The sequence below is a fragment of the Mesorhizobium sp. genome (assembly GCF_004963255.1).
Lineage (GTDB): Bacteria > Pseudomonadota > Alphaproteobacteria > Rhizobiales > Rhizobiaceae > Mesorhizobium.
Genome location: NZ_SUGA01000035.1, coordinates 1 through 53546, shown reverse-complemented (window position 1 = coordinate 53546; position 53546 = coordinate 1). Strand labels below are relative to the sequence as shown.

Annotated in this window: 61 protein-coding genes (1 of these 61 running past the window's edge); 25 read left to right on the top strand and 36 right to left on the bottom strand. The window is 63.7% G+C overall.

Translation table 11 applies throughout. The features are described from left to right. Together E5X34_RS26600 and E5X34_RS26595 are read right to left on the bottom strand one after the other, a co-directional pair. Positions 1-522: the 5' portion of a DUF58 domain-containing protein gene (locus E5X34_RS26600; protein WP_127864491.1), read on the bottom strand. The gene continues 414 nt to the left of window position 1, outside the view; 522 of the gene's 936 nt are visible here — the first part of the coding sequence; the start codon lies at positions 520-522; its stop codon lies off the left edge, out of view. Then, complete coding sequence (locus E5X34_RS26595; RefSeq protein ID WP_292317906.1) at positions 522-1526, bottom strand: MoxR family ATPase; 1005 nt, start codon at positions 1524-1526, stop codon at positions 522-524. Before E5X34_RS26595 ends, E5X34_RS26600 begins: the two co-directional genes overlap by 1 nt. Before the next feature lie 154 nt (positions 1527-1680). Between E5X34_RS26595 and E5X34_RS26590 the strand changes: the two genes are divergently transcribed. From E5X34_RS26590 to E5X34_RS26580, 3 genes are read left to right on the top strand one after another with little or no spacing between them, the layout of a single operon-like run. Continuing rightward, positions 1681-2325: a DUF1285 domain-containing protein gene (locus E5X34_RS26590; protein WP_292571059.1), complete on the top strand. Its 645-nt coding sequence runs from the start codon at positions 1681-1683 to the stop codon at positions 2323-2325. Beyond that, positions 2325-2957 (top strand): CoA pyrophosphatase, encoded by a 633-nt coding sequence (locus E5X34_RS26585; protein WP_292571006.1) that lies wholly within the window; start codon positions 2325-2327, stop codon positions 2955-2957. Before E5X34_RS26590 ends, E5X34_RS26585 begins: the two co-directional genes overlap by 1 nt. Continuing rightward, the gene (locus tag E5X34_RS26580; RefSeq protein WP_292571003.1) at positions 2954-4222 is read left to right on the top strand and encodes a CCA tRNA nucleotidyltransferase; all 1269 of its coding nucleotides are present in this window, start codon (positions 2954-2956) and stop codon (positions 4220-4222) included. Before E5X34_RS26585 ends, E5X34_RS26580 begins: the two co-directional genes overlap by 4 nt. A 25-nt stretch (positions 4223-4247) precedes the next feature. Here the strand turns inward: E5X34_RS26580 and E5X34_RS26575 are convergent, their stop codons facing one another. From E5X34_RS26575 to hemF, 5 genes are all read right to left on the bottom strand, one after another. Then, positions 4248-5228: a S8 family serine peptidase gene (locus E5X34_RS26575; RefSeq protein ID WP_292571001.1), complete on the bottom strand. Its 981-nt coding sequence runs from the start codon at positions 5226-5228 to the stop codon at positions 4248-4250. 105 nt (positions 5229-5333) lie between these two features. Continuing rightward, on the bottom strand, positions 5334-5912 hold the full coding sequence (locus tag E5X34_RS26570; protein WP_126059740.1) for a hypothetical protein: 579 nt from the start codon (positions 5910-5912) through the stop codon (positions 5334-5336). Between the two features lie 274 nt (positions 5913-6186). Next, a complete protein-coding gene (locus E5X34_RS26565) occupies positions 6187-6372 on the bottom strand; it encodes a DUF1059 domain-containing protein (RefSeq protein ID WP_040989704.1) in 186 nt (61 codons plus the stop codon). A gap of 276 nt (positions 6373-6648) precedes the next feature. Then, entirely contained in the window at positions 6649-6909 is a 261-nt protein-coding gene (locus tag E5X34_RS26560) for a DUF1344 domain-containing protein (protein WP_292570997.1), read from the bottom strand. Positions 6910-7167: 258 nt separating this feature from the next. Then, on the bottom strand, positions 7168-8082 hold the full coding sequence (gene hemF, locus E5X34_RS26555) for an oxygen-dependent coproporphyrinogen oxidase (protein WP_292570996.1): 915 nt from the start codon (positions 8080-8082) through the stop codon (positions 7168-7170). A 120-nt stretch (positions 8083-8202) separates the two neighbouring features. Here hemF and E5X34_RS26550 point away from each other — a divergent pair, with 120 nt between their 5' ends. Further along, the gene (locus tag E5X34_RS26550) at positions 8203-8460 is read left to right on the top strand and encodes a hypothetical protein (protein ID WP_042639873.1); all 258 of its coding nucleotides are present in this window, start codon (positions 8203-8205) and stop codon (positions 8458-8460) included. A gap of 35 nt (positions 8461-8495) precedes the next feature. On the opposite strand, the gene E5X34_RS26545 is transcribed toward E5X34_RS26550, so the two are convergent. From E5X34_RS26545 to E5X34_RS26530, 4 genes are all read right to left on the bottom strand, one after another. Further along, the gene (locus E5X34_RS26545; RefSeq protein ID WP_292570994.1) at positions 8496-9608 is read right to left on the bottom strand and encodes a glycosyltransferase family 4 protein; all 1113 of its coding nucleotides are present in this window, start codon (positions 9606-9608) and stop codon (positions 8496-8498) included. A 179-nt stretch (positions 9609-9787) separates the two neighbouring features. Then, on the bottom strand, positions 9788-10684 hold the full coding sequence (locus E5X34_RS26540) for a PIG-L family deacetylase (protein WP_292570991.1): 897 nt from the start codon (positions 10682-10684) through the stop codon (positions 9788-9790). Between the two features lie 147 nt (positions 10685-10831). Beyond that, positions 10832-11278, bottom strand: a complete 447-nt coding sequence (gene soxR, locus E5X34_RS26535) for a redox-sensitive transcriptional activator SoxR (RefSeq protein WP_292570988.1) — start codon at positions 11276-11278, stop codon at positions 10832-10834. Between the two features lie 148 nt (positions 11279-11426). Continuing rightward, on the bottom strand, positions 11427-11885 hold the full coding sequence (locus E5X34_RS26530; protein ID WP_292570985.1) for a tRNA (cytidine(34)-2'-O)-methyltransferase: 459 nt from the start codon (positions 11883-11885) through the stop codon (positions 11427-11429). A gap of 446 nt (positions 11886-12331) precedes the next feature. Here E5X34_RS26530 and E5X34_RS26525 point away from each other — a divergent pair, with 446 nt between their 5' ends. From E5X34_RS26525 to E5X34_RS26505, 5 genes are all read left to right on the top strand, one after another. Then, positions 12332-12748: a hypothetical protein gene (locus E5X34_RS26525; RefSeq protein ID WP_292570983.1), complete on the top strand. Its 417-nt coding sequence runs from the start codon at positions 12332-12334 to the stop codon at positions 12746-12748. A 27-nt stretch (positions 12749-12775) separates the two neighbouring features. Beyond that, the gene (locus E5X34_RS26520) at positions 12776-14650 is read left to right on the top strand and encodes an ABC transporter ATP-binding protein (RefSeq protein ID WP_292570980.1); all 1875 of its coding nucleotides are present in this window, start codon (positions 12776-12778) and stop codon (positions 14648-14650) included. A gap of 131 nt (positions 14651-14781) precedes the next feature. Next, positions 14782-16674, top strand: a complete 1893-nt coding sequence (locus E5X34_RS26515) for an ABC transporter ATP-binding protein (RefSeq protein ID WP_292570977.1) — start codon at positions 14782-14784, stop codon at positions 16672-16674. Further along, positions 16671-18554 carry an ABC transporter ATP-binding protein gene (locus E5X34_RS26510; protein ID WP_292570974.1) on the top strand — a complete coding sequence of 628 codons (1884 nt, stop codon included), beginning with the start codon at positions 16671-16673 and terminating at the stop codon, positions 18552-18554. Before E5X34_RS26515 ends, E5X34_RS26510 begins: the two co-directional genes overlap by 4 nt. Before the next feature lie 10 nt (positions 18555-18564). Further along, positions 18565-18876 carry a DUF6665 family protein gene (locus E5X34_RS26505; RefSeq protein ID WP_292223990.1) on the top strand — a complete coding sequence of 104 codons (312 nt, stop codon included), beginning with the start codon at positions 18565-18567 and terminating at the stop codon, positions 18874-18876. Positions 18877-18882: 6 nt separating this feature from the next. On the opposite strand, the gene E5X34_RS26500 is transcribed toward E5X34_RS26505, so the two are convergent. After that, entirely contained in the window at positions 18883-19227 is a 345-nt protein-coding gene (locus E5X34_RS26500) for a cupin domain-containing protein (protein WP_292571057.1), read from the bottom strand. A gap of 311 nt (positions 19228-19538) precedes the next feature. On the opposite strand from E5X34_RS26500, the gene petA reads away from it, so the two are divergent. The 4 genes from petA to E5X34_RS26480 all read left to right on the top strand — a co-directional run bounded on the left by petA (position 19539) and on the right by E5X34_RS26480 (position 23047). Further along, a complete protein-coding gene (gene petA / locus E5X34_RS26495; protein ID WP_042647595.1) occupies positions 19539-20099 on the top strand; it encodes a ubiquinol-cytochrome c reductase iron-sulfur subunit in 561 nt (186 codons plus the stop codon). A gap of 16 nt (positions 20100-20115) precedes the next feature. Continuing rightward, positions 20116-21417: a cytochrome b N-terminal domain-containing protein gene (locus tag E5X34_RS26490; protein WP_292570971.1), complete on the top strand. Its 1302-nt coding sequence runs from the start codon at positions 20116-20118 to the stop codon at positions 21415-21417. A 21-nt stretch (positions 21418-21438) separates the two neighbouring features. After that, positions 21439-22311: a cytochrome c1 gene (locus tag E5X34_RS26485; RefSeq protein ID WP_042647593.1), complete on the top strand. Its 873-nt coding sequence runs from the start codon at positions 21439-21441 to the stop codon at positions 22309-22311. 190 nt (positions 22312-22501) lie between these two features. Next, a complete protein-coding gene (locus E5X34_RS26480; RefSeq protein WP_112127111.1) occupies positions 22502-23047 on the top strand; it encodes an adenine phosphoribosyltransferase in 546 nt (181 codons plus the stop codon). A gap of 160 nt (positions 23048-23207) precedes the next feature. On the opposite strand, the gene E5X34_RS26475 is transcribed toward E5X34_RS26480, so the two are convergent. From E5X34_RS26475 to E5X34_RS26445, 7 genes are all read right to left on the bottom strand, one after another. Next, on the bottom strand, positions 23208-23678 hold the full coding sequence (locus E5X34_RS26475; protein ID WP_126059757.1) for a MaoC family dehydratase: 471 nt from the start codon (positions 23676-23678) through the stop codon (positions 23208-23210). Next, positions 23675-24136: a MaoC family dehydratase gene (locus E5X34_RS26470; RefSeq protein WP_042647476.1), complete on the bottom strand. Its 462-nt coding sequence runs from the start codon at positions 24134-24136 to the stop codon at positions 23675-23677. Before E5X34_RS26470 ends, E5X34_RS26475 begins: the two co-directional genes overlap by 4 nt. 113 nt (positions 24137-24249) lie before the next feature. Next, positions 24250-25224, bottom strand: a complete 975-nt coding sequence (corA, locus tag E5X34_RS26465) for a magnesium/cobalt transporter CorA (protein WP_292570965.1) — start codon at positions 25222-25224, stop codon at positions 24250-24252. A 19-nt stretch (positions 25225-25243) separates the two neighbouring features. Then, entirely contained in the window at positions 25244-26347 is a 1104-nt protein-coding gene (gene ychF / locus E5X34_RS26460; protein ID WP_292570962.1) for a redox-regulated ATPase YchF, read from the bottom strand. A 92-nt stretch (positions 26348-26439) separates the two neighbouring features. Beyond that, positions 26440-27162: an aminoacyl-tRNA hydrolase gene (gene pth / locus E5X34_RS26455; protein WP_292571056.1), complete on the bottom strand. Its 723-nt coding sequence runs from the start codon at positions 27160-27162 to the stop codon at positions 26440-26442. Between the two features lie 41 nt (positions 27163-27203). Next, positions 27204-27848, bottom strand: a complete 645-nt coding sequence (locus E5X34_RS26450) for a 50S ribosomal protein L25/general stress protein Ctc (RefSeq protein WP_126059761.1) — start codon at positions 27846-27848, stop codon at positions 27204-27206. Between the two features lie 381 nt (positions 27849-28229). Next, the gene (locus E5X34_RS26445) at positions 28230-29144 is read right to left on the bottom strand and encodes an alpha/beta hydrolase (RefSeq protein ID WP_292570959.1); all 915 of its coding nucleotides are present in this window, start codon (positions 29142-29144) and stop codon (positions 28230-28232) included. A 205-nt stretch (positions 29145-29349) separates the two neighbouring features. On the opposite strand from E5X34_RS26445, the gene E5X34_RS26440 reads away from it, so the two are divergent. Continuing rightward, positions 29350-29994 (top strand): glutathione S-transferase family protein, encoded by a 645-nt coding sequence (locus E5X34_RS26440; protein ID WP_292570956.1) that lies wholly within the window; start codon positions 29350-29352, stop codon positions 29992-29994. Positions 29995-30027: 33 nt separating this feature from the next. On the opposite strand, the gene E5X34_RS26435 is transcribed toward E5X34_RS26440, so the two are convergent. Continuing rightward, positions 30028-30468, bottom strand: a complete 441-nt coding sequence (locus E5X34_RS26435) for a MarR family transcriptional regulator (protein WP_292570953.1) — start codon at positions 30466-30468, stop codon at positions 30028-30030. Positions 30469-30617: 149 nt separating this feature from the next. On the opposite strand from E5X34_RS26435, the gene E5X34_RS26430 reads away from it, so the two are divergent. Further along, on the top strand, positions 30618-31475 hold the full coding sequence (locus tag E5X34_RS26430) for an alpha/beta hydrolase (RefSeq protein WP_292570949.1): 858 nt from the start codon (positions 30618-30620) through the stop codon (positions 31473-31475). 78 nt (positions 31476-31553) lie between these two features. Here E5X34_RS26430 and E5X34_RS26425 read toward each other — a convergent pair whose 3' ends face one another. Next, a complete protein-coding gene (locus E5X34_RS26425; protein ID WP_292570946.1) occupies positions 31554-32783 on the bottom strand; it encodes an MFS transporter in 1230 nt (409 codons plus the stop codon). A 132-nt stretch (positions 32784-32915) separates the two neighbouring features. On the opposite strand from E5X34_RS26425, the gene E5X34_RS26420 reads away from it, so the two are divergent. Both E5X34_RS26420 and E5X34_RS26415 read left to right on the top strand, forming a co-directional pair. Beyond that, on the top strand, positions 32916-33785 hold the full coding sequence (locus E5X34_RS26420) for a helix-turn-helix transcriptional regulator (protein WP_292570943.1): 870 nt from the start codon (positions 32916-32918) through the stop codon (positions 33783-33785). A gap of 116 nt (positions 33786-33901) precedes the next feature. Next, entirely contained in the window at positions 33902-34315 is a 414-nt protein-coding gene (locus E5X34_RS26415; protein ID WP_292570940.1) for a dihydrofolate reductase family protein, read from the top strand. 97 nt (positions 34316-34412) lie between these two features. Here E5X34_RS26415 and E5X34_RS26410 read toward each other — a convergent pair whose 3' ends face one another. The 7 genes from E5X34_RS26410 to E5X34_RS26380 form a co-directional block, all read right to left on the bottom strand. After that, the gene (locus tag E5X34_RS26410) at positions 34413-35348 is read right to left on the bottom strand and encodes a ribose-phosphate pyrophosphokinase (protein WP_126059768.1); all 936 of its coding nucleotides are present in this window, start codon (positions 35346-35348) and stop codon (positions 34413-34415) included. Positions 35349-35523: 175 nt separating this feature from the next. Beyond that, on the bottom strand, positions 35524-36141 hold the full coding sequence (locus E5X34_RS26405) for a hypothetical protein (RefSeq protein ID WP_127303098.1): 618 nt from the start codon (positions 36139-36141) through the stop codon (positions 35524-35526). A 55-nt stretch (positions 36142-36196) separates the two neighbouring features. After that, positions 36197-37348, bottom strand: coding sequence for a Xaa-Pro peptidase family protein (locus E5X34_RS26400; protein ID WP_292570934.1), 1152 nt, complete (start codon positions 37346-37348; stop codon positions 36197-36199). Further along, complete coding sequence (gene pgeF, locus E5X34_RS26395; RefSeq protein ID WP_292570931.1) at positions 37348-38136, bottom strand: peptidoglycan editing factor PgeF; 789 nt, start codon at positions 38134-38136, stop codon at positions 37348-37350. Before pgeF ends, E5X34_RS26400 begins: the two co-directional genes overlap by 1 nt. After that, positions 38090-39292: a class I SAM-dependent methyltransferase gene (locus tag E5X34_RS26390; protein WP_292570928.1), complete on the bottom strand. Its 1203-nt coding sequence runs from the start codon at positions 39290-39292 to the stop codon at positions 38090-38092. The genes pgeF and E5X34_RS26390 overlap by 47 nt, the downstream gene beginning before the upstream one ends. Further along, positions 39289-40143, bottom strand: coding sequence for a prolipoprotein diacylglyceryl transferase (gene lgt / locus E5X34_RS26385; RefSeq protein ID WP_292570925.1), 855 nt, complete (start codon positions 40141-40143; stop codon positions 39289-39291). Before lgt ends, E5X34_RS26390 begins: the two co-directional genes overlap by 4 nt. Before the next feature lie 105 nt (positions 40144-40248). After that, on the bottom strand, positions 40249-40488 hold the full coding sequence (locus E5X34_RS26380; RefSeq protein ID WP_292570922.1) for a BrnA antitoxin family protein: 240 nt from the start codon (positions 40486-40488) through the stop codon (positions 40249-40251). 188 nt (positions 40489-40676) lie between these two features. On the opposite strand from E5X34_RS26380, the gene E5X34_RS26375 reads away from it, so the two are divergent. The 3 genes from E5X34_RS26375 (at position 40677) to E5X34_RS26365 (ending at position 42171) form a co-directional block, all read left to right on the top strand. Beyond that, positions 40677-40979 (top strand): accessory factor UbiK family protein, encoded by a 303-nt coding sequence (locus E5X34_RS26375; protein ID WP_292571054.1) that lies wholly within the window; start codon positions 40677-40679, stop codon positions 40977-40979. A 313-nt stretch (positions 40980-41292) separates the two neighbouring features. Beyond that, positions 41293-41793, top strand: coding sequence for a YbjN domain-containing protein (locus tag E5X34_RS26370; RefSeq protein WP_040989643.1), 501 nt, complete (start codon positions 41293-41295; stop codon positions 41791-41793). A gap of 18 nt (positions 41794-41811) precedes the next feature. After that, positions 41812-42171 carry a tRNA-binding protein gene (locus E5X34_RS26365; protein WP_126081670.1) on the top strand — a complete coding sequence of 120 codons (360 nt, stop codon included), beginning with the start codon at positions 41812-41814 and terminating at the stop codon, positions 42169-42171. Between the two features lie 157 nt (positions 42172-42328). On the opposite strand, the gene E5X34_RS26360 is transcribed toward E5X34_RS26365, so the two are convergent. The 4 genes from E5X34_RS26360 to E5X34_RS26345 all read right to left on the bottom strand — a co-directional run bounded on the left by E5X34_RS26360 (position 42329) and on the right by E5X34_RS26345 (position 46322). Then, on the bottom strand, positions 42329-43351 hold the full coding sequence (locus E5X34_RS26360) for a glycosyltransferase family 1 protein (protein ID WP_292570919.1): 1023 nt from the start codon (positions 43349-43351) through the stop codon (positions 42329-42331). A 270-nt stretch (positions 43352-43621) separates the two neighbouring features. After that, positions 43622-45037 (bottom strand): ATP-binding protein, encoded by a 1416-nt coding sequence (locus E5X34_RS26355; protein ID WP_292570916.1) that lies wholly within the window; start codon positions 45035-45037, stop codon positions 43622-43624. 51 nt (positions 45038-45088) lie between these two features. Beyond that, positions 45089-45808 carry a response regulator transcription factor gene (locus E5X34_RS26350; RefSeq protein WP_126081672.1) on the bottom strand — a complete coding sequence of 240 codons (720 nt, stop codon included), beginning with the start codon at positions 45806-45808 and terminating at the stop codon, positions 45089-45091. Next, positions 45795-46322: a MarR family transcriptional regulator gene (locus E5X34_RS26345; RefSeq protein ID WP_042647466.1), complete on the bottom strand. Its 528-nt coding sequence runs from the start codon at positions 46320-46322 to the stop codon at positions 45795-45797. The genes E5X34_RS26350 and E5X34_RS26345 overlap by 14 nt, the downstream gene beginning before the upstream one ends. 273 nt (positions 46323-46595) lie before the next feature. On the opposite strand from E5X34_RS26345, the gene E5X34_RS26340 reads away from it, so the two are divergent. From E5X34_RS26340 to E5X34_RS26330, 3 genes are all read left to right on the top strand, one after another. Further along, positions 46596-47489 carry a branched-chain amino acid aminotransferase gene (locus tag E5X34_RS26340; RefSeq protein ID WP_292570913.1) on the top strand — a complete coding sequence of 298 codons (894 nt, stop codon included), beginning with the start codon at positions 46596-46598 and terminating at the stop codon, positions 47487-47489. A gap of 146 nt (positions 47490-47635) precedes the next feature. Then, complete coding sequence (locus E5X34_RS26335; protein WP_292570910.1) at positions 47636-47953, top strand: hypothetical protein; 318 nt, start codon at positions 47636-47638, stop codon at positions 47951-47953. A gap of 163 nt (positions 47954-48116) precedes the next feature. Then, entirely contained in the window at positions 48117-48758 is a 642-nt protein-coding gene (locus E5X34_RS26330; RefSeq protein WP_292570907.1) for an MBL fold metallo-hydrolase, read from the top strand. A 77-nt stretch (positions 48759-48835) separates the two neighbouring features. Here E5X34_RS26330 and E5X34_RS26325 read toward each other — a convergent pair whose 3' ends face one another. The 3 genes from E5X34_RS26325 to E5X34_RS26315 form a co-directional block, all read right to left on the bottom strand. Next, on the bottom strand, positions 48836-49249 hold the full coding sequence (locus E5X34_RS26325) for a BA14K family protein (RefSeq protein WP_292570904.1): 414 nt from the start codon (positions 49247-49249) through the stop codon (positions 48836-48838). 232 nt (positions 49250-49481) lie between these two features. After that, positions 49482-49694: a cold-shock protein gene (locus E5X34_RS26320; RefSeq protein ID WP_006202521.1), complete on the bottom strand. Its 213-nt coding sequence runs from the start codon at positions 49692-49694 to the stop codon at positions 49482-49484. Positions 49695-49931: 237 nt separating this feature from the next. Then, positions 49932-50144, bottom strand: coding sequence for a cold-shock protein (locus E5X34_RS26315; protein ID WP_006202520.1), 213 nt, complete (start codon positions 50142-50144; stop codon positions 49932-49934). 449 nt (positions 50145-50593) lie between these two features. Between E5X34_RS26315 and E5X34_RS26310 the strand changes: the two genes are divergently transcribed. Beyond that, the gene (locus E5X34_RS26310) at positions 50594-50986 is read left to right on the top strand and encodes a Kazal-type serine protease inhibitor domain-containing protein (protein ID WP_292570901.1); all 393 of its coding nucleotides are present in this window, start codon (positions 50594-50596) and stop codon (positions 50984-50986) included. A 198-nt stretch (positions 50987-51184) separates the two neighbouring features. Next, positions 51185-52819 carry a tetratricopeptide repeat-containing sulfotransferase family protein gene (locus E5X34_RS26305; RefSeq protein WP_292570898.1) on the top strand — a complete coding sequence of 545 codons (1635 nt, stop codon included), beginning with the start codon at positions 51185-51187 and terminating at the stop codon, positions 52817-52819. 143 nt (positions 52820-52962) lie between these two features. On the opposite strand, the gene E5X34_RS26300 is transcribed toward E5X34_RS26305, so the two are convergent. After that, a complete protein-coding gene (locus E5X34_RS26300) occupies positions 52963-53316 on the bottom strand; it encodes a DUF1428 family protein (RefSeq protein WP_292570895.1) in 354 nt (117 codons plus the stop codon). Between the last annotated feature and the right edge of the window lie 230 nt (positions 53317-53546).

Below are 53546 nucleotides of genomic sequence, written 5' to 3'. Positions count from 1 at the left end.
GGCCGACAGGTCGGGTTTGGCCGGCAGCGCGGCGGCGTGGCTCAGCTGTGCGGCGATGCGCTCGGCGCCGTTGCGGGCGGTGAACGGGTCGGTCAGGCCCGGCCAGGCGATGCGCTCGCCACTGCGCGACAAAAGCTCGGCCAAGGCGAGCGCCAGCACCAGCGCGCGCGATTCCTTGGAAACGCCGGCGCCGGCCGATTTGTAGAGCATGGAAGGCGAGGGGTCGGCCCAGAGCCAGACGGTGTGCGCCGCTTCCCATTCGCGGTCGCGCACATAGGTATGGTCGTCTCTGGCCGAGCGGCGCCAGTCGATGCGCGAGGAATCGCCTTCGACATAGGGCCGGAATTGCCAGAAATTCTCGCCGATGCCGCGCTTGCGGCGGCCGTGCCAGCCGGCGATCACCGTGTTGACGATGCGTCGCGCCTCGACCAGCAGGTCCGGCACCAGTGAAGCCCGCAACCGGCCGCGAGCGAGCGCGTCGCGCGTCGCAACCGGTGCCTGGACCTCGCCTATTCGACCCATCAGATGCCTTTTGCCAGCTTCGCCACCACGTCGCGCACCGAAGTGCCTTCGGCGCGGGCGGCGAACGTCAGCGCCATGCGGTGCTGAAGCACCGGTTCGGCCAAGGCGCGGATGTCGTCCACCGACGGCGCCAATCTTCCATCATATAGGGCGCGGGCGCGGGCGCACAGGGTCAGCGCCTGGCTGGCGCGGGGGCCCGGTCCCCAGGCGACATGCTTGTCCGTCTCGGCATTGCCCTGGCCGGGCCGGGCCGAACGCACCAGCTTGAGGATCGCCTCGACGACGCTTTCCGGCACCGGCATGCGGCGGATCAGCGTCTGGATTTCCTTCAGTCTCGCCGGCTGCAGCACCTTGTCGGCCTTGGCTTCGTCGATACCGGTCGTTTCGAGCAGGATGCGGCGCTCCGCATCGATCTCCGGATAAAGGATGTCGACCTGCATCAGGAAGCGGTCGAGCTGGGCTTCGGGCAGAGGGTAGGTGCCTTCCTGTTCCAGCGGGTTCTGCGTCGCCAGCACGTGAAAGGGCGAGGGCAGGTCGTAACGGGCGCCGGCTATGGTGACGTGATATTCCTGCATTGCCTGCAGCAGCGCGGACTGCGTGCGCGGCGAGGCGCGGTTGATCTCGTCCGCCATCAGCAATTGCGTGAAGATCGGCCCGGAAATGAAGCGGAAGGAGCGCTTGCCGAACTCGTCCTGCTCCATCACCTCGGAGCCGAGGATGTCGGATGGCATCAGGTCGGGCGTGAACTGGACGCGGCGCGAATCGAGGCCGAGCACGATGCCTAGCGTTTCGACCAGCTTGGTCTTGGCGAGGCCCGGCACGCCGACCAGCAGCGCGTGGCCGCCCGCCAGCAGCGCCACCAGCGTGCGCTCGACGACCGCTTCCTGGCCGAAGATCACCCGGCCGACCGCATCGCGGACCCTGGAGATGTCGGCCAGCGCTTTTTCAGCTTCCTCGATCATCGCTTTTTCGCTGATCGGGCTTTCCTTGATCATCACGCTCATGCCGCTCGATCCTTGTGGTTGGAGATACCGGCCTGCATTCTCAATGCCGCAGAATGCCGCGATTCGGCCTCACCTGGCGCCTGCAATTGAACTTAAATCACAGACTTGGGCGGACAAGGCTGACAATCGGGACAACAGTGACTATTTCGTGACCATGGCCGAACGCAGCGAACATCGTGAACAAAGCCCGGGTGAGCAGAGCTTGACGAGCGCTACCGAGGCGCGCGGCCTTGAGGCGCTGATCTCGCGCGCGGCCCGGGCGGGCAAGGGGCCGGCGCCGGTCGAGCGCTGGAATCCGGATTTCTGCGGCGACCTCGACATGGAGATCAAGGCGGACGGCACCTGGTTCTATCTCGGCACGCCGATCGGCCGCATGCCGCTGGTGCAGCTCTTTTCCAGCGTGCTGCGCAAGGATGCCGACGGAAAGACCTATCTTGTGACCCCGGTCGAGCGGGTCGGAATACGAGTCGTCGACGCGCCTTTCATCGCCGTCGAAATGAATGCGTCCGGGAGCGGCGACGACCAAGTCATCACCTTCCGCACCAATGTCGGCGACGTTGTCGCCGCCGGGCCCGGCCATCCGCTGCGTTTCGTCGACGAGGACGAAACCGGTGGGCTGAAACCCTACGTGCTGGTGCGCGGACGGCTGGAGGCGCTGGTGGCGCGGGCTGTGATGTATGAGCTGGTCGCGCATGGCGAGGAGATCGACATCGACGGCAAGGCGATGTTCGCCGTCCGCTCTGGCGGCGAGGTCTATCCGATCATGCCTGCCGAAAAACTGAAACGGCTGAGCGCGTGATGGACCAGGTTACGCGGGCGCCGTTTTCGATCGCGGATTTCCGGGCGCGGGCCGCCGCGCAGGCCGCTATCACTCCTGGCGAGGATTTCGGCGATCATCGCTTCAATCCCGATCATCCCAGGCTCCAGCACGTCAAGCCGCTGCGGGACGCGGCCGTGCTCATCCCGGTCGTCGACCGCGCCGAGGGTGCCATGGTGCTGCTCACCAAGCGCGCCGAGAAGCTGCGCAGCCATTCCGGCCAGGTGGCCTTTCCAGGCGGCACGATCGATGCGACCGACCCCAGTCCGGAGGCGACCGCGCTGCGGGAGACCTTCGAGGAGATCGGCCTCGATCGCGACCATATCGAGATCATCGGCCGCATGCCGGATTATGTGTCGGGCAGCGGCTACCGCATCGTGCCGGTGCTGTCGGTGGTGCGGCCGGGCTTTTCGCTGACGCTCAATGCCGACGAAGTCGACGCGGCCTTCGAGGTCCCCTTGAGTTTCCTGATGGACCCGGCCAACCACACGCGCGACAGCCGCATGTGGAACGATCTCGAATGGTTCTTCTACGATATGCCCTATGGCGACCAGCGAATCTGGGGCGTCACCGCCGGCATCATCCGCACGCTGTATGAAAGGCTTTATGCGTGAGCGTCGAGCTGTCCCTCTCGAGCCAGGCCGGTTGGCTTGGCGACAAGGCCCTGCAGCAATTGCTGGCCGCGCTGAAGCGGGGCGGCGAGGAAGCGCGTGTCGCCGGCGGCGCGGTGCGCAATGCGCTGCTTGGCCAACCGGTGGCCGATATCGACATCGCCGCGACGACACTGCCCGAAGAGACCATCCGGCGCGCGGAGGCGGCCGGCTTCAAGACGGCGCCGACAGGGATCGAACACGGCACCATCACCGTGATTGCGGGCGGCAAGCCCTATGAAGTCACCACGCTGCGCGCTGATGTCGAGACCGACGGCCGCCGGGCGAAAGTGACTTTCGGGCGCGACTGGAAGCTTGACGCCGAGCGGCGCGACTTCACCATCAACGCGCTCTATGCCGAAGCCGACGGCACGGTCGTCGATCTCGTCGGCGGCATTGCCGATATCGAGGCGCGGCGGCTGCGTTTCATCGGCGACGCGGAGGCGCGCATCCGCGAGGATTATCTGCGCATCCTGCGCTTTTTCCGCTTCTTCGCCTGGTATGGCGACGGCCGGCCCGATGCCGAAGGCCTGAAGGCCTGCGCCAGGCTGAAGGAGGGGCTTGCCCAGCTTTCTGCCGAACGCGTCTGGTCCGAACTGAAGAAGCTGCTGTCGGCTCCGGACCCTTCGCGCGCCCTGCTCTGGATGCGCCAGGCCGGCGTGCTGACCGCCGTGCTCCCGGAAAGCGAGAAATGGGGCATTGATGCCATCCACGGCCTGGCCAGGACCGGAAAGGATCTCGGCTGGACCGCCGATCCGATGCTGCGGCTCGAGGCAATCGTCCCGCCCGATGCCGTGCGCATGAAGACGCTTGGCGAGCGGCTGCGGCTTTCGAATGACGAGGCCGCTCGCCTGCGGCACTGGGCGCTGACCATCGCCCCGGACGCGAAGATGACCGAGACCGAACTGGCCAAGAAACTCTATTACGGCGATCGCGACGGCTATCTCGACCGCATCCGGCTGGCGCTTGCCGCCGCGCGGACGCGTGCCGTGGAAGACAACCAGGCAATGATGGAGGCTGGCGGCCTTTCACGCCTGCTCAACTTCACGCTGAAATGGACAAAACCGGTGTTTCCGATCAAGGGCGTCGACCTGACCGAACTTGGGGCGTCGCCGGGGCCGAAGCTTGGCGCGACGCTGAAGAACCTCGAAAGGGAATGGGTCGCGTCGGGCTTCACCCTGGAACGCGGCGCGCTCATGGAACGCGCCGCGCAGGCCCTGGAGCCTTAGTTCCGCTAGGCGACCGGCGCGCCTGTCAGTGTATCGCCACGGGCGCCAGCGCCCGCGAAAGGCTTGCCTCGCCCTTGCCGTAGATGGACGGGTTATAGTTCACCAGCGTATCGGTGCGGGCCGTGTTGAGCAGGTCGTTGGTGATCTGAACCGGCGTCGCCTTGGTGAACTTGCTGCCGATGATCGCGGCGTAGCCCGAGATGATCGGCGCGGCGAACGACGTTCCGTAGAGACCGGTCTTGTCGCCTTCGACGCCGACCACGAGGAAGTGGCTCTGCACAGCGGGGTTCGAGCCGGCATAATCTGAATACCAGGCGAGCTGGGCCTTGTTGGCCGTGGTGCCGTTCGTCGACAGCGCGCCGACGAAGATCGCCGTTGGTTTGCCGATCAGGGCAAGGTCGAGATAGTCCTGCTGGCCACCGGTGATCCCGCCGACAGCCACCGCGTCGTTGCCGGCCGCCTTCGAGACGACGGCCGTTCCCCTGGTCGCATAGTTGATGATCGAGGCCTCTTCCGGGGCCCACCAGATCTGATTCACGCTGTAGCCCGCGGTTGTGTACATGCCGTAGCTGAGGTTCAGCACGTTGAGACCGCGTGCCAGCGAAACGGCGGTGCCCGTCGAGAAATCCTTGGAGCGGATGGTCGCGGCGGGAGCAATCATGCTTGCCTCCTCGCGCGTCCATTCGCCGTGCCGCTGCGTCTGCACGCCGATCCCGAAATTGCCGGAGAAGCGATCTGAACTGCTGAAGTCGTCGACCATGGTAATGGTGACGCCCTTGCCCTTGTAACCGGCGGCCCATGCGGCACCGACGTCGGGGCTCATCCAACTCTGCACGGCCTGCGTCGAGCGCACGACCGGGATCGTGGCGCTCACGCAGATGGACCCGCCGCCGTGGCAGAGCGCAGCCATTTCGTCCTGGCTGAGAGCTTCCTGCGCCGATGCCACCGGCGCTGAAAGAATGGCCAAGGCGGCGACGAGGCCGAACTTCAGGGACTTAACCGACATGTTTATTCTCCAGTCAGACAGAACCAGGTATTCTCCAGTCAGACAGAACCAGGACGGGCGATCGTGAGTTTCGGGACAAGATGATTTCATTTGCCTGCCCTCCGATCAGAAAGTGAGACGGTAGTTCAGCCAGAGATGCATGGTCTCCGGCCTGGCGCTGACCAGATACTTCAGCGTTTCCTCAGGCGCGGTCTCGCCCGCCGCCAGCCGGCAATTGACGCTGTAGGTTCCGAACTCGCCGTAGTCGGCCTCGCAGGGCTTTTCCGTCAGGTTGCCGCCGATTGTGGTGGTGACCGACAGGGACAGGGTGCTGTTGGGATTCGGATGGGTCTGGGTGAGAAATCCGAGCTTGAGGCTCGGCTCGATACGATATTTCTCGGCTTGCTCGCCGGTGCCGAACCCCCAGAGAAAGCCCGTATCGGGCGTGATCTGAGTGAGGAAGTCGACATGCATGTCGACCCAACTCGCGTGATACCAACGGCTGAAGGAGACCCAGCTTCCGCTCTGCAATTCATAGCCGCCAGTGCCGAGGCCCCTGGCCTTGTCGCTGAGCGGAGAGCCCTGATGGACATCGACGAGCGAGGTGGTCCATTCCTGCGCGGCCGCGGCAGGCGCAAAGAGGAACGCGCACGCCAAGAGCATCGCCGTGCAGAAACCGCCTCGGATGTTGGACCGCTCGCGCATACGCGAAGCACCTCGCCCCATTCCGGACAGCGCCTTGATGGCGAAGGCTCCTCGGGCAGCCCTCCGGCCGGATCATGGGTTGGACAGTCGCACGCGGAGCGTTACCGGGAAGTTATCCAAGCCGCTACGAATATAGGAATTTGCTTGAATTATGCGGAGGAATGCCTCTGCCGGCGATCCCAAAGACCGCCTGCAGAGAGAGCGCCGTTGGCCGGAAGCAACGTTCCGCTCTTGCCTGTCGGCTTGCGTGGCTCGAATTCCGGCATTTGACCGCTCAGGCGGCGTCGCGGACCTTCTGTATCCGTGAGCGGATCGCCTCGATCATCGTCTCGCGGATGATGGTCTCGCCATGCGTTTCACGCATATGCTCGACGGCACGGCGCATGACCTCCGCTTCTTCCTCGGCGCGCGTGTGCCAGTCACAGCCGGGAACCAGCGATCCGCATTGAAATTCCTTCATGGGGATTTTCCTTTCCTCGCGACGGGGCCGCTCGGCCAGAGCGCTCCAGCCATTTGTCTTATGCAATCCCGCCGAAGGCCGATGCGCGTTTCCGTAGGATTGCGCGGATGGATATCAATAACACATGCCGCCGCTTTCGGTTGCACGAAGAAGTGACCGAGAGCGGTCGGCGCGGCAAAAGCATGAACCGAAGGGCGGAGCACTGGTTCTCCGCCCTTCGCGCCGCCTGAGCCTGCTATGCCTCGCCGCGCAGCTTTCCTGGAATTGCTCCAGCCGTTACTTCATGATCTTGACGGCCTCGGCGATCTTCTTCTTGCCGCTCATGTCCCAGGACACGCGGACCTTCTCGCCGGTCTGAATGCCGGGATCCTTGAAGGCCTTGGACAAGGTGAAGGTCGATCCGTTGTCCAGAACCAGGCTCATGGCCGTTCCATCAAAGCTCTTCACGGTTCCCGTGGTGTGCTTGACCGCCGCGAACGCGGCGCCACCGGAGGCGAGGAAGGCGGCGGTAGCCGCCGTCACGATAAGCTTGCGCATGGCATGCTCTCCTGGAAATAAGGGCGCCCATTGGATCAGGCGCCCCTTCTTGATCAGGGCCGTCAAGTCGCGTCGAGTCACGGCCATGGGATGCGATGATCGCCACCTCTGCCGCCGGCGCTTCCCGACCCGACGACTTTAAATAGCTCAATTTTTTCAAATGGATATTAGACGAAAAAGATATCGTCCCTGCCACATTACCCGCCAAGATTCGGCGAATGGGACAGCAATGCGGCCATGGCCGCGCTCACCGGATCGTTACGGCCATTTTACCTCGGGCGGCAGGCTGGACAGGATCGAGGCGACATTGCCGCCGGTCTTCAGGCCGAAGATGGTGCCGCGATCGTGAAGCAAGTTGAATTCGACGTAGCGGCCGCGCCGGATCAGCTGTTCGTCGCGCTCGCCATCGGTCCAGTTCTGGTTGAAGTTGCCCCGCACCAGATGGGCATAGACGACCAGGAACGAGCGGCCGACGTCCTGGACGAAATTGAGATCGGCGTTCCAGCCGCCCTTGTCCTCGCCCGAATGCAGCCAGTCGAAGAAGATGCCGCCGATGCCGCGCGGCTCGTTGCGATGGGGCAGGAAGAAATACTCGTCGCACCAGGCCTTGAATTTGGGATAGTCGGCGACCGCGGCGTTCTTCTCGCAGGCGAACTGCATGGCGCGATGGAAGGCGACCGTGTCGGGGTCGTCCTGGGTGCGGCGGTGATCGAGCACCGGCGTCAGATCGGCGCCGCCGCCAAACCATTGGCGCGTGGTGACGACCATGCGCGTGTTCATGTGCACGGCAGGCACGTTGGGATTCCAGGGATGCGCGATCAGCGAGATGCCGCTTGCCCAGAAGCGCGGATCCTCCTCGGCGCCGGGTATCTGCTTCCTGAATTCCGGCGAGAATTCGCCATGGACGGTCGAAGTGTGCACGCCGACCTTCTCGAAGACCCGGCCGCGCATCATCGCCATGGTGCCGCCGCCACCGCGGCCTTCGTCGCGCTCCCACGGCGTCTTCTCGAAACGGCCGGGCGACCATGAGGACAGCGGTCCCTGAAGCTCCTGCTCGATCTGCTCGAAGGTGGCGCAGATGCGCTCGCGCAAGGCCTCGAACCAGAGGCGGGCCTTCATCTTCTTCTGCTCGATATCACCCGGCAGGCCAACCGGAAGGTCAGGTCTTTCCAATTCAGTCTCCAGTCACAGGCCGCTTGCCTGACAAATGACTCGTCTTTTATCGGCGCGATCCCTAATCTCTTAAGGACAAGGGTCAAGTCCTGTCTGACCAAGGTGCAAGGGAGTTCCTTCATGCGCACCCCGGCAAGACCGCCGCTGGATGGCTTGAAGAAGAGGCTGGAGCGCTCGCGGGCCGAACGCGCAAACCTGCCGCGCGACGGTTTCCTGCGCGAGACCTTCGTGCTGCCGAGGCCCGCCGCTCGCCTCAAGGCGAAGGAGTGGTTCGAGCGCTTTCCGAAGCAGGCCTACTGGACCGAGATCGAAAGCTGGTTCGAACGCCCGGGCGATGTGATCGAATTCACCATGCGGCGACTGCCGGCGGCCGACTGAAGCGCGGCCCATCTTCGCCGCCACGGCCTTCGGCGTTACGCGGGCATTTCCGGTCGCATCAATGCCCTGTAGGCGGCGAGCATCGCGTCTGCCGACCGTCCCGTGTCGATGATCGACTGCCGAGCGGCAGCGCTCATCCGCTGGAGGGCCGCCGCGTCGCCGACCAGCCTGGCAATGCGCGGCGTCAGCGCTTCCGGAACCGCGATCGGAACGATGAAGCCGTTGATGCCTTCGCGGATGACGAGCGCCGCATCGCCGACATCGGTGGTCGCCACCGGGCAGCCCATCGCCAATGCCTCAAGCATCGCCAACGGTGTGCCTTCGATGCGCGACGACATCACGAGGATGCTGCAGGCGGCGTAGAAGCGCGGCATCGCCTCCCGGTCTAGGCGGGGCAAATGATGCAGGCGGTCGGAGATGCCGGCGGCATCGGCCGCATCGCGAAACGCTTTGGTCATAGGGCCGTCCCCCAGCACGAGAAGGCGGACATGAGGATGGGCGGCGAGAATTGGCGCCGCCACCGCCAGGAAGGCGAGAGGGCGTTTTTCCTCGCTCATCCGCCCGACGAAGCCGATCACGAAGGTATCCTCCTCGACGCCGAAGCGCCTGCGGGCCGCGGCGCGGTCGACCCCTCGCGGATTGAAGACGCCTTCGTAGTCGACGCCGTTGGGGATGACAGCCACCGTCCCGGGGCGAGCGCCGCCACGGGCGAGCGAGCGTCCGATCCTTTCGTTCACCGCGATGAGGCGATCGATGTGAAGCCTGGCACGCAGCGCCGAGGCCAAATGCGCCTTTGGCGCGTCATTGTGCAGGATGTCGTAGCTCCGGATGGCCGGAAAGCGCGCCTTGATCCGCTTCAGGTTCTTGTAGAGGAAGCGAGATCCGCTTGACACGATCGCCTTGGAATCGCGCGAGGCCATGAGCGCGGCGACGAATTCGAACCAATATCGCCGGGCGAGCAGATCAGGCAGATGGTAGATTTCGGAAGTGATCGCCGCAAATGCTGGCGCCAGCGCCTGGTCGCCGGTCTGGGTGGTGACGATGCTGAGGCGCCATTCCGCTTTGAGGCTGTCGAGGATGTCAGCCAGCAGCACTTCGGCGCCGCCGATCGGCAGCCAGGGCACCAGGACGAGCAAATGCGGACGCAAGTCGGCAAGATTTCCCGATGAGCGCATCAGGGCGGAAAACGGCTCTTGATATGCGGCGAGAGGCATTCCCCGCCCAGGGCGGCCCGCCAGCCGGCGCAATTTGTCGATCTTGCTCGACCAGCTTTTGGCCAGCGCTGTCCACGCAAGGCGCAGCGGCGGCAAGGACTGGTTGGCACGCGTCATGCGGGCCCGGTGCTCCAGAGCGCCTCATGCGCCGGGGCCGGGATGCCCTGGGCCGGTGTGAATGGCTTTATCGACGCTGGCGGTTCCGCGAACTGGCTCGGATACAGCGCAACGAGCGCCAGCTTGTCGGCCGCCGCGCCAATGGGCCAAAGCGAGCGCCGGGGCTTCAATTGCGCGGCAAGGCCCTGGAACCTGGCAAGCCCCGCCGCCCGCGTCCGCCGGACGGAGGCATAGTGCAGATCTTCATAGAAGGCGATGCGCCAGCGCGCCCGCAGGGCGTTGTAGTGCCGTAACACGATCTTGAGGACTACCATGTGGTCGATATGCCCGCCGATGGCCATCGGGCAGAAGAGCCAGGGCCGCAGATCCTTGGGCTGCTCCGTTGCCGCGGCAAAGATCGCCGCGACGACCGCTTCGTCAAGCTGCCGCGCATCATCTTCCACCTTGGCGATGTCGAAGGGGGCGTGCCCGCGGAGCGGCGCCTCGTCGAGCCCGCCGAAGCAGAGGCGCAGGCCAACCTGTTCCGCAAAGGCGAGGTCTTCGCGCTGGCGCAGGCTGGAGATCGCGGCGATACGCTCGGCGTCATGCGCCGCGACCGCTCCCGGCTGGGCCACATAGCCGCACTGCGAGAACAAGGTGAGCAGAATGCCTTTCCGCCGTCGAAGCACGAAAGCTCCCAGCGAAAAACAGATGTCGTCGCAATGGGGCGCAAGATAGAGATCATGCGTCGAAGCCTCGCCGAGGCCGGCCGGAGCGGCGCGCCAGCGCGAGGCGAAATCCTGCGCGGTCAGGCTCAGGCCTTGCAGGGCCTTCGGGCCAAGGGAAGCGATGGCGTTACAATTCATGCCCGCGCGGTCCGCTCGGCCTTTATAGAAATCCAGGGTCGAAGGCATTCTCCTGCAGACCAAATCCTTGTCTTGCAAGGATTATCTTTGGCAAAACCGTCAAAAATGCGGACTGGCGCAGGCTCGCGGCAATGGCCTGTCTCCAGGCGAGTGGCGTCCATCCCGTCTGTCTTGAAAGGCGACTGCAATGGAGGGTCAGCGCGCAACCACCAGTCGCCTTGCTCCCGACCCTTGGGCGCTCAGCCGATCTTCCTTGTTCCTCAACGGGCACTTGTCGATCGACATGCAGCCGCAGCCGATGCAGTCGGTCAGGCCGTCGCGCAATTTCTTGAGCTGAGCGATCTTCTGATCGAGCTCGTCGCGCCAGGCTGTTGAAAGCAGGTTCCAGTCCTCGCGCGTCGGCGTGCGCTCTTCGGGCAGGGACTGGAACGCGCGGGCGATGTCGGCCAGCGAGATGCCGACCTCCTGGGCGACGCGGATGATCGCCACGCGGCGCAGCACGTCGCGGCCGTAGCGCCTTTGGTTGCCGGCCGTGCGGTGGCTGCGGATCAGCCCACGCGCCTCGTAGAAATGCAGCGCCGATACCGCGACGCCGCTGCGCATGGCGACCTGGCCGACCGTCAATTCCCTCACCGGAGCCATTTCCAAATTCCCGCTTGACCTCAAGTTAAGTTGAGCTTGTAGCGAAGGGAGGACCATATGGCAAACGCAGGAGAAGACGATGTGCGCCTGGGTGAAAATGACGGCGGAAGGGACAGCCGTTCGGGATAGCGAGGAAACGCGACGCGTCCTAGCCGAGCTGGCGGAGCGCTTCGCCCGCGACCATGGCGACCGACAGCGCGACATTGATGCTGCGCGCGCCCGCTCGCATCGGAATGGTCAGTCGCGCATCCGCCGCCTGGTGGACTTGTTCCGTGACGCCGGCGGATTCGCGGCCGAACAGGAGGATGTCGCCGGCGGCGAAAACGAAGTCGGTGTAGGTAGTCGCGGCCTTGGTGGTGAGCAGCACCAGGCGGCGCGCATGCGCGTTTCGCCATTCCTCGAAGGCGTGCCAGTCGGCGTGGCGGGTGAGCGTCGCCATTTCGAGGTAGTCCATGCCGGCCCGTTTCAGCGCCCGATCGGAGAGCGGGAATCCGGCAGGCTCGATGATATCGACGGCGATGTCGAGGCAGGCGGCGAAGCGCAGGATGGTCCCGGTGTTGCCGGCGATATCCGGCTGGTAGAGCGCGATGCGGAGACGATCGTTCATTTTCGCATCCTGCTAATAAGTGGCAGATCGGCCACAGGCATCTCCCGCTTTCGGCGATTTCTGGGCTGGCGGGTGGCCATCTTCTGCGAAGTCGAGTATAGGACCATCATCGTCAACCCAAACCGAATGGAGGGGAACACATGATGACCATGCACATCCAGCGCCTCTCCTGGGCTCTCCTATGCCCAATGGCGGTTTCGGTACGACGATTCTTCTGACACTTTAAGTCTTCATCGCACCGATTCCCGCCGAACCCAGTTTTCGGCCTTCGAAGGAATCTTGCGATGTTTTTCAAACTGCCAAAGGGGCGCCACGCCCCAACTGAACGTGTCGAGCCCGACGCTTGCCGCGCCGTTACGGCCGATTCGATCCGCGCCTTCGGTCGAATGCCGGGGATCGAGGCCGTATCACCCTTTTTAACGCATTTGCATATGGAGGACGGACCAATGTTCGATCCCTACAAGATACCGGGTTCAAGAAGCCTGCATGAGCGCAAGGCGGCGACCTGGGCGCTGCTGATCGGCGAGACCTATTCGTCGGCGGTGCATGCCGAGGAAAGGCGCCGGCCGCATCGCGGCATGCTGCCGGATGTCGATTTCTCGCGCGCGGTGCCCGACCACAGCCGGCCGACGCTGGTGCGCCGGATCGTCCGTCTGTTCCGGCCGGGCGACCGAAACCGGGCAGGCTCCGGCTTTTCGTCGGGAAGCTCGGCGCCGTCAGGATCGTCGAACGAGCCTGTCGGCGAAATGCCGGCGAAACCCTATATTGCGAGCAGCAAGGCCGGCGATGCGGATGATTCCGTATCGCCGGCCCGCAATGCCGCGCGGCCGCAAAGCCTAGCCCATCAATCCCGCGCTGCGTGAGCGCGCATAGCATCGTGAGTGCCTGGAATGTTCCGCTGGTTTGAACAGAGGCTCGATCCGTTTCCCGCCGCGGAGCCGGTCGAGCCGCCGAAGACGCTGGTCGCGTTTTGCGTGCATTATACGCGCGGCGCCTGGCCCTACATCCTCCTCGATGCGGTGCTGGTGACGGCGATCTCCATCGCCGAAGTGTGGATGTTCGGCTTCATGGGCCGCATCGTCGACTGGCTGTCGGGGCAGAACCGCGAAACCTTCCTGCAGACCGAGAGCTGGAAGCTCGCCGGCATGGCTTTCGTCGTGCTGTTCGCGCTGCCGGGCACGGTCTGGCTGCATTCGCTGCTCAACCAGCAGACGCTGATGGGCAATTATCCCATGCGCATCCGCTGGCAGGTGCATCGCTATCTGCTCAAGCAGTCGATGGCTTTCTACCAGGACGAATTCGCCGGCCGCATCGCCACCAAGCTGATGCAGACGGCGCTCGCCGTGCGCGAATGCGTGATCAAGCTGATCGACGTCTTGAACTACGTCATCGTCTATTTCCTCGGCATGCTGTTCATCGTCGGCTCGGCCGACTGGCGGCTGGCGGCACCGCTCGCCGTCTGGCTGGTCGGCTATGTCGGTCTCCTGCGCTTTTTCATCCCGCGGCTGGGCAAGGTTGGCGAGGAGCAGGCCAATGCGCGCTCGACCATGACGGGCCGCGTCGTCGACAGCTACACCAACATCCAGACGGTGAAGCTGTTCAGCCACGCGCGCCGCGAGGCGACCTTCGCCAGGGAAGGCATGGCGAGCTTCCTCGACACCGTCTACCGCTCGATGCGGCTGGTGACGGTACTCTACGGCCTGCTCTACGTCCTGAACTCGCTGCTTCTGTTTTCCGTGACGGCGATCTCGCTGTGGCTGTGGCTCGGCCAGGCGGTCACGATCGGCGCGGTCGCGGTGGTCATTGGCCTTGTGCTCAGAATGTGGGGCATGTCGCAATGGATTATGTGGGAGATGTCCGGGCTGTTCGAGAATATCGGCACGGTGCAGGACGGCATCCAGTCGATCTCGCTGCCGCGCCTGGTCGAAGACAGGCCGGGCGCGAAGGATATCGCCGTCAGCCAGGGCGAGATCCGCTTCGAGGACATCCGCTTCCATTACGGCAAGCAGAAGGGCGTCATCGAGAACCTGTCGCTCACCGTGAAACCCGGCGAGAAGGTCGGCATCGTCGGCCGTTCCGGCGCCGGCAAGTCGACGCTGGTCAATCTGCTGCTGCGTTTCTACGACCTGGAAAGCGGCAGGATCCTCGTCGACGGCCAGGAGATCGCGGCAGTGACGCAGGATTCGCTGCGCGCGCAGATCGGCATGGTGACGCAGGACACTTCGCTGCTGCATCGCTCGGTGAAGGAGAACATCCTCTATGGCCGGCCGGACGCGACCGACGAGATGCTCATCGAGGCGGCGCGGCGGGCGGAGGCGCTCGATTTCATCGGCGGGCTTTCGGACCATAACGGCCGCAAGGGCTTCGATGCCCATGTCGGCGACCGGGGCGTGAAACTCTCCGGCGGCCAGCGGCAGCGCATCGCGATCGCCCGCGTCATGCTGAAGGACGCGCCGATCCTGATCCTCGACGAGGCGACCTCGGCGCTCGATTCGGAGGCCGAGGCGGCGATCCAGGAGAACCTCTACAAGCTGATGCAGGGCAAGACCGTCATCGCCATCGCGCATCGGCTGTCGACCATCGCGGCAATGGACAGGCTCGTCGTCATGGACAAGGGCCGCATCATCGAGGAAGGCTCGCATGAGGAACTCGTCGCGAGGGGCGGGCTCTATGCCCAGCTCTGGCAGCGTCAGTCCGGCGGCTTCCTGCTCGATGATGGACCGGCCGAGACTGACGCCAAGGCGACCGAGATGGCGGCGGAGTAACGCGATCGCGATCAACACCAACAGGTTACGGCGATTGCGGGGAATCGATCCCGGGCGTAACCACCGCAGGGTCACAGGCCCGCCGGCGCCCAGATCGGGCGCCGGCGGGTTGTGGCCTCCACGAGAGAAAAATGTTCGACCGCATCTTCACCTGGTTCGAAAGCCGTTATTCGCCGGTGGCGCTGGCCGACGACAGGCAGCCGCCAATGGGGCTTTGGCGGTTCTACTGGTATTTCATAAGGCAATTTCGCGCCGCCTATCGGCTGCGCATGATCATCGTTGCCGTAGCGGCGATCGTCGACGCGATGCTGCCGATTTTCGTCGGCCTGATTGTCGGCCTGCTTGCCAGCACCAAGCCCGGCGATTTGTTCGCCGCGCATGGGCCGCTGCTCGTCCTGATGGCCTTCGTCGTGCTTTTGCGTCCGCTGTCGATGGTCGTCGATGCGCTGATCCGCAACCATGCCATCGCGCCGAACCTCATCGACCTCATCCGCTGGCAGAGCCACTGGCATGTCGTGCGCCAGGACTGGTCGTTCTTCCAGAACGACTTTGCCGGCCGCATCGGAACCAAGGTCATGCAGAGCGGCGATTCGGTGGAGATGAGCGTCAACCTCACCGTCGATGCCGTCTGGTACGCGCTGGTGTTCGTCGCGGTCGCCATCGTGGTGCTGGCGCGGCTCGACCCGCTTCTGCTGGCGGTCGTGGCGGTCTGGCTGGTGTTCTATTGCCTGATCTTCTGGTCCGCGATGCCCAGGATCACGCAACGCTCGTCCCAATTGTCGGAGCGGTGGTCGCAGGTGAGCGGCCGCATGGTCGACAGCTACACCAACATCCTGACGCTCAAGACATTCTCGACCGGCGAGCACGAAGACAAATATGTCTCGCAAGCGGTGGTCGAGCATGCCGACACATTCTACCAGCTGATGCGCGTTTTCACGCTGATGTGGTCGGCCTTGTTCGTCCTCAACGCGGCGCTGCTTATCGCCGTGAGTTGGCTGGCGCTCGCCGGCTGGAACGCCGGAACGATGACCACCGCCGCCGTGGCCACCGCGATACCGTTCGCGCTGCAGATCGCCAACATCTCCGGCAGGATCCTCGATGTCGGCGCCAATGTCTTCCGGCAGATCGGCGTCGCCAGCAACTCGATGACGACGATCGCGCGGCCGATCGTCATGCAGGACCAGCCGGACGCACCGGCCCTTGTCGTGACCGCCGGCGGCATCGAGTTCGACCGGGTGAACTTCAACTATTGGCGCAAGGACGGCAAAGGCGGCGTCATCGACAATCTGTCGCTGAAGATCGCGCCGGGCGAGCGGGTCGGCCTGATCGGCCGTTCCGGGGCCGGCAAATCGACGCTGGTCAATCTCGTGCTGCGGCTGTTCGACGTGCAGGACGGCAAGGTGCTGATCGATGGGCAGGACATCCGCAACGTCTCGCAGGAGAGCGTTCGCGCGGCGATCGGCTTCGTCAATCAGGACACCTCGCTCTTGCATCGATCTGTTCGCGAGAACCTCAAATATGGGCGCCAGTCAGCCAGCGACGAGGCGATGCTCAACGCCGCCAAAGCCGCCCAGATTGACGAGGTGATCGCGGGGCTGACGGATCCGCATGGGCAGAGCGGCTATGAGGCGCTTGTCGGCGAGCGCGGCGTGAAGCTCTCAGGCGGCCAGCGGCAACGCATCGCAATTGCCCGCGTTATGCTGAAGGACGCGCCGATCCTCATCCTCGACGAGGCGACATCCGCGCTCGATTCGGAGGTGGAGGCCGCCATCCAGGAGAACCTCTACAAGCTCATGCAGGGCAAGACCGTCATCGCCATCGCCCACCGGCTGTCGACCATCGCGGCGATGGACCGGCTCGTCGTCATGGACAAGGGCCGCATCGTCGAGGACGGCTCGCATGAGGCGCTGATCGCCAAGGGCGGGCTCTACGCACAGCTCTGGCGGCGCCAGTCGGGTGGGTTCCTGCTAGAGGAAAAGCCGCTCGCCGACGCTCCGCCGACGAAAGGTGAAGCCGCCGAATGATGCAGGCCATCTATCGCTGGTTCGAGCACTGGGTCTACCCGTTCCGCGAGCCCGCCAATCTGCGGCCGCCCGCCGGCGTCGGCGGCTTCCTCTGGCACTATGTCGGACAGGCGAAGCTTGCCTTCTTCGCCATGCTGATCATCGGCGGCATCGCGCCGCTGGTCGAGGCCGGCCTGTTCTATTTCGTCGGCAGGCTGGTCGACATCCTCGACCAGTTGCCAGGCGAACGCAGCTGGCACGCGCTGTGGGCCGCGGCCGGCCCCGAGCTGCTGTTCATGGGCGCGGTCGTGCTCGTCATCCGCACGGCCGTCGTCGGCCTCTCGGCGCTGGTCGACGAGCAGACGATCACGCCAGGCTTCTACAATCTGGTGCGCTGGCAGGCGCACCGGCATGTCTCGCGTCAGTCCTATGCCTTCTTCCAGAACGATTTCGCCGGCCGCATCGCGACAAAGGTCTGGCAGGCGGGGCAGGCGACGGGCGACCTGATGGAAAGTTTCATCGAGGTCATCTGGTTCATGATCATCTATACCGTGACGACGCTGGCGCTGGTCGCCGGCCTGGACCTCAGGCTGGCGGTTCTGGTGGTGGTCTGGATCGCCGTGTTCGGCTGGCTGGCCAAACTCTATCTGCCGCAGATTCGCAAGCATGCCGAGGCGACAGCCGAGGCCGGGTCGATGATCACCGGCCGCATCGTCGATTCCTACTCCAACGTGCAGACGCTGAAGCTGTTCTCGGCGGATGGCGACGACCGCTACATCAGGAACGGTTTCGACATCTATCTCGACGCGCTGCGGCCGTTCACGCGCCGTCTGACCGGCGTGCGCATGGCGCTGACGACGCTGTCGGGCGTCATGATCACCGCGATCGCCGGCTTCGCCATCTATCTGTGGGTCGAGGGTTCGATCACGGTCGGCGCTGTCGCCTTCACGCTTTCTCTCGTCCTCAGGCTCAACATGCTGCTTGGAAGAGTGATGATGCAGCTCAACGGCATTCTGCGAAATCTCGGTGTGCTGGAGAATTCCAAGGCGATGATCTCGCAGCCGCTCGGCCTGACCGACGCCCCGGACGCCAAGGAACTTGTCGTCACCGGGGGCGGCATCGAGGTCAGCAACGTCACCTTCCATTACGGCAAGGGGGCAGGAGTGCTCGACGGCATCGACCTTGTCGTTCATCCGGGCGAGAAGGTCGGCCTTGTCGGCCCCTCCGGTGCCGGCAAGACGACCTTGGTCAATCTGATCCTGCGCCTCTACGACCGCGAAGGCGGCCGGATCCTGATCGATGGGCAGGATATCGCGCATGTGACGCAGAACTCGCTGCGCGGCAATATCGGCGTCGTCAGCCAGGACACGGCGCTGTTCCACCGCTCGCTGCGCGACAACATCAAGCTCGGCATGCCGGATGCCACCGACGCGCAAGTGATCGCCGCGGCCCAAAAGGCCGAGGCGCATGACTTCATCCTGGGACTGCGCGACAACCGCGGTCGCGCCGGCTACGACGCCTATGTCGGCGAGCGCGGCGTGAAGCTCTCCGGCGGGCAGCGGCAGCGCGTCGCCATCGCGCGCGTCTTCCTCAAGGACGCGCCGATCCTGATTCTCGACGAGGCGACCTCGGCGCTCGATTCGGACATCGAGGCTGCGATCCAGGAGAATCTGACCCGGCTGATGGAAAACAAGACCGTGATCGCCATCGCGCACCGGCTCTCCACCATCGCGGCGCTCGACCGGCTGGTGGTGCTCGACGGCGGGCGCATCGTCGAACAGGGCACGCATGACGAGCTGGTGGCGCTCGACGGGCTCTATGCGCGGCTCTGGAAGCGGCAGTCCGGCGGCTTCCTGTTCAACGAGGAAAGCGCGCTGGAAGAGACGCGGCCGGCGGAGTAGAACGGGGGTCATGTCGGTACGTATGCCTACCAATTTCGGACGCTCAGGCGCGCAGGAAAGCGCGCTCGACCTGCTCGGCCACGAAATCCTCGCCGAGAAAGCCGCAGCGCTCGGCCGCGCCGGCCAACGCGTGGAGGAAACCCTTGCCAGATTGCGCCAGAGTGGGGAGGGCGAGCACCGCAACCGGCTGCTCAAGGAAGCCGCCGCGGCCGTCCATGCCTACTTCATCCAGCGCGAGCTCTGCGGCTTGCGCAAGCACGATGCGGTGATCCGCGAATACGACATCCCGAGGGCCGTGCTGGTCAGGCTAGGCGCTAGCTAAAAACCGCTATTCCAGCCATTCCGTGATGAAGTGACCGTTCTCGTGGATGTCGGTGCTTTCGAGCGGACCGGGGCCGAGATTGGTGAATTTGTGCGGCGTGTCGGGGGGCACGATCAGAATCTGGCCGGCGGTTGCCCTGATTTCCTGGTCGCCGATGGTGAAAAGGCCGGTGCCGGAGCGGATGACGAAGATCTCCGCATAGGGATGCTTGTGCAGGCGCGGGCCGCCGCCGATCTTCTCCTGGTAATTGAAGATCAGACAGGAATTGGCGCCGAACTGGCCGCATTGCAGCTCGCCCTTCCAGCGGTCGGGGGCTTCGGCCCAGCTGTCGCGTTCAATGACATGCGCCATGGCGGCAGAATAGACCGGGCCAGGAGCGGATGTCGAGGCGAACAAGGGCTCGATTCATCCCGGATTTCCCGCTGTTTCACGCCGTCCGGCGGCCTGGTAGGAACGCGTCGGTCACGGCCGCCGCGCATCCCCGCGACAATCTGCCCTTGTGGCCTCACCCCGCTGGACAAAAACGGGCCGCACGCATAAACCGAAAATCCAAATGCCGGAGGAATTCGCTAGCCTGTTCGCCATGCGCTGTCGGGCAGGTGCGATTGAGCGGGGACAAGGCTCGGCCTCCGGTTAGGAAGAGGCGAAAGGATCAGGCACCCGTGAGCGCAACCGACATCCACGATCCCAACCGTCGCGATTTTCTCTACGTAGCCACCGGCATGGCCGCCGTTGTCGGCGCGGGAGCCGTCGCGTGGCCGTTCATCGACCAGATGCGCCCTGACGCCTCGACACTGGCTCTCGCTTCGGTCGAGGTCGACGTCTCCTCGCTGCAGCCGGGCAGCTCGCTGATCGTCAAATGGCGCGGCAAGCCAGTGGTGGTGCGCAACCGCACCGAAAAGGAAATGAAGGACGGCGAGGCCGTCAATCTCGCCGATCTCAAAGACCCGATCGCGCGCAATGCCAACCTGCCGTCCGACGCGCCGGCGACCGACGCCAACCGCACGACGCCCGGCAAGGAAGCCTGGATGGTGATGGTGCAGGTCTGCACCCATCTCGGCTGCATCCCGCTCGGCCAGGAAGGCGATTTCGGCGGCTGGTTCTGCCCGTGCCATGGTTCGCAATACGACACCGCCGGCCGCATCCGCAAAGGCCCGGCGCCGGAGAACATGGCGATCCCGGTATTCAAGTTCATTTCCGATACCAAGATCCTTATCGGTTGAGGCAGGGGACATTTCGATGAGCGAGGGACACTCGACCTACACGCCCAAGACCGGTATCGAGCGCTGGTTCGATGCGCGCATGCCGCTGCCGCGGCTGATCTATGACAGCTTCGTCGCCTATCCGGTACCGCGCAACCTCAACTACATGTGGACGTTCGGCGGCATCCTGTCGATCATGCTGGTCTCGCAGATCCTGACCGGCATCGTGCTGGCGATGCACTACACGTCCGACACCAATCTCGCCTTCGATTCGGTCGAGAAGATCATGCGCGACGTGAATTCGGGATGGCTCCTGCGCTATCTCCATTCCAACGGCGCCTCGTTCTTCTTCGTCGCCGTCTACATCCACATCTTCCGCGGCCTGTTCTACGGCTCCTACAAGGCGCCGCGCGAGCTTCTGTGGATCCTCGGCTGCATCATATACCTCCTGATGATGGCCACCGGCTTCATGGGCTATGTGCTGCCCTGGGGTCAGATGAGCTTCTGGGGAGCCACCGTCATCACCGGCTTCTTCAGCGCCATTCCGCTGGTCGGCAACTGGATCCAGGAATTGCTGCTTGGCGGCTTCGCCGTCGACAACCCGACGCTGAACCGCTTCTTCGCGCTGCATTACCTGCTGCCGTTCATGATCGCCGGCGTCGTTGTGCTGCACATCTGGGCGCTGCATGTGGTCGGACAGTCGAACCCGACCGGCATCGAGGTCAAGTCGAAGACCGACACTGTCGCCTTCACGCCCTACGCGACCATCAAGGACGCGTTCGGCATGATCGTGTTCCTGTTCTTCTTCGCCTATTTCGTCTTCTACCTGCCGAACTATCTCGGCCACCCGGACAACTACACGGTCGCCAACCCGCTGAAGACGCCGGCCCACATCGTTCCGGAATGGTACTTCCTGCCGTTCTACGCGATCCTGCGCGCCATCACCTTCAACATCGGCCCGATCAACTCCAAGCTTGGCGGCGTGCTGTGCATGTTCGGCGCCATCGCCATGCTGTTCCTGGTGCCGTGGCTCGACACCTCCAAGGTGCGCTCGGCGGTCTACCGTCCGTGGTACAAGCTGTTCTTCTGGCTGTTCGTGGCCGACGCCATTCTGCTTGGATGGCTGGGCTCGCAGCCGGCGGAAGGCGCTTACGTGTTCATGGCGCAGATGGCGACGCTGTTCTACTTCGCCTTCTTCCTGGTCATCATGCCGGTGCTCGGCCTCATCGAGACGCCGCGCAGGCTGCCGAACTCGATCACCGAAGCGGTGCTGGAAAAGAACAAGGGCGGCAGCGGACATCCGGCAGGCGCGACCGCCGCGCCGGAAACCAAAGGCTGAGGATCTGAGGGGATTTTGGGTATGAAGAAGATTCTCACCTCGCTGGCGCTGCTCGGCCTGGTGGTCGCGGGCACCTGGATGTCAAGTGCTGGGGCCATCGCCGCGGAAGAGGAACACAACGCGGCCGCGCCGACGCATTTCCCGATCAACGAGCCGAAGGAAATGAGCTGGAGCTTCGCCGGTCCGTTTGGCACCTATGACAAGGCGCAACTGCAGCGCGGCCTCAAGGTCTACAAGGAAGTCTGCTCGGCTTGCCATTCGATGAACCTGGTGGCCTTCCGCACGCTGGAGGGGCTCGGCTATTCGGAAGCACAGATCAAGACGCTGGCCGCCGGATACACCATCCATGACGGCCCGAACGACGCCGGCGACATGTTCGATCGTCCCGGCAAGCCGTCGGACCACTTCCCGGCGCCGTTCCCGAACGAGCAGGCCGCGGCTTCCGCCAATGGCGGCGCCGCCCCGCCGGACATGTCGCTGCTCGCCAAGGCACGCGGCGTCGAGCGCGGCTTCCCGCGCTTCATCTTCGATATCTTCACCCAGTATGCGCAGGGCGGCCCGGATTACATCCACTCGCTGCTCACCGGCTACGACCAGACGCCGCCGGCCGGCATGGTGATCCCGGAAGGCACGCACTACAATCCGTACTTCCTATCCGGCGTGTCGCTGAAGATGCCGAAGCCGCTCTCGGACGGCCAGGTCACCTATGACGACGGCTCGCCGCAGACCGTCGACCAGTATGCTCGTGACGTCTCGGCCTTCCTGATGTTTGCCGCCGAACCGCATCTCGAGGACCGCAAGAAGACCGGCTTCCGCGTCATGATATTCCTGCTGCTCTTCGGCGCGCTGGTCTACATGACCAAGCGCAGGGTGTGGGCCGACGTCGCGCACTGAGCCGCGGCCAAATAGCAAAGCTTCAAGGGGCGCCGCGCAGGCGCCCTTTTCGTTGTGACCAAGGCCGGTCGGTGCCGATCCTTTGCCGGATGTGCTTGTCTCTGGCGCGACATCGCGGTAGCCCTTGTCGGTCGCGTCGGGCAGCAATGGCCGACGCCAAATCCGACAGCCGGACACGCGGAAAGCCTCGATGAAATCCTCGCTCGAAGACACGCTGCTTGCGGCCATCCGCACCATTCCGGATTACCCCAAGCCCGGCATATTGTTTCGCGACATCACCACGCTGCTTGGCGATGCCCGCGCCTTCCGCCGCGCCATCGACGAACTGGTGCATCCCTATGCCGGGCTGAAGATCGACAAGATCGCCGGCATTGAGGCGCGCGGCTTTATCCTGGGCGGCGCGGTGGCGCACCAGCTTTCGGCCGGCTTCGTGCCGATCCGCAAGAAGGGCAAGCTTCCCTACGAGACGGTGCGCGTGGCCTACAGCCTCGAATACGGCCTGGACGAGATGGAGATGCATAAGGACGGCGTCTCGCCCGGCGAGAAGGTGATCGTGGTCGACGACCTGATCGCCACCGGGGGCACCGCGGAAGCAGCGGTGAGGCTGCTCAGACAGATCGGCGCCGACATCGTCGCGGCCTGTTTCGTCATCGACCTGCCGGATCTCGGCGGCCGCAAGAAGCTGGAAGCGCTCGGCGTGCCGGTCAGGACGCTGATCGGGTATGAGGGGCATTAGCGGCTTTCCCTTCTCCCCTTGTGGGAGAAGGTGTCGCCAAAGGCGACGGATGAGGGGTGCTCCAGATGCCACCAGCGTCTCACTCCGCTGGAACACCCCTCATCCGTCTCGGCGCTGCGCGCCGATCCACCTTCTCCCACGAAGGGAGAAGGAAGAGACACTACTCCACCTTCACCAGCACGGCGCTGTCGAATTCGATGACCTTGTCGCCGGTCGAATCGAACCCTTCCGAGCGCAGCGTGAGCAGGTTCCAGCCCGGGCGTCCCGCGAGCGGGCGGTGCGCCAGCGCGGTGCGCGTAAAGGTCACCGTCTCGCCCGCGTAGACCGGCTTCAGCCATTTCAGATTGCGGAAGCCGGGCGAGGGGCCGAATTCGGGCTGCGGGCCGGGGCCGGTCCAGCGCACGCCCTCGGTCTCCATGCGCTTTGCGAGGTTGTATTTCATCCAAGTGGCGGCGGTGTGCCAGCCCGAGGCGCAGAGCCCGCCGAGCACGCTCTTTTTCGCCGCCTCCTCATCGACATGGAAGACCTGCGGGTCGTATTTCCTGGCGAACGCCTTGATCTCGTCGGCCTCGAATTTGTGCGAGCCGAGGGTGACGGTCTGGCCGATCAGGAAGAATTCGTCGAGGGTCATGCCGCGGCCTCGCGGCTGAGGAACATGCCGGTGTTCTCCAGCTCGAAGACACTCTCGCCGCGCTGGTTGACCAGTTCGCTGCGCATGGTGATCAAGCCGAGTTGGGGCCGCGATTTGGACTGGCGCTTGGACAGGATCGTGACCGTGCCGCGCAAGGTGTCGCCGGCCAGAACCGGCTTCTTCCATTTCACATGCTCGATGCCGGGCGACCCTTGAGAGGTCGAATCGAGCAGGAAGGCGTCGCACAGCATGCGCATGAACATCGCGCAGGTGTGCCAGCCCGAAGCCGAAAGCCCGCCGAGGATGCTCGCCTTGCCAGCTTCCTCGTCGAGATGCATCGGCTGGGCATCGAATTCCGAGGCGAATTCGATGATCTCGGCAGCGCTTACAGTCTTGCTGCCGAGGTCGAGCGAGGAGCCCTCGACGAAATCCTCATAGGCCCAGGTCTTTCCGGTCATGCTGACAATCCGGTTGACGAATGCGTGATCCCCAAATCGGCATTCCCGGATGAAGGTCCAAGGCAATTTGGTCAAGTGATTTCTGGTAAGCCAGCCGTCGCCGGGCGACGCTGTCAGAGCCAGCCGCGGCGGCGGAAGTACCAGAAGGGCAGGATGGCCGAGACCACCATCAGGCCGATGGCGAAGGGATAGCCGAACTCCCATTTGAGCTCGGGGATGATGTCGAAATTCATGCCGTAGATCGAGGCGACCAGCGTCGGCGGCAGAAAGATGACGGCGGCGACCGAGAAGATCTTGATGATGGCGTTCTGCTCGATCGAGATCATGCCGAGCGTGGCGTCGAGCAGGAAGGAGATCTTCTGCGACAGGAAGGTGGCATGGTCGGCGAGCGACAGCACGTCGCGCGACAGCGTCTTGATACGGGCGCGCACATCCTTGCTCATCTTGGTCTGGGCCGCGACATGGGCGAGGAAGCCGGTGAGACGCTGCAGCGAGATCAGGCTGTCGCGGACCGAGGAAGCGAGATCTTCCTTGCGACCGATGCCTTTGAGCAATTCCTGGAAATCGCGGTTGCGTTTGGAGGCCTTGGTCGAGCGCGCCTCGAAAATGTCGCGCGAGATCGCTTCGACGTCGCGGCCGGCGCGTTCGAGGATGTCGGCCAGGCGGTCGACGATCGCCTCCAAAAGACCGATCAAGATGGTATCGCCGCTGGTGCAGCCGGTCGCCACCTTCTCGGCGCGCAGCGGGAAGGTCTTGAAGGCCTTGGGTTCGTGATAGCGGATGGTGATCAGCCGATTGCCGGCAAGCGCGAAGGTCACCGGCGACATCAAAGGATCGTCGGCCTCGGTCTGCGCCGGCAGCACGGCGGTCATGAAGTAGCCGCCGTCCTCGATATAGAGGCGGCTCGAAATCTCGATCTCTTCCATCTCCTCGCGGGTCGGGATGGCTATGCCCAGCCAGCTCTCGATGCGCGCCTCTTCCTCCTTGGTCGGGTTGAAGAGATCGGCCCAGACGACCCTGTCGCCATCCGCCGCGAGATCCTCGGTGAGGCGCAGGCGGTCATTGTCCACGACGAAGGTTTTTATCATCGCCGGGTCTCCTGAAGGATCAGGTGTTGAACTTAAACAGCATGATGTCGCCGTCCTGGACGACATACTCCTTGCCTTCGTCGCGCGCCTTGCCGGCTTCCTTGGCGGCTACTTCACCGCCCAGTGTGACGAAGTCGTTGTAGGAGATGGTCTGGGCGCGGATGAAGCCGCGCTCGAAGTCGGTATGGATGACGCCGGCCGCCTGCGGCGCCTTATCGCCCTTGTGGATTGTCCAGGCGCGCGTCTCCTTCGGCCCGACGGTGAAGTAGGTGATCAGATGCAAGAGCTCGTAGCCGGCGCGGATCACCTTGTTGAGGCCCGGCTCGTCGAGGCCGATCGAGGCAAGGAACTCCATTTCCTCTTCGTCGGAAAGCTGGGCGACTTCCGCCTCGATCGCCGCCGAGATCACCACCGTGCCGGCGCCCTGCGCGGCCGCCATCTTCTCCACCGCGCGCGTGTGCTCGTTGCCGGTGGCGGCGTCCGCCTCGGCGACATTGCAGACATAGAGAACGGGATGCGAGGTGAGCAGGTTCAGCCCCTGCAGGATGCGCAGATCCTCCGGCGCGATGCCGTTGAGCAGGAATCGCGTCGGCTTGCCGGCCTGCAGCAATTCGAGCGACGCCTCCATCATCGGCAGGACGGCCATGGCTTCCTTGTCCTTGCCGGCGGCCCGCTTGCGGATTTGGACGATGCGGCGCTCGAGGCTTTCAAGGTCGGCGAGCATCAGCTCGGTCTCGACGGTCTCGGCGTCGGCGACCGGATCGATGCGGCCCTCGACATGGGTGATGTCGTCATCCTCGAAGCAGCGCAGCACATGCACGATGGCGTCGACCTCGCGGATGTTGGCGAGGAACTGGTTGCCCAGCCCTTCGCCCTTGGAGGCGCCGCGCACCAGGCCGGCTATATCGACGAAGGAGATGCGGGTCGGGATGATCTCCTTAGACTTGCCGATCGCCGCGATCTTCTGCAGGCGCGGATCCGGCACCGCCACCTCGCCGGTGTTCGGCTCGATGGTGCAGAAAGGATAGTTGGCGGCCTGCGCGGCGGCCGTCCTGGTCAACGCATTGAACAGCGTCGACTTGCCGACGTTGGGCAAGCCAACGATGCCACATTTGAAACCCATGTTCGTCCAGTCCTGTCGGAATTCGATTTTGCTGAGGGCTATGGGCGATAGCGGTGACGAACGTCAAGCCCTGGGCGACGTTCGTTCGGCGCTCACTCCTTGCCGAACAGCTTCTTCAGCATGGCGGCCATCGGGCCGCTCTCGGGAAGCTTTGCCGCCGGCTGCTGCGGGCGCGCCTGACGGACATGGCTTTGCTGCTTCGGCGGTTTGGGCGGCGGGCGGTCCTCATCGCCGGTCGGCACGAGTTTTTCACGCAAGGCGAGCGTGACGCGGTTCATGAAGGAATTGTCGTCGCCCTTGGCGAGCAGAGCCGCATCGTCGGCGATTGCGTCCAGCAGGACATCCAGCCATTCGCGATCGGCCTTGGCGAAATCGCCGAGCACATGGCCGTGCACCATCTCCTTGACGCCGGGGTGGCCGACGCCGATGCGCACCCGGCGATAGGCATTGCCGACATGCTGGTCGAGGGAGCGGATGCCGTTGTGGCCGCCTGAGCCGCCGCCCACCTTGACCCTGAGCTTGCCGGCGGCAAGGTCGATCTCGTCGTAGAAGACGGTGAGCGCGGACGGCTCGAGCTTGTAGAAGCGCAGCGCTTCGCCCACCGACTGTCCGGAAAGGTTCATGAAGGTCTGCGGTTTGATCAGCAGCACCTTCTCGCCGCCGAGCGTGCCTTCCGAGATCAGGCCCTGGAACTTTCGCGACCAGGGCGAAAAGGAATGGCGGCGGGCAATCGCGTCCGCCGCCATGAAGCCGACATTGTGCCGGTTGTTTTCGTATTTCGCGCCCGGATTGCCGAGGCCTGCAAAGACAAGCATTGTCTTCTCTGGCATCGCCGCCTCCGGACGCTTGAGAGAAATTACTTCTCTTCGGCCGCCGGGGCCGCCGTCTCGGTCGCCGCCACTTCGGTGGTGGCTTCCGTCTCCGGCTTCATGGCCGACGAGCCGGCAATGGTCGCGATGGTGAAGTCGCGATCGGAGATGACCGGCTTGACGCCGGCCGGCAGCTTGACCGCCGAGATGTGGATCGAGTCGCCGATGTCGGTGCCGGCGAGATCGACGGTGATGAATTCCGGGATCGCGTTGGCCGGGCAGTGGAACTCGACTTCGTGGCGAACGATGTTGAGCACGCCGCCGCGCTTGATGCCGGGCGACTTGTCCTCATTGATGAAGTGGACGGGCACGTCGACATTGACCTCGGTGTCCTTGCCGATGCGCAGGAAGTCGACATGGACAGGGAAATCCTTGACCGGGTCGAGCTGGAAATCCTTCGGCAGGACCTGAATCTTCTTGCCGTCGACATCGATCGTGGCGACCGTGGTCAGGAACCCGCCGCCATGGATCTTGTAGAAGATGTCCTTGTAGTTCAGCGCAATCGCCAGGGGAGGCTGCTTGTCGCCGTAGATAACTGCAGGCACTTTACCGTTGCGGCGAACTGCACGGGCGGACCCCTTACCGACCTGTTCGCGCGCTTCGGCTTTGAGCTCATAAGCATCGTGGCTCATGGCATTTCCTTTCGCGTGTTGTGGAGCGCTCGCGGTCGGCGTAAGCCCGACCGTAAACGTCGAAAGCCGTCGCGGCCTTGCACGATCCGTCCGATGCGTTTGGCAATCCAAATGCGTTGGAATCATGCGAGGCCTGGCCGGCCTTCCTCCGCGTTGCCTCCAAGGGTGTCTACGCGGGTGGCGGCTCTATAGCGGAAGGCGGGCAAGGGCGCAAGATCAACGGCGGTAGGCCTCGGCGCTGCCCGCCAGGGCTTCAAACGATGCTCGTGCCGGCATCGGCCGGCCTTACCGAGGCGACCATGAAGGACATTTGTAGAATTGGAGAAGGACGCCGTATTGGCGATTTCCCCGGCCGTGCCCAAAGGCCTGTCCGCATCAGCGCTATTTGGCGAGGAAGTCCACGATCAGCTTGACGGTCGCGTCAGGATTTTCCTCCATGATCCAGTGGCCGGAGCCGGGCACAATGCCGGCCGTCACATTGCTGGCGACGAAACGCAGATCGTCGGCCTGCGCCGCGCCGAAAGACTTCTCCGCACCGACGGCCAGAACCGGCATGGCGACCTTGCCGCCCTTGGCGAGGAATTCCTTGTTGTCCGTGGCATCCTGGCTGAAGGCGGCGAACTGCTCGAACGCATCGTGCATGGCGTGGGGACGCGCATAAAGCGCGGCATAATGCGCGCGGGTGGCCTCGTCGATCTTCTTGGGATCGCCGGACAACTCGTTCCAGAAGCGGTCGAGATAGATGCGTTCGCGCCCGGCGACCAGACGCTCCATGTCGGGGCCGCGGAAATTGAAGTGCCACAACAGCGGCAGGCGGATGATGTTGTCCCAGTCGCCGATGCCGGGCAGCGGCGCGTCGATGACGACCCAGCGGGTGATGCGGTCGCGATACTGTGCGACGAGGGCGTAACCCACCATGTTACCGATGTCGTGTGTGACGAGATCCGCCTTGTCGATCTTCAGATGGTCGAGGATGCCGGCGATATCGAGGGCCTGGTTCTTCTTGGTGTAACCGGTGTCGGGATGCGCCGACAGCCCCATGCCGCGCAGATCAGGCACGATCACGGTGTGATCTTTCATCAGCTTCGCCGCGACAGGCGCCCACATGTCGCCGCTGTCGCCAAAGCCGTGCAGCATGATGACGGCCGGGCCTTGCCCGCCGACGCGGACATGAAGGCTGGTGCCGTTGGTCTCGATCGTCCGTGTCTTGAAGCCGTGAGGGAACGGGACAATCTTCGCCGAAACCGGCAAAGCGGAAAGGAGCAGGCCCAACGCGGCCACGACCATCCTGTACATGCCAATCTCCCGGAACCGGCCGAATTGCTAAATTCTGACGTCGATTGAACGAAGCAGACCTTTTGTCGTGCCGCAAGCACCCGCGACGGGATTTTTTCATCCAGCGGGGCGAGATCGGTCTCGGCGACATGAGATGTGTGAATGTAGGATCGGGCGGGTTTCAATCGTCCTGGGGCAGACATCCGAAAACCCGTGGGGGACGCAAATGAAACTCCTGTTCAGCCGTAATCCCAATCCTCGCCTTGCTGTCGCGACCGCGCGCTATCTCAAGGCGGAGATCGCGTATGAGTTCGCATCGTCCACGGCGCCGGGGCAGGCCGAGCACTACCGGGCGCTCAACCCCAATCTGACCTTGCCGATCCTGGTCGGTCCGGGCTGGAGCCTTTGGGAGGCCGACGCCATCGCCTGCCGGCTGTCCCGCGACGTTCGCTCCGATTTCTGGCGCTGCGGGAACGACGAGCCGGACATGATCCGCTGGCTAAGCTGGGGCAAGGAACGGTTCGCCTTCGCGTGCGACATGGTGCATTTCGAGCGCGGGACCAAGCAGCGCTATGGGATCGGTCCCATCGATCAGGCCCTGGTCGAGGAGGGGTTGAGGCAATTCCATAGCGCCGCGGTGATCCTGGAGCCCGAGCTTTCCGGACGCGAATGGTTGGTCGGCAATTCAATCTCCTATGCCGATTTCCGCATGGCGACATTCCTGCCCTTCAACGACGCCGCCAGATTGCCGCTCGACCACTATCCGGCGATCCGCCGCTGGTACGGCCGGCTGGAAGCGATCGACGCCTGGCGCGACCCGTTCCAGGGGTTGGAGGCACCGCCGCTGGCGCCGGTGAAGATCGAGGCGTGACCCGCAGCTTTTGCGCGATCCCGGACGGTCGCGCTAGGCGTCGGTCGCCTGGCCGCCATTCAGCGTATGGCGCAACGCCTGGATTTGCCGGTTCAGGGCGTCGAGCTCGGCCAGCTTCATGCCTGAGCGCTCGATCAGCGTCTCGTTCAGGCAATTGCACTGGACGAGCAGAGCCCGACCGTTGGGGGTCAGGTCGACCTGGACCAGGCGCTCGTCAGCCTGGCTGCGCTGGCGGGTGACAAGGCCGGCCTGCTCCATTCGCTTTACGAGCGGGGTGATGGTGCTCGATTCCAGGGCGAGCCGATGCGCGATGCTGCCCACCGACATGCCGTCAGCCTCTCCCAGCGCATTGAGCACGAGATATTGCGGATAGGTGATGCCCATCTCGTCCAGCATGGGCTTGTACATGCGGTTGATCGCCATCGAAGTGGCATAGAGCGTGAAGCAGAGCTGATTGTCCAACGGGAGAGGCACGGCGCATTCCTTTTGCCGACTGAGCATCTGTGTGTATCACGAGAAATGATATCGCGATACAGATTTTCCGTGGACAAGGCTTCCGGTCTCCGTTACGAAGACAATTATCACGATATTATTTATCGTGGTATCAACCGAAGGAGATTGAGATGACCTCGCAGACCAAGACAGGCTCGGGCAGCGGCACGATCACCACCAAGGACGGAACGCAGATTTTCTACAAGGATTGGGGGACGGGCCAGCCGATCGTCTTCCACCATGGCTGGCCGCTGAGCAGCGACGACTGGGACGCCCAGATGCTGTTCTTCCTGTCGAAAGGCTATCGCGTCATTGCCCATGACCGGCGCGGCCATGGCCGTTCGACCCAAACCGATACCGGCAACGAGATGGACACTTACGCCGCCGATGTCGCGGAACTCGCGGCGCATCTCGACCTCACGGACGCCATCCATGTCGGCCATTCCACCGGCGGCGGCGAGGTGGCGCGCTATGTCGCGAAGTACGGCCAAGGCGGTCGTGTCGCCAAGGCGGCGCTGCTCGGCGCCGTGCCACCGATCATGGTCAAGTCCGCGGCCAATCCCGGCGGCCTGCCGATTGAGGTGTTCGACGGGTTCCGCGCCGCCCAGGCCGCCAACCGCGCCCAGTTCTTCCACGACGTTGCGGCCGGCCCGTTCTACGGCTTCAACCGTCCCGGCGCCGCGGTCTCGCAGGCTGTCGTCGAGAATTGGTGGCGCCAGGGTATGATGGGCGGCACCAAGGCGCACTACGATTGCATCAAGGCCTTCTCGGAAACCGACTTCACCGAAGACCTAAAGGCCATCGACGTGCCGGTGCTGGTCATGCATGGCGACGACGACCAGATCGTCCCGATCGCCGACTCCGCGCTGCTGTCGATCAAGCTGCTCAAGAAGGGCGAGCTCAAGGTCTACAAGGGCTTCCCGCACGGCATGGCGACGACCCATGCGGATGTCATCAACGCCGACCTGCTGGCCTTCTTCAAGGCTTGAAGCAGGTCACCAAACACGAAGCACCCGCCAGGCGGCGGGTGCTTCGATCTTCGGAGGCCGTTCGGAGTGCCAAGGCAATCAGGCCCTTCGCGCTTCCTTCATATTGGGCAGGAACACCGTCAGCAGGCCCAGGAAGGGCAGATACGAGCAGACCTGGAAGACGAAATCGATACCCTTCACGTCGGCGATGACGCCGAGCACCGCAGCGGCGATACCGCCCATGCCGAAGGCGAAGCCGAAGAAGATGCCGGCGATCGTGCCGACGCGGCCCGGAACCAGCTCCTGCGCGAACACCACGATGTTGGAGAAGGCCGACGACAGGATCAGGCCGATCAGCACGGTAAGCACCATCGTCCATTCCAGATTGGCGTAGGGCAGCGCCAGCGTGAAGGGCAGGACGCCGACGATCGAGAACCAGATCATCGCCTTCTGCCCGTAACGGTCGCCGAACGGGCCGCCAAGCAGGATGCCCAGCGCCGAGGCGCCGAGGAACAGGAAAAGCATGACCTGGCTCGTCTGCACCGAGACGCCGAACTTATGGATGGAATAGAAGGTGTAGTAGCTGGAGAGCGAGGCGATATAGGCGTTCTTGGTCAGCACCAGCAGCGTCAACACGGCGAGCGCGCCCATCACCTTCTTGCGCGGAAAGGGCGACACATGGGCAACCTGCTTGCGGGCGCCCTGCGCGGCACGCATGCGGCTGTACCAACCGCCGACCTGCCACAGCACGAAGATGCCGATCAGCGAGCCGATGGCGAACCAGGAGATGCTGGTCTGGCCGAAGGGCACGACGATGAAGGCGGCGAGCAGCGGGCCCATCGACTGGCCGAAATTGCCGCCGACCTGGAACAGCGACTGCGCAAGGCCGAAGCGGCCGCCCGAGGCGAAGCGCGCGATGCGCGAGGATTCCGGATGGAAGATCGCCGAGCCGATGCCGATCAGCGAGGCGCCGACCAGAAGCAGCACATAGTGGCCGGCATAGGCCAGCACGATCAGGCCGACCAGCGACGAAGCCATGCCCCAAGGCAAGGAATAAGGCATAGGCCGCTTGTCGGTGATCATGCCGATCACCGGTTGCAGCAGCGAGGCCGTGACTTGGAAGGTGAAGGTCAGAAGGCCGATCTGCCAGAAATCGAGACCGTAATTCTCTTTGAGGAGCGGATAGATCGCCGGCAGCAGTGACTGCATGATGTCATTGATGCCGTGGCAGAAGCTCACCGAAAGGATGACGGCAAAGACCGTCGCTTGCGCCGAGGTGCTGCTTGCCGTCGCCGGCGTGGCGACGGATGTGGCGGTCGTATCAGTCAAGGCAATGCTCCGTAGTCTTTTTGGCGGCGAACCGCAGCAGTCTCATGGGATAGGACGCTTGCCTTATAATCGGCTTGAATAGCGACTTCTTTCGTGGTTTGGTCCAATAGTTTCGCAAGTGGGCCACATCCGATGCCGCATGGCCGGGAAATCTTCAAAGGCGACGCCGCCGAGCTCGGCCGGCTGCATGAAAGCCGCTGGCAGTGGCTGGAGGAGGCCGTCGGGCCGGCGGTGGCGCTGCCGACCGAATATCCGGACGGCTATCACGTGCCGCGACACCGCCACAGCCGCAGCCAGCTACTGCACGCGCTGGTCGGCGTCGTGCTGGTGACGACGAAGCACGGGCGCTGGATGGTGCCGCCCGACCATGCGATGTGGATACCGGCCGGCACCGAGCATTCGGTCGAGATGCTGGGAGACGTCTCGATGCGCTCGGTCTATGTGATGCCTGATGCCATTGCCGGCCTGCCGGAGGGATTGCGCGTCGTCGGCATCACCGAGCTGATGCACAGCCTGATCGTTGAATCGGAGAAATTGCCGCAAGGCGGCGAGCTCGAAGGGCGGGCAGCGCTGGTCATGGGACTGCTGCTGCACGAGATCCCGAACCTGCCGGAACGCCCGCTAGGGTTGCCTTTCCCGTCCGATCCGAAGCTCGCGGCGCTTTGCAGGCGCTTCGTGGCGGCTCCTTCGCCGCACGCCACGATCGACGAGTGGGCGGATGCCGCAGGCATGAGCCGGCGCACTTTCACCCGCGCTTTCCAGCGCCAGACCGGGCTGTCGCTTTCGACCTGGCGCCAGCAGGCCTGCCTGTTCGCCGCGCTGCCAAGGCTCGCCGACGGCGAGCCGATCACCAGGGTGGCGCTCGATCTCGGCTATGACAGCGTGCCGGCCTTCACCACCATGTTCAAGCGCATGCTCGGCGCTTCGCCGCGCGGCTATATGCGCGGCGCGCGCGATGCCGGTGAAAACCCGCGTCGCACAGGCGGCCCGCTTGCTGCGTGAACCGAGCCGCGGCATCGGACCGATACGTCGTCTCTCCGGGTTCCATCCAGGCTATCTGATTGCAAATTGCAATCAGATATGATCCTTTGCGGGGGCACCAAAACCGGAGGAACGCCATGGCGACGATCGTCTATGCCATGCTGACATCGCTCGATGGCTATATCGCCGGCCCGAGCGGAGAGCGGGATTTTGCCCACGCCTGGCGTGAAACGCCGAAGATCGTATTTTCGACCACGCTTCAGGAAGTCGGGCCGAATGCCCGTCTGGTGAAAGGTGATGTCGAGGCGGTGGCAAGGTCGCTCAAGGCGGACACGGACGGCGAGATTTCCGTTTCCGGCGCCGAGTTGGCCTCCCATCTTGCACGCGCGGGGCTGATCGACGAATACCGGCTCTATATGCATCCGGTCGTGCTCGGCGGCGGCAAGCCGTATTTCCGGTCCGGCCTGTCGCTGGCGTTGAAGCCGCTCGGCACGGAGCGGCTTGCGCAAGGCGTGACGCTGCTGCGTTACGCGCCTATCGAAATCGATTAGAGCAATTCCAGGAAAAGTGTGGGCGGATTTCCGTCCGGAATTGCGTAAAAACAAGGAGATAGAGCGGTTGGCCGTTTCCGTGAAACGGTGAAACGCTCTAGTCGAACAGGCTCGAGACCGACTCTTCCGTCGCCGTGCGCGAGATCGCCTCGCCCATCAGGTCGGCGATCGAGATGACGCGGATGTTCGGTGCATCGAGCACGCCCTGCGTCGGCTGGATGGAATCGGTGATCACCAGTTCCTGCAGCTTCGAACCGGCGATACGGGCGACGGCGCCGCCCGACAGCACGCCATGGGTGATGTAGGCGGTGACGGACGTCGCGCCGTTGGCGAGCAGCGCGTCGGCTGCATTGCAAAGCGTGCCGCCGGAATCGACGATGTCGTCGATCAGCAGGCAATCCTTGCCGGCGACCGCGCCGATGATGTTCATGACTTCCGATTCACCCGGGCGCTCGCGGCGCTTGTCGACGATGGCCAGCTGCGCGTCGAAACGCTTGGCCAGAGCGCGCGCCCGCACAACGCCGCCGATGTCGGGCGACACGACCACGACATTGCCGAGCTGCTTGTACTTGGCCTTCACGTCGCGGGCCATCACCGGCACCGAGAACAGATTGTCGGTCGGAATGTCGAAAAAACCCTGGATCTGGCCGGCATGCAGGTCGAGCGTCAGCACGCGGTCGGCGCCGGCGCGGGTGATCATGTTGGCGACCAGCTTGGCCGAGATCGGCGTGCGGCCGGAGGCGCGGCGGTCCTGCCTTGCATAGCCGAAATAGGGGATGACCGCCGTGATGCGTCGCGCCGAGGAGCGCATGAAAGCGTCCATCATGATGAGCAGTTCCATCAGATGGTCGTTGGTCGGATAAGAGGTCGACTGCAGGATGAAGACATCCTCGCCGCGCACGTTTTCCTGGATCTCGACGAAGATTTCCTGGTCGGCGAAGCGCCTGACGCTGGCCTTCCCTAGCGGGATGTTGAGATAGCGAGCGACCGCTTCGGCCAGCACCCGGTTGGAATTGCCCGCGAAAAGCTTCATGCACCGTTCCTGGTGAAGGATGGAGAGGCCCGAGAGACTCTCAACGAGCCTTTTAAGCGGGCTTTTAGCGGCCCGCGCCGGTATTGCAAGCCTCGTTATCGGGAATCCCTTCGGCGACTGCAACAAACAAGCAAAACATCGCAAGCCGGCAACAGTTCGGCCGGCTACCGTTGGGTCAACCGGCGCCGCCGCTGCCGAGCCATGCGGCGAACTGATCGATCGTCTGGTCGGCGATGGCCTGCATGGTCGCGGGCGCCACTGCGGGCCAGCCTTCGCCGCTGCCGACCGTGGGCGCTTTCTGCTGGCCGTTGATGCGGTGCAGGCGGTTCCCCGAGGGGTCGTAAATGTCCCAGACATAGATGACAGTGGTGTCCTTGCCCTCGGACATCGTCGAGAAATAGCCTTTCAGCACATGCGTCGCCGTCTGGTCGGTGCTGCCGACAAGCGTCAAGCCGCGTTGCTTGGCGCGGGTCTGCAGTTCCGCCGTCAACGGTGCCGCCGCGTCCACCGATGCGCCGACGATCGGCGCCACCTGCAACCGTGTCTTGGCCAGGGCAGCGGTCTGGGCCGATGTCCTGGGTGATGCTGTGGTGGAAGGCGCGGGAGAAGGGGCAGGCGCGGTCGTGGTCGGGGTTGTGGCCGTCGTCGATGTGCCCTGCGGGGCGGCCGAGGACTGGGCCGAGCTCGCCGGCGGAGTGATGGCCGAAGGTTCGAGCACGTCCTTGGCGTTGGTGCAGGCGCCGAGCGCCAGCGCCGCAAGCAATGACACGGTCGTCATCCGCGATCGTCTCATTTGCTTGAAAACTCCCTACTGGCGAACGCCCCCGCGTGAACCAACCATTATGGATTCACTGCACGATCAAGTCGAGATCATGGCGCGACAGCGGCTTCGGCGCCGATTCCGTGGTGAGGTAGGTGCGGCCGAGCGTCATGGCCGTCTCGGTCTCGGAGTCCATGATGATCATATGCGCGAACAGCGTCATATTGGGCGCGATCGGCTCCGGATTGCCTTGGTAGAACATCGGCATGTCCATCCAGGATGGCGTGAAGCGGGCGCCGACCGAGTAGCCGCAGGCGTTCAGCCGGTGCTTGGTCAGATTGTGCGCTTCGAGCGTGCGGGCATGCGCGTCGAAGACATCGCCGAAGGTGTTGCCCGGCGTCATCGCCTTTTCGACAGCGAGCAGCGCGGCTCGGGAAGCGTCGAACAATTCCTGGTGGCGCTTCGACACCTTGCCGGTCAAAATGGTGCGCATCATGGGGGCATGATAGTGGTGGAACACACCGGCCCATTCGAGCGTCAGCTGGTCGTTCTTGGTAAGCTTGCGGCGGCCGGCCTTGTAGCGGCAGAGCAGGGCGTCGGCGCCTGAACCGATGATGTATTCGTTGGCCGGATAGTCGCCGCCGCCGCCAAAGACCGCGCCCTGCATGGCGGCGAGGATGAGCCCTTCGTCGCCACCCTGCTTGATCAGCGGCAGGGCGGCATCCAGCGCGTCGTCGGAAAGATTGGCGGCCTTTTCCGCCTTGGCGATCTCGGCTGGGCTCTTGAACAGGCGCAGCCGGCCGACGATGCCGGAGGCATCGGCGATCTGGCCGAAAGTCTGCAACTGCTCGTCCAGGCGGCGGCCGTTATAGGCGGTCAGGCCATGGGTGTCGTATTCGACGCCGATGCGGGCGCCGAGCAGATCGAGGTCGTTGAGCAGGTTGCGCAGGTCGATCGCCGGGTTGGCGCCCTGACGATCGGTCCACAGCACGATGTTCTCGATGGTCGAGGTATGGCGCGCTTGCCTCAGATCAGCCGAGCGGGTTAGCAGCACCATCGAGCCGTCGGCCTTCACCACTAGGCACTGGAAGAAGCAGAAGCCGAACGTGTCGTAGCCGGTCAGCCAGTACATGCTCTCCTGCGCGAACAGGAGCACGGCGTCGAGCTTCTTTTCGGCCATCTCGATCAGCAGCCGGTCACGCCGCGCGTCGAATTCCGAACGTTCGAAATGCAGCGCCATTACTCTTTCTCCAGAACGATTGCCGAAACCTGGCGCCCGTAATCCGCTTCCTTGCGGTGTGTGGTGCGCCGGTAGGAATAGAAAAGGTCTTCTTCCGCGTAGGTGCAGCGGCCAAGCCCCTCGGCGGTCACGCCGGCCTTGCGCAGCCGGTCGACCGTATATTGGTTGAGGTCGAACATCGAGTGGCCGACAGTCTTGGATGGGCTGAAATAGCGTTCATTGCCGGCGTCGGCCTCGACGAAGCGGGCGACGAATTCCGGCCCGACCTCGTAATTGTCGGGCCCGATCGAGGGGCCAAGCACGGCGACGATGCGGTCGCGGCGGGCGCCGAGGCGTTCCATCGCCGCGACGGTGTTTTCGAGCACGCCGGTGAAGGCGCCCTTCCAGCCGGCATGGGCGGCGCCGATGACGCGCGCCTCGGCATCGGCAAACAACACCGGCCCGCAATCGGCGGTCGATGCGCCGATGGCGATGCCCGGACGATCAGTGACGATGGCGTCGGCTTTCGGGCGAGGGCCGGCGAAGGGTTCCCTGGCGACAACGACATCCGGCGAGTGGATCTGGTGCGCGGTCAGCAGATGGTCCGCGGACACACCCATCCAGTCGGCGACGCGCCGCCGGTTCTCGGCGACCAATGTCTGGTCGTCGCTGGAGCCCGTGCCGATGTTGAGGCCCCGATAAATGCCGTCGGAGACGCCGCCGATGCGGGTGAAGTAGCCGTGGCGCATGCCTTGCGCCTTTTCAAGCAGCGGCGAGCGTACTGGATCGGGTCTGGTCTGATTCAGCATGGTTGGGTTTGTCGTCCGCGCAAGGCGGGTTCGTCAAGGCGAAGTTCGGAGAACGAAGCGGACCAGCCGCCGAGGCCGCTCGCCGATCTCGGCCGCCTTTCGTCTTCGGCAGGACCTTCATCACCTTGAACAGCTCACCCATCGCGTCGGGACCGGCAAGGCGTTCGACCGCGTCAGAAATGGCCTGACGCGTCTCGGCATCGGCATCGGCGCCGAGCGTGCCGGCGCGCTCGAGCAGGCCCATGCCGAGCAGGAATTCGCCCTGGGTCGACAATTGCACATCGAGACCGTGCGCGCGCGCCATATCGGCCAGAGGAGCGAAATCGACATGGGCCGTGACGTCGGCTTCGCCCGGATTGGCCAAAACGTCCTCCCGCCGGTGCCGGCGCAGCGCCTGCAAAGTGTCGCCTATTCCCGGCCGCAGATGGCCGTAGTCGATGAAAAGGCCGGCGCCGCCCTGGCCGGCAATGCGTTCGGCGATCGCCGACATCAGCGCCGACCGGGCAGGCGCCACCTCGGCGATGGCGCCTTGCTGCGCATCGGCAGCGGCCGCCGGCAGCAGCGCCGCGTCGACGGAACCTGCGCCGGCAAAGAAATGCAATTGATCGGCGCCATCGAGACCGACGACGCGTTCGCGCCAGGCTGTGCCGACATAGACGAACTGCCGGATCGGCACCGCGTCGAACAACTCGTTGCCGACGATGAAGAGCGGTTGTCGCGGCAAGTTGTCGATGGTCTGGTGCCAGCTCAGCGCCGCGTTCTGGCCTGCAAGCGTCCGTTGCTGGATCTCGGCCAGGCGCGGGCTGGTCTCGACCATGGCGAAGGCGGCGCCGGAGACGAGCGCCGGGTCAAGCCGCGACCATGTGCGCAGCATGTCCTTCATCAGCGTGCCGCGGCCGGGACCGATCTCGGCAAAAGTCGCGGGCAGGGGCCGGCCGGCGCCCTGCCAGGCCTGGTAAAGCCAGACGGCGACGAGCTCGCCGAACATCTGGCTGATCTCGGGCGCGGTGATGAAGTCGCCGGCGGCGCCGAAGGGCTCGCGCGTCGTGTAGTAGCCCTCCTCGGGGTCGAACAGGCAGAGCGCCATAAATTCGCTGACCGGGATCGGCCCCGTGGCGCCTATCAGGCCTATGATGCGGTCCTTCAGCCGGGTCATGCCGCTTGCGGATGCGGCGCCGGCTTCGCCGTGGCCATGGCCCAAATGCCGGCCAGCACCATCGGCGTCGACAGGATCATGCCCATGGTCAGCCAGTTGGTGTGGAGCAGGTAGCCGATCTGCTGGTCGGGCTCTCGGAAGAACTCGACGAAGATGCGCGACAGGCCGTAGCCGCAGATGAAGGCGCCGCCGACGAAGCGCGGCGTCTTCAGTTTCAGGCGCGAATGAGTGAGGAAGCGCAGCACCAGGAACAGCACCAGGCCTTCGAGCAAGGCCTCGTAGAGCTGGCTAGGGTGGCGGGTGAACGGGCCGCCATTGGGGAATTCGATCGCCCAGGGCACGTCCGAGGGCCGGCCCCAAAGCTCCGAATTGATGAAGTTGGCGACCCGCACAAGGCCGAGACCGACAGGCACGCCTGCCGACACCACATCGAACAATGTCCAAGTGGGGATCCGGCGCTTGAGCGAGAACAGCGTCATGGCGAGAATGACGCCAAGCAGGCCGCCATGGAACGACATGCCGCCCTGCCAGACGGCGAAAATGTCGAGCGGATGCGCGATGTAGCGCGGCAGGTCGTAGAAGAGCACATAGCCGGTGCGCCCGCCGAGCACGACGCCGATCGCCGCCCAGACGATGAAATCGTCGAGGTCCTCGGGCTTCATCGGCAGGTGGCCGTCCGGCCAGAGGCGGGCGTTGGTGACGAGGCGCTTTGCGTACCACCAGGCAAAGAGGATGCCGACGATATAGCCGACGCCGTACCAATGCACCGCAAGCGGCCCGATATTGACGATGACCGGATCGATCTTGGGGAAGGGCAGGGAGGCCAGCGGCAAAAAGAAATATTCGCTCAACAGGGTCTCCAGGGCGCGGTCATGTTCGGGCGCGGACCATGCGGCAGGGTTTTGGCGGGGTCAAGGCAACAGCGGCGATTGCCTTGATCGCACAGATGGCGGTTTTCAAACCGGCCGTTTGCCGGCGAGAATTTGCTTTAGAGCGTCGTTGATCCTGTCCTGCCAGCCTGGACCATCTTCCTGGAAATAGTCCAGCACAGCTCGATCGATTCTGATCGAAACAAGCTCTCTGACGTTTGGTGCGCTGGCGGGCTCGCGAATCGGGGCCGCTGGGTTCTTGGCCGGCTTGAAGGCGGCTTCTGCGGCGGCCATCGGATCTGTTGGTCGGCGCGGGGGTGTTGCCATTGGTTGACCTTAACTGAAGAGTGCTGAAGCAATGCAACACATTAGACGATTGGGCGCCTTCAAGTACAGCTGCGCAAAGGCACTGCTGCGCCATGCGCCATAGCAACGCACAGGGCGCATTGACCCTTAACGTTCTTGCATTCCGCGCCGCGCGCCACTACGTCAAAACGACAAAGCGAGGATCTGCCATGGCGACCGGACCGAACCGCATTCTCGACGAATTCGCAAAGATCATGACCGATGCCGCGGGTGCCGCGCAGGGCGTTCGGCGCGAAGTGGAGACGGCGTTCCGGGCGCAAGCCGAGCGCATGCTGAATTCCATGGATGTGGTGCAGCGCGAAGAATTCGAGGCGGTGCGCGAGATGGCGGTCAAGGCGCGGGAAGACAACATCCAACTGGCGACGCGCGTCGAGGCGCTCGAGGCGAGGCTCGCCGAACTGACCGGACAGGCCGCATCCGCGGGTGCGGCGAAGCCCCGCGCAAAAAAATAATCGTTAAACTTTTCCACATAGCGCGATCCGAAAAATCGCTTTGCCGTGAATCGCTTACCGGCATTGCATGAATCTTTGTGACAGCCACCTTTCCACATGCGGATGACGCGGTGCGAAAAATTGGGCTGTTCACGCGACTCCCGATCAATAGACTGAATTTGTTGCATGATTCGAAGCAGGGTCATGCGCCGGGCGGTGGGGTCCGGTTGGGTCTTTGCGTTGGAAAGTCCTGACCGTCCGAGTTCTAGACAAGATTGTTCGTCGTGTGTGCCCCGCGGAGCGTGTGGCGCTCCCCTGAACACAGGAAGCATTCATGGAACTCCTCGAACTCGAATTCTCCCGCGAAATCCACCCGGTGGACGTCATCGAGCAGGTGGCCCACAACAATGACTGGTCCTTCGAGCGCGCCGGCGACGACGAGATTTCTATTTCGGTGGCCGGCAGCTGGACCGACTATCATGTCTCCTTTTCCTGGATGGAGGATTTCGAGGCGCTGCACCTGGCCTGCGCTTTCGACATCAAGGTGCCGGAGACGCGCGCGCTTGAAGTGATGCGGCTGTTGTCGCTGATCAACGAGCAGATGCTGTTCGGGCATTTCGACTTGTGGGAGCAGGAAGGCGCGATCATGTTCCGGCAGTCGCTGCTGCTTGCCGGCGGGGTCGAGCCGTCAAGCCAGCAGGTCGAGGTGCTTCTGTCGTCGGCGCTCGAAGCTTGCGAATGCTATTTCCAGGCCTTCCAGTTCGTCGTCTGGTCGGGTACATCGGCCAAGGACGCGCTCTCCAGCGTGCTCTTCGAGACCCACGGAAACGCCTGAATCAAGCCGATATCGCCGATGAGTTCCAGCAGCGAGCGCAAGCCCGAGATCAGCTTTGCAGATTTCGACCGTGTCGACATCCGCGCCGGCACGATCGTCGAAGCCGAGCCGTTTCCGGAAGCGCGCAAGCCGGCAATCAAGCTGAAGATTGATTTCGGCCCGGCGATCGGTGTGAAGAAGTCGTCGGCGCAGATCACCAAATACTACGCGCCGGAGACGCTTGTAGGCCGGCAGGTCTTCGCGGTGGTCAATTTCCCACCGCGCCAGATCGGTCCATTCATGTCGGAGGTCCTGACGCTCGGCTTTCCCGATGAAGAGGGCGCTGTCGTGCTTGGCGCCATCGAGCGCAGGGTGCCGGATGGCGGGCGCCTATTCTAGGATGCGCCGATATTCAGGTGAGGCCGGCTTGCGAATGGCGGTCTCCTGCGCTTCCGGTGCTCACGTACTTCAAGTACGCTCCGCGCCGGCTCTCGGAGCCCACCATTCTCAGCTCGGCCTGACCTGAATCTCGGCGCATCCTAATCGCCACGTTGTATCAGGCTGCCAGTTTACGAGTCCTGCCCTGCGCTTCGTCGACCGCGTCGAGGAACATTTCGGCGCAGGTCTTCCAGCTGTAGCGCATGGCGCGCTGGCGCGCTTCCGAGCGGTCGGTGTGAAGCGCCTGGAGCGCGGCCTCGCCCAGATCCTCGGACACGGCTCCGCCGACGCCATCGCCGACAATGTCGATCGGTCCGGTCACCGGATAGGCGGCCACCGGCGTTCCGCTGGCCAGCGCCTCGATGATGACGTTGCCGAAAGTGTCGGTGCGGCTCGGAAACACGAACACATCGGCCGAGGCGTAGATCTCGGCCAGCTCGTCGTTCGGGCGATGGCCGAGGAAATGCGCGTCGGGATAGCGCGCCTTGAGTTTCGCCAGTTCCGGCCCTTCGCCGACGATCACCTTGCTGCCGGGCAGGTCGAGGTCGAGGAAGGCGGTCAGGTTCTTTTCGATCGCGACGCGGCCGACGCACAGGAAGACCGGGCGCGGAAATCCGGTTTCCTTGCGCTTGTCGGGCCGGAAATGGTCGGTGTCGACGCCGCGCGTCCAGGGCCTCAGCTTGTTGAAGCCGCGCGCCGCGAGATCGTCCGACAGCGATTGCGTGGCGACAAGCGTGCCCTGTCCGGAATTGTGGAAGTCGCGCAGCCAGTTGTAAGCCCAGCTTTCCGGTACCGGCAGGCGGGCGCTGAGATATTCGGGAAAGCGCGTGTGGTAGCTGGTGGTGAAGGGGCGGCCGGCCTTGCGGCAATAGCGGCGCGCCATGATGCCGAGCGGACCCTCGGTGACGATGTGGATGTGGTCGGCCTTGGCGGCCTCGATCCGGCGCGCCACATGACCCGGCGTCGTCAGCGCGAGCCGGATGTCGGGATAGGTCGGCATCGGCAAAGTGCGAAAGAGGTTCGGCGTCAAGAAATCGAGCTCGACGTCGAAGGGCTTCAGCGCCTCGGTGAGGCGTTCGAGCGTGTGCACCACGCCATTGACCTGCGGCCGCCAAGCGTCGGTGACCATCAGGATGCGCATGGCGATCCCGCTGCGTATGACGGTCCATCGCCGCGATAATTCCTGGACGCGCCGGCGCGGTGCCGGAACGGCAGCCAGGCGGCAGCTCGCGCCTCGCTCCAGCGCACCCGGGCAGGGGCGGGATCGAAGCGGGGCGGCAGAGCCGAATCAACAAGGGTCGCGCGCTTCATGCGCGCTCTTCACCATGATTTCATGACGGGCGGATGAAGCTGTTTTTTGATTGATCATGATCTTGTCCGAAACGAAGGTCGGTCCGGGATCATGCTCTGGCTAGGCGGGCACCTTGATGACAGCGCGCAGGCCGCCGAGCGGACTGTCCTCGAGGCTGATGTCGCCGCCATGGCTGCGGGCGATGTCGCGGGCGATCGACAGGCCAAGTCCGGTGCCGCTGGCATCCAGGTTGCGCGCCTCGTCCAGCCGCAGAAATGGCTTGAACACCTCTTCACGCTTGTCGGGCGCGATACCCGGCCCATTGTCGTCGATGGTGACGGTGAGCGACCCACGGCCGTGGTTGGCGTGGACCTCGACGGTCTTGGCATAGCGGAAAGCATTGCCGATGACGTTCGAAAGCAAACGGGCAAAGGCGTTCGGCCGCACATGCACGGCCGGGTCGCCGGTCAGCGTCGTCGTAAGCTTGCAGCGACGCAATTGCGCTTCCTCGCCGAGCTTCTGGAAATAGGCCATGAGGTCGAAACGACCGGTATCCTCCGCGGCCTCGCCACGAGCAAAGGAGAGATAGCCTTCCAGCATCGACTGCATGTCGTCGATGTCCTGGTTCAGCGCGGCCTTGGTCTCGGCCTTGCCGCCGGCCAGCGCCAGCTGCAGCTTGAAGCGGGTGAGTATCGTCCTGAGGTCGTGGCTGACGCCGGTCAGCATGGCTGTACGTTGCTCGATCTGGCGCTCGATACGCTCCCGCATCTGGATGAAGGCGAAGCCGGCGCGGCGAACCTCCTCGGCGCCGCGGGGGCGGAAATCGCGGGGCATCGGCCGGCCCTTGCCGAAACTCTCGGCAGCCTCGGCGAGCGTCAGGATCGGCCTGATCTGATTGCGCAGGAAGGGAATGGCGATCATCAGCAGAACCAGCGAGGTGCCGACCATCCAGATCAGGAAGATATGCGTATTCGAGGCATAAGCCTGGCTGCGCCGCACGAAGACGCGCAGCACTTTGCCTTCGAGCTGGACGCGGACCTCGACGACGTTCGAGTTGCCGACCGTGTCGATCCAGAACGGACGGTTGATTTGTCTCGTGATCTCCGACGACAGCGCCTCGTCGAGGATCGAGAAGAACGGTTTTGGGCCCGGCGGCGGCAACGGATCTGGCGGCAGCAGATCCACTTTCAACTGCATGCGGTCCTGGGCGATGCGGATGATGTTGGCGTAGTCGGCGTCGTGCGGGTAGGTCTCCATCATGTCGATGACGGCCGCAATATCCGAGATCGTCGCCTGCGACAGGCGCTGGGTGACCGTCTGCCAGTGGCGTTCCATGAAGACGAAGGCAATCACCGACTGCAGCAGGATCATCGGCGCGATGACGATGATCAGCGAGCGGGCGTAGAGCCGCTTCGGCATGTAGAGCGCGATCAGGCGCCAGAACCGGTTCCAGGCGCGCGGCATCGCCCTCAGCGTCCGCAGCGCGAGATCGCCGGGGCCGCTCCCTTTCGGCTGTTCCAGTTGCGTGGTCGCCATTCGCCTTCCGCTCGTCGATGGCCTGTTCAGCAAAGGGCCTTCGACGGTAATCTATTCGACGCTGAGCCGATACCCAATACCGCGCACTGTCTGCAGCCACACCGGATTGGACGGATCGCGCTCGATCTTGCGGCGCAGCCGGTTGATCTGCACGTCGATGGTCCGCTCGCCGACATCCGATTCATCGCCCACCAGCTCATGGCGCGGTATGGTTTCGCCCGCTCGCGCGGCGAAGATCGCGAGGATTTCCTGCTCGCGGTCGGTCAGCTTAAGCGCCTCGCCGCCGCGCTTCAATTCGCGCTTGGCGATCTGGAACGTGTAAGGCCCGAACACCAGCTGTTCCACCTTCGGCGTCGCGGCCGGGCCGCCACGGCGCAGGATGTTGTTGATGCGCAGGATCAGCTCGCGCGGATCGAACGGTTTCGGCAGGTAATCATCGGCGCCGGCTTCCAGCCCGCTGATGCGGCTGTCGGTCTCGGACAGCGCCGTCAGCATCAGGATCGGCACGTTCTTCTCGGCCCGCAGCGCCTTGGTGAGATCGACGCCGGTTTCGCCCGGCATCATGACATCGAGCACCAGAAGGTCGAAGTCGAGGCCGGCGAGCTTGCGCCTGGCTTCGCCGGAATTGCCGGCGACAGTGACGCGAAAGCCATTCTCGGACAGATACTGCTTGAGCAGGTTGCGGATACGCGTGTCGTCATCGACGACCAGAAGATGCGGCGCGTCATCGTCGGGCGCGGCCGGATGATCGACCTTCTCAATGGTCTCCATGGTTCTTCCCCGATGTTTGCGCAGGCACAATGTCGATCTGCGCTCTTAGTTCCGGATTGACCATCGCTTCCAGGAATCGCTCGATCGTGGCGCGTTCGGTGGCTCCGGAATCCTCCAATGCCGCACGGATGCGGCGCGACTGTGGCCGCGCCAGCGCCAAGGCCAGCGCGCGGCCCTTGGCGGTCGGGTAGAGCTCGCGCTGCCGGCGATCGCGCGGCCCCTGCACCTGGACGATATGGTCTGTGTCGATCAACTGCTTCAAGACCCGCGCAAGGCTCTGCTTGGTGATCTTCAGCACATCGAGCAGTTCCGCGACGGTAAGGCCCGGCCTGCGGTTGACGAAGTGCAGCACACGGTGATGGGCGCGGCCGAAGCCATAGTCGGCGAGGATCTGGTCCGGGTCGGAGGTGAAATCGCGATAGGCGAAAAAGAACAGTTCGATGATGGCGAAGTCGATGCCGTCCTCATCGGCGATCGCCGTCCTGATCGGTTTTCCGGCTGCGGGGCTCGTCATCATTTCTCCATGCGAGGCGGGAATTATGTCAGTACTATTGACGTAATTCCCGGGCAATGATAATTTTTGACAAGCTTTTCGGCGGATTGCGAACGAAAAGGCAAGCGGAAGCCGTTTTTCCGGAACTTCCTGAGTTTGCCACGAATTGAATATCCGCCTACGCTTCCAAGCACTGGCCAGCGTTTCGGATCCTCTTCGGATCCTGTGATGGGGCCGGCACGAAGGCTATAAAAAACATAACGATTTGCGGGCACCCGCCCGCGGGAGGTTTCCATGGCATCCGTTCCCTTCGATCAACTGGACGGCTTCATCTGGATGAACGGCGAGTTCGTCAAATGGGCCGACGCCAAGATCCATGTGCTGACCCATGGCCTGCACTATGCCAGCGCCGTCTTCGAGGGCGAGCGCGCCTATGGCGGCCAGATCTTCAAGCTGACCGAGCACAATGAGCGTCTGCATGAATCGGCACGCCTGCTCGGCTTCAAGATTCCCTATCCGGTCGCCGAGATCGACGAGGCCTGCCGGACGCTTTTGAAGAAACAGGGTTTCCAGGATGCCTATGTGCGTCCGATCGCCTGGCGCGGCAGCGAGCAGATGGGCGTCTCGGCGCAGAACAACCGCATCAATTGCGCCATCGCCATCTGGCAGTGGCCGAGCTATTTCGACCCCGCGCAGAAACTCAAGGGCATCCGCCTCGATGTCGCCGAATGGCGCCGGCCAGATCCGCGCACCGCGCCGTCCAAGTCCAAGGCCGCCGGCCTCTACATGATCTGCACGCTGTCCAAGCATGCTGCCGAGGCCAAGGGCTATGCCGACGCCATGATGCTCGACTGGCGCGGCCAGGTGGCGGAAGCCACCGGCGCCAACATCTTCTTCGTCAAGGACGGCAAGATCCATACGCCGACGCCCGACTGCTTCCTAGACGGCATCACCCGCCGCACGGTGATCGCCCTGGCGAAGGACCGTGGTTTCGAAGTGATCGAGCGCGCCATCATGCCGGAAGAGCTCGAAGGTTTCGAGCAATGCTTCCTGACCGGTACCGCGGCCGAGGTGACACCGGTTTCGGAGATCGGTCCATACCGATTCGAGGTCGGCGAGATCGCCAAGACGTTGATGAACGACTATTCTGCTGCAGTGCAACCAAAGCACGCCATCGCCGCAGAATAGCGATAGTCACAGCTTTTTTGTGCTATAGGGGCGGTTTTGCAGCCGCCCCTTTTATTTAAGCTTTTGCGCATTTGACTTTCGAACAATTCGGCGTCTCATGATGGCGTCGGCCCGAGGAGGCTGGCGGCTATGGAGGGACTAGTTACATGGATACGAACACGCTTGTTGCGATCGTTATACAGGTGATTACGGGTATCATCGGTGGCCAAGCGGTCGGCGCGGCGCTGAAACAGGCGGCACTGGGTCAGCTCCCCAAGATCCTCGGCGGCGCAATCGGCGGCGTCGGCGGTGCGGCCATCCTGGGCAGCCTGCTCGGCGGCGGTACGGTCGATCCGACGGCGGCTGCCGCGGCTGCGGGCGGATTGGGCAGCGCGCTGAACATTCCGAACATCGTCGGCGGCGCCGGCGGCGGCGCCATCCTGACCGCCATCATCGGCGCGGTCATGGGTGCGATGAAGAAGTAAGGTCTGTCGCTTCAGGCCTTCAAATGGGCGGCTTCGGCCGCCCATTTCGTTGCGGGGATATTTATGCCGGCCGGCAGTGGACGGCGTCTGCCGCCCTGTCTACATCAGGGCGACAACCGGAGCGGTTCGGACTTTTCCTGGAATTGCTCGAGAAAGGAAAGCCATGGGTCAGCTCAATGCCGGCATCGTGCCGGTCACGCCGTTCCAGCAGAACTGCACCATTTTGTTCGACATGGACGACAAGAACGGCGTCGTCGTCGATCCGGGCGGCGATATTGACCAGGTGCTCAAGGCGCTGAAGGACAATGCCATCAAGGCCGGCGCGATCTGGATAACGCATGGCCATATCGACCATGCCGGCGGCGCAATGGAGTTGAAGGATGCGCTGGGCATCGACATTATCGGCCCGCACGAAGCCGACAAGCCGCTGCTTGCCAATCTCGAGAACCAGGCCAAGCGCTTCGGCCTGACCGATCCGGTGCGTAACTGCGTGCCGGACCGCTTCCTCAGCGAAGGCGAGACGGTATCCTTCGGCAGTCACGTGTTCGAAGTGCTGCATTGCCCGGGACACGCGCCGGGCCATGTCGTCTACTACAACCGCGCGGCCAAATTCGCGCATGTCGGCGACGTGCTGTTCCGCGGCTCGATCGGCCGCACCGATCTGCCTGGAGGCGACCACGCCGCGCTGATCGCCTCGATCAAGGACAAGCTTCTGCCGCTTGGCGACGATATCGGTTTCATCTGCGGCCATGGACCGGGCAGCCGTTTCGGCGACGAGCGGCGGACCAATCCCTTTCTCACCTGACCCACATGCAAAGAAAAAGCGCCGCTGGAAGCGGCGCTTTTCTGGGCAGGGAACCCAGGCGATTGCTGAAGCTCCGGCTAGTTGGCGACGCAGAAATGCTGCTCGCCATCATTGCCGGTGAACGTGCCGGTACGCGAGTTGAAGGTGCGGTAGCGGTCCGAGCAATACTCATACCAGCCGCGGGTCCACGGCTCTGCGTAGCGGTCGGCATAGACGACACGCGGCTGCTGCACGTAGTAGCGGCGCACCGGCCGATCGACATAGTAGTCGTCACCATAGGCCGGTTCGTAATAGCGCGGTCCGGGGTTGCTGAGCGCGCTGCCGATCAGGGCGCCGGCCGCGAGGCCGACAACGCCGGCAGCAAGAGCGTCGCCGTTATGATGGCGATGATGATGCCAACGCCAGTCGTCGGCATTGGCCCTCGAGAAGGTGGCCAGGGTGGTCGCGGCGATGCCAACGCCCAGGATGGCGGTCTTGAGAAAACGGTTCATCTTCGGTCTCCTTCGCGCCGGCCCGTGCATTTTTCAGGGGATGCGAGCCGGCTTTAGCAAAGGTTAATAGAAGACCGTGGCTGAACGGAGGCTGAACGGAAATCGGCGTAATCGATTTTTCGTGGCCTGGCGATTTCGAGGCCTGGCGGTTTTTCGAGGATCGAGCACAGCCCGATACCGGGCGGGAGCGGTCCCGCCTGAAAAGCCTCCGTCGGATCCGTCGGGAGCCGGCTTAGCCGATCGACAGATTGACGGCCTTCGGACCCTTGCCGCGCTTGTCCGGCTCGGTGTCGAATGTCACTTTCTGCCCATCCTCAAGACCGGGAAGGCCCGACGCCTGCACGGCCGAGATGTGGACGAAGACATCCTTTGCGCCATCGTCGGGCGTGATGAAGCCGAAGCCCTTGGCATGGTTGAAGAATTTGACGGTGCCGGTCTGCGGCATGGGAAACTCCTTTGATCCCATCAAGTCAAGTCTCGGGCCGGCAAATTGCCCGAGAGGAAATTTGTCCTTTATTTTAGCGTCATCGGCAAGAGAAAGTTTTCGCCTGCCGATCCAAGCATTTGCGCGCGAAAAAGGCGCGACGGTTCGGTCGCGCCTTCGCAATTTCGAGCCTGTCCAAAAGCCCGTTCAGGATCCTGCCGCATCATTGCATCCGCAAAGGACAGGCGATTGCGCCGGTCAGGCGGCGCGCAGGTTGACCGCCTTCGGGCCCTTGCCCATGCGGTCCGGCTCGACGTCGAAGGTGACCTTCTGGCCGTCGACCAGCGTGCGCAGGCCGGATGCCTCGATCGCGGAAATATGGACGAACACGTCCTTGGCGCCGCCATCCGGCGTGATGAAGCCGAAGCCTTTGGTGGCGTTGAAGAACTTTACGGTACCGGTCTGGGCCATTGGGGAAACTCCTTCACCCGTGTCAGTCTTGTGGTTTGCCCGCTGCCTCGCGCCTTGGGCAAATCCCGGTGGTTGCTTCGGCGGTCATGCATTCGCGCATGGTCAAACCCCCCGCCGAAAAACGGGGCTGTCAGAGATTCACACTTATCGGGGAAAGGTCGTCCAAAACGTTCCGCTCTCCGGGTCGCAAATGCCCGAACGGGGAAATTTATTACACGGAAACGTGATGGTTGCAAGACGACGGTCGCGGGCGGCCTGCGGCGCGTCCAACGCTGGGCCTCGATAGACCCCGTGCCGGCACGGGTCATCGGCCAGAGAGGGGCCAAGCATGGGCCAGAGCGAGGCCGTCGGCCAAGGGCTTGGCGGCGCCACAAACGATGGTTGCGTTTGCCGCGAGGAATGCGAGGCTATCGCGAGTCGGCATGGGGGTGCCGGACGGAGGAGGACACATGCGCTTGCTGGCGATTTGTCGACAGAGCCCGGTCATTTTCATTCTCGCGGCGCTGCTGGCGGCCTGTACCGTGGTGGTCGACGATGGGCCCCGGCCGCGCCCGCCCAGGCCGCATCCGCAGCTCTGCACCATGCAATACCAACCGGTCTGCGCTCGGCGCGGCGGCGATCGCCAGACCTTCGCCAATGCCTGCTTGGCCGAAAGGGAAGGCTACCGCATCGTGCGTGACGGCCCTTGCCGCGACGGCGGTGGTGGAGGCGGCGAGCAGACATTCTGCACACGCGAATACGCTCCGGTCTGCGCCAGGCGCCATGGGCAAGTGCGCACCTTCCCGAACGCATGCGAGGCGCGCGCGGCGGACTATCGCATCGTCGGCGACGGGCCCTGCTGAGAAGCAACGCGCTGTCCGGCTCAACAGGCGGGTATGGACACCGCAATGCGCATGGTGTTGCTTAGCCTTGAATCTCTTGCCCGCATGGCTTAGGTCCGGCGGACCAACAAACACGGCAGGTTTCCCATTAACAGAGATCAAAGAAGAGCGGCGAATGCGGGCGGCAAGCCGGGAACGGCCAGCCCGCTCGATCCCTATGTGCAACGGGCGCTGCAGCTGCACCAGGCCGGGCGCCGTCAGGAAGCCGAGGCGCTCTACCGGCAGGTCCTGGGGCAGCAGCCAAACCATGCCGCCGCCTTGCACTTCCTCGGACTGCTGCTGCACCAGACCGGCCGCAGCGAGGAGGGGCTCGAGCTCATCGAGCAGTCGGTGACGCTGCAGCCCAGGAATGCCGACTTCCTCAACAATATGGGCACCGTCATGCGCGACCTCGGCCGGGTCGCCGCCGCGGTCGATTTCTTTCGCGGCGCGGTGGATATCAAGCCGGACCAGCTGGCCGCGCGCGACAATCTCGGCTCGTCGCTGAAGCAGCTCGGCCAGTTCGACGCCGCCGAGGAGGTCTTTCGCGGCACGATCGGCCGCAACCCATTTCATGTCCGCGCCCGCATTGGGCTTGCGGAAACGCTGCAGGAGGCCGGGCGGCTGGATGAGGCGATCAAGCTGTTCCGCGAGTCCTTGTCGATCCGGCCGAAGGACGCCGAGCTGCTCTATGGACTCGGCGTGGCCATGATGGAGAAGGGCAAGCTCGAAGAAGCCGCCGATCTTGCTCGGCAGGCGGTGGCGGTTGTTCCCGGCATGGCCAAGGCCTGGCTGCTTTTGACCCAGGTCAAGCGTCAGACCGAACGCGACAAGGAGCTTGCCGGCATGGAGGCCGAGCATGCCAAGGCGCCACAGGGCAGCCTCGCGCGCATGCAGCTTTCCTTCGGTCTCGGCAAGGTCAATGACGACCTCAAGGACTATGGCCGCGCTTTCGACTATTTCGCCGAGGGCAATGCCATCCGCCGCCAGGGTATCGACTACGATCCGGTGCGCACGCGCGGCGAATTCGAGGCGATGAAAGCGGCCTTCGACAAGGCTTTCTTCGAGAAGCACCGGACAAGCGATATTTCAGACGACACGCCGATCTTCGTCGTCGGCATGCCGCGTTCCGGCACCACGCTGGTCGAGCAGATCATCGCCAGCCATCCGCAGGTCTATGGCGCCGGCGAGTTGAGCATCCTAAAGACGGTCGTCGGCAAGCAGTTTCCGATGAGCATGCCGGGTGGATTTCCCGCCGGGATCGTCGGTATGCCAGACAAGGCCTTCGCCGAGGCCGGTCAGGCGTATCTCGACATGCTGCATAGCCGCTATCCGGGCTACCGCCATGTCACCGACAAGATGCCGGGCAACTTCATGCTGGTCGGCTTCATGCACATGATGCTGCCGAAGGCCAAGATCGTCCATTGCGCGCGCGACGCGGCGGCGACGTGCCTGTCGATCTTCAAGGTGCATTTCCGCGGCGACAGCCACCGCTATGGCTACGACCTTGGCGAGCTCGCGGATTTCCATAACCTCTACACCGACATCATGGCGCATTGGCACAAGGTGCTGCCGGGCGTCGTGCACGATGTGCGTTATGAGGATTTCGTCGCCGACCAGGAAGGGCAGACGCGGGCGCTGATGGCGCATCTCGGCCTGCCCTGGGACGACAAGGTTCTGTCCTTCCACGAGACGGACCGGCCGGTGCGCACGGCTTCGGCCGCGCAGGTGCGCCAGCCGATGTATCAGGGCTCGGTCGATCTGTGGAAACGGTATGGGGATCGGCTGAAGCCGCTGCTGGATAAGCTGGGCTGATATTGAGGTGAGGCCGGCCTGCGAACGGCGGTTCCCTGCGCTTCCGGTGCTCACGTACTTTAAGTACGCTCCGCTCCGGTTCTCGGAAACCACCATTCTCGACTCGGCCTGACCTCAATCTCAACCCAGCTTGAGGCCGAGTTTCAAAGCCCGATGAATGGCTGGAAGCCGCCGAAGATCATGCGCTTGCCATCGAAGGGCATGGCGGACCAGTCCATCTTGAGGCGCTCATCGGCCATCACCTTGGCCATGACCGCGTCGCGGCTCTGTCTGGATTCGTAGACGACCCAGGCGAAGATGACGATCTCGTCGTCCTTCGCCTGCACGGCACGCGGAAACGAGGTCAGCTCGCCATACGGCACGTCGTCGCCGATGCATTCGACATAGGAGAGCGCGCCGTGCTCCATCCATATCGGGCCCGCTGTGTTGGCCAGCTTCTTGTAGTCGTCGAGATTTGCCTTCGGCACGGCAATCACGAAACCGTCGACATAGGACATGGTGAAACTCCTTGGTTGGGCATGGCTTTCCCTTCTCCCCTTGCGGGAGAAGGTGGATCGGCGCGCAGCGCCGAGACGGATGAGGGGTGTTCCAGCCCGGCGCCAAGCTACCCCTCACCCGGATTGCCAGCCGATTTGCGAAGGGCAAATCGGGGCAATCCGACCTCTCCCACAGGGAGGGTTTTGCACGGGAGCCGATATTTAGCGCACGAGGCAGATGGGCGTTTTTT

What these genes read in the sequence shown, in the direction of transcription:
- E5X34_RS26595 (WP_292317906.1), bottom strand. Translation starts at nt 1,526, where the DNA reads ATGAGCGTGATGATCAAGGAAAGCCCGATCAGCGAAAAAGCGATGATC.
- E5X34_RS26590 (WP_292571059.1), top strand. Translation starts at nt 1,681, where the DNA reads ATGGCCGAACGCAGCGAACATCGTGAACAAAGCCCGGGTGAGCAGAGC.
- E5X34_RS26585 (WP_292571006.1), top strand. Translation starts at nt 2,325, where the DNA reads ATGGACCAGGTTACGCGGGCGCCGTTTTCGATCGCGGATTTCCGGGCG.
- E5X34_RS26575 (WP_292571001.1), bottom strand. Translation starts at nt 5,228, where the DNA reads ATGTCGGTTAAGTCCCTGAAGTTCGGCCTCGTCGCCGCCTTGGCCATT.
- E5X34_RS26570 (WP_126059740.1), bottom strand. Translation starts at nt 5,912, where the DNA reads ATGCGCGAGCGGTCCAACATCCGAGGCGGTTTCTGCACGGCGATGCTC.
- E5X34_RS26565 (WP_040989704.1), bottom strand. Translation starts at nt 6,372, where the DNA reads ATGAAGGAATTTCAATGCGGATCGCTGGTTCCCGGCTGTGACTGGCAC.
- E5X34_RS26560 (WP_292570997.1), bottom strand. Translation starts at nt 6,909, where the DNA reads ATGCGCAAGCTTATCGTGACGGCGGCTACCGCCGCCTTCCTCGCCTCC.
- E5X34_RS26550 (WP_042639873.1), top strand. Translation starts at nt 8,203, where the DNA reads ATGCGCACCCCGGCAAGACCGCCGCTGGATGGCTTGAAGAAGAGGCTG.
- E5X34_RS26540 (WP_292570991.1), bottom strand. Translation starts at nt 10,684, where the DNA reads ATGCCTTCGACCCTGGATTTCTATAAAGGCCGAGCGGACCGCGCGGGC.
- soxR (WP_292570988.1), bottom strand. Translation starts at nt 11,278, where the DNA reads ATGGCTCCGGTGAGGGAATTGACGGTCGGCCAGGTCGCCATGCGCAGC.
- E5X34_RS26530 (WP_292570985.1), bottom strand. Translation starts at nt 11,885, where the DNA reads ATGAACGATCGTCTCCGCATCGCGCTCTACCAGCCGGATATCGCCGGC.
- E5X34_RS26525 (WP_292570983.1), top strand. Translation starts at nt 12,332, where the DNA reads ATGTTCGATCCCTACAAGATACCGGGTTCAAGAAGCCTGCATGAGCGC.
- E5X34_RS26520 (WP_292570980.1), top strand. Translation starts at nt 12,776, where the DNA reads ATGTTCCGCTGGTTTGAACAGAGGCTCGATCCGTTTCCCGCCGCGGAG.
- E5X34_RS26515 (WP_292570977.1), top strand. Translation starts at nt 14,782, where the DNA reads ATGTTCGACCGCATCTTCACCTGGTTCGAAAGCCGTTATTCGCCGGTG.
- E5X34_RS26510 (WP_292570974.1), top strand. Translation starts at nt 16,671, where the DNA reads ATGATGCAGGCCATCTATCGCTGGTTCGAGCACTGGGTCTACCCGTTC.
- E5X34_RS26505 (WP_292223990.1), top strand. Translation starts at nt 18,565, where the DNA reads ATGTCGGTACGTATGCCTACCAATTTCGGACGCTCAGGCGCGCAGGAA.
- E5X34_RS26500 (WP_292571057.1), bottom strand. Translation starts at nt 19,227, where the DNA reads ATGGCGCATGTCATTGAACGCGACAGCTGGGCCGAAGCCCCCGACCGC.
- E5X34_RS26490 (WP_292570971.1), top strand. Translation starts at nt 20,116, where the DNA reads ATGAGCGAGGGACACTCGACCTACACGCCCAAGACCGGTATCGAGCGC.
- E5X34_RS26485 (WP_042647593.1), top strand. Translation starts at nt 21,439, where the DNA reads ATGAAGAAGATTCTCACCTCGCTGGCGCTGCTCGGCCTGGTGGTCGCG.
- E5X34_RS26480 (WP_112127111.1), top strand. Translation starts at nt 22,502, where the DNA reads ATGAAATCCTCGCTCGAAGACACGCTGCTTGCGGCCATCCGCACCATT.
- E5X34_RS26475 (WP_126059757.1), bottom strand. Translation starts at nt 23,678, where the DNA reads ATGACCCTCGACGAATTCTTCCTGATCGGCCAGACCGTCACCCTCGGC.
- E5X34_RS26470 (WP_042647476.1), bottom strand. Translation starts at nt 24,136, where the DNA reads ATGACCGGAAAGACCTGGGCCTATGAGGATTTCGTCGAGGGCTCCTCG.
- corA (WP_292570965.1), bottom strand. Translation starts at nt 25,224, where the DNA reads ATGATAAAAACCTTCGTCGTGGACAATGACCGCCTGCGCCTCACCGAG.
- ychF (WP_292570962.1), bottom strand. Translation starts at nt 26,347, where the DNA reads ATGGGTTTCAAATGTGGCATCGTTGGCTTGCCCAACGTCGGCAAGTCG.
- pth (WP_292571056.1), bottom strand. Translation starts at nt 27,162, where the DNA reads ATGCTTGTCTTTGCAGGCCTCGGCAATCCGGGCGCGAAATACGAAAAC.
- E5X34_RS26450 (WP_126059761.1), bottom strand. Translation starts at nt 27,848, where the DNA reads ATGAGCCACGATGCTTATGAGCTCAAAGCCGAAGCGCGCGAACAGGTC.
- E5X34_RS26445 (WP_292570959.1), bottom strand. Translation starts at nt 29,144, where the DNA reads ATGTACAGGATGGTCGTGGCCGCGTTGGGCCTGCTCCTTTCCGCTTTG.
- E5X34_RS26440 (WP_292570956.1), top strand. Translation starts at nt 29,350, where the DNA reads ATGAAACTCCTGTTCAGCCGTAATCCCAATCCTCGCCTTGCTGTCGCG.
- E5X34_RS26430 (WP_292570949.1), top strand. Translation starts at nt 30,618, where the DNA reads ATGACCTCGCAGACCAAGACAGGCTCGGGCAGCGGCACGATCACCACC.
- E5X34_RS26420 (WP_292570943.1), top strand. Translation starts at nt 32,916, where the DNA reads ATGCCGCATGGCCGGGAAATCTTCAAAGGCGACGCCGCCGAGCTCGGC.
- E5X34_RS26415 (WP_292570940.1), top strand. Translation starts at nt 33,902, where the DNA reads ATGGCGACGATCGTCTATGCCATGCTGACATCGCTCGATGGCTATATC.
- E5X34_RS26410 (WP_126059768.1), bottom strand. Translation starts at nt 35,348, where the DNA reads ATGAAGCTTTTCGCGGGCAATTCCAACCGGGTGCTGGCCGAAGCGGTC.
- E5X34_RS26405 (WP_127303098.1), bottom strand. Translation starts at nt 36,141, where the DNA reads ATGAGACGATCGCGGATGACGACCGTGTCATTGCTTGCGGCGCTGGCG.
- E5X34_RS26400 (WP_292570934.1), bottom strand. Translation starts at nt 37,348, where the DNA reads ATGGCGCTGCATTTCGAACGTTCGGAATTCGACGCGCGGCGTGACCGG.
- pgeF (WP_292570931.1), bottom strand. Translation starts at nt 38,136, where the DNA reads ATGCTGAATCAGACCAGACCCGATCCAGTACGCTCGCCGCTGCTTGAA.
- E5X34_RS26390 (WP_292570928.1), bottom strand. Translation starts at nt 39,292, where the DNA reads ATGACCCGGCTGAAGGACCGCATCATAGGCCTGATAGGCGCCACGGGG.
- E5X34_RS26380 (WP_292570922.1), bottom strand. Translation starts at nt 40,488, where the DNA reads ATGGCAACACCCCCGCGCCGACCAACAGATCCGATGGCCGCCGCAGAA.
- E5X34_RS26375 (WP_292571054.1), top strand. Translation starts at nt 40,677, where the DNA reads ATGGCGACCGGACCGAACCGCATTCTCGACGAATTCGCAAAGATCATG.
- E5X34_RS26370 (WP_040989643.1), top strand. Translation starts at nt 41,293, where the DNA reads ATGGAACTCCTCGAACTCGAATTCTCCCGCGAAATCCACCCGGTGGAC.
- E5X34_RS26365 (WP_126081670.1), top strand. Translation starts at nt 41,812, where the DNA reads ATGAGTTCCAGCAGCGAGCGCAAGCCCGAGATCAGCTTTGCAGATTTC.
- E5X34_RS26360 (WP_292570919.1), bottom strand. Translation starts at nt 43,351, where the DNA reads ATGCGCATCCTGATGGTCACCGACGCTTGGCGGCCGCAGGTCAATGGC.
- E5X34_RS26355 (WP_292570916.1), bottom strand. Translation starts at nt 45,037, where the DNA reads ATGGCGACCACGCAACTGGAACAGCCGAAAGGGAGCGGCCCCGGCGAT.
- E5X34_RS26350 (WP_126081672.1), bottom strand. Translation starts at nt 45,808, where the DNA reads ATGGAGACCATTGAGAAGGTCGATCATCCGGCCGCGCCCGACGATGAC.
- E5X34_RS26345 (WP_042647466.1), bottom strand. Translation starts at nt 46,322, where the DNA reads ATGACGAGCCCCGCAGCCGGAAAACCGATCAGGACGGCGATCGCCGAT.
- E5X34_RS26340 (WP_292570913.1), top strand. Translation starts at nt 46,596, where the DNA reads ATGGCATCCGTTCCCTTCGATCAACTGGACGGCTTCATCTGGATGAAC.
- E5X34_RS26335 (WP_292570910.1), top strand. Translation starts at nt 47,636, where the DNA reads ATGGATACGAACACGCTTGTTGCGATCGTTATACAGGTGATTACGGGT.
- E5X34_RS26330 (WP_292570907.1), top strand. Translation starts at nt 48,117, where the DNA reads ATGGGTCAGCTCAATGCCGGCATCGTGCCGGTCACGCCGTTCCAGCAG.
- E5X34_RS26325 (WP_292570904.1), bottom strand. Translation starts at nt 49,249, where the DNA reads ATGAACCGTTTTCTCAAGACCGCCATCCTGGGCGTTGGCATCGCCGCG.
- E5X34_RS26320 (WP_006202521.1), bottom strand. Translation starts at nt 49,694, where the DNA reads ATGCCGCAGACCGGCACCGTCAAATTCTTCAACCATGCCAAGGGCTTC.
- E5X34_RS26315 (WP_006202520.1), bottom strand. Translation starts at nt 50,144, where the DNA reads ATGGCCCAGACCGGTACCGTAAAGTTCTTCAACGCCACCAAAGGCTTC.
- E5X34_RS26310 (WP_292570901.1), top strand. Translation starts at nt 50,594, where the DNA reads ATGCGCTTGCTGGCGATTTGTCGACAGAGCCCGGTCATTTTCATTCTC.
- E5X34_RS26300 (WP_292570895.1), bottom strand. Translation starts at nt 53,316, where the DNA reads ATGTCCTATGTCGACGGTTTCGTGATTGCCGTGCCGAAGGCAAATCTC.